The 57,671-nt window shown below is 48.6% G+C and carries 48 protein-coding genes, 2 tRNA genes and 1 pseudogene (1 of these 51 running past the window's edge); 18 read left to right on the top strand and 33 right to left on the bottom strand.

Annotated features, from left to right (window positions below; translation table 11 throughout):
• Positions 1 to 234, top strand: partial view of a PilZ domain-containing protein gene (locus PRUTH_RS09180; RefSeq protein ID WP_151173122.1) — the 3' portion only. It extends 2,235 nt beyond the left edge of the window; the window shows 234 of its 2,469 coding nt (coding positions 2,236-2,469); its start codon lies beyond the left edge, outside the window; its stop codon occupies positions 232 to 234.
• Here PRUTH_RS09180 and serB read toward each other — a convergent pair.
• The gene (gene serB / locus PRUTH_RS09185; protein WP_257220917.1) at positions 231 to 1,250 is read right to left on the bottom strand and encodes a phosphoserine phosphatase SerB; all 1,020 of its coding nucleotides are present in this window, start codon (positions 1,248 to 1,250) and stop codon (positions 231 to 233) included. The two genes, PRUTH_RS09180 and serB, sit on opposite strands and share 4 nt — an antisense overlap.
• Before the next feature lie 93 nt (positions 1,251 to 1,343).
• Between serB and PRUTH_RS09190 the strand changes: the two genes are divergently transcribed.
• Positions 1,344 to 1,967 carry an AhpA/YtjB family protein gene (locus tag PRUTH_RS09190; RefSeq protein WP_026111023.1) on the top strand — a complete coding sequence of 208 codons (624 nt, stop codon included), beginning with the start codon at positions 1,344 to 1,346 and terminating at the stop codon, positions 1,965 to 1,967.
• Here PRUTH_RS09190 and PRUTH_RS09195 read toward each other — a convergent pair.
• The 4 genes from PRUTH_RS09195 to prfC form a co-directional block, all read right to left on the bottom strand.
• Positions 1,934 to 2,701, bottom strand: a complete 768-nt coding sequence (locus PRUTH_RS09195; RefSeq protein WP_151173123.1) for a TatD family hydrolase — start codon at positions 2,699 to 2,701, stop codon at positions 1,934 to 1,936. The genes PRUTH_RS09190 and PRUTH_RS09195 overlap by 34 nt on opposite strands.
• Positions 2,702 to 3,340 carry a pyridoxamine 5'-phosphate oxidase gene (pdxH, locus tag PRUTH_RS09200; protein WP_151173124.1) on the bottom strand — a complete coding sequence of 213 codons (639 nt, stop codon included), beginning with the start codon at positions 3,338 to 3,340 and terminating at the stop codon, positions 2,702 to 2,704. It abuts the gene before it with no gap.
• 194 nt (positions 3,341 to 3,534) lie between these two features.
• Positions 3,535 to 5,277 (bottom strand): arginine--tRNA ligase, encoded by a 1,743-nt coding sequence (argS, locus tag PRUTH_RS09205; protein ID WP_151173125.1) that lies wholly within the window; start codon positions 5,275 to 5,277, stop codon positions 3,535 to 3,537.
• 69 nt (positions 5,278 to 5,346) lie between these two features.
• Positions 5,347 to 6,933 (bottom strand): peptide chain release factor 3, encoded by a 1,587-nt coding sequence (prfC, locus tag PRUTH_RS09210; protein ID WP_022944342.1) that lies wholly within the window; start codon positions 6,931 to 6,933, stop codon positions 5,347 to 5,349.
• Positions 6,934 to 7,167: 234 nt separating this feature from the next.
• Between prfC and PRUTH_RS09215 the strand changes: the two genes are divergently transcribed.
• A complete protein-coding gene (locus PRUTH_RS09215) occupies positions 7,168 to 9,834 on the top strand; it encodes a HAMP domain-containing hybrid sensor histidine kinase/response regulator (protein WP_151173126.1) in 2,667 nt (888 codons plus the stop codon).
• Here the strand turns inward: PRUTH_RS09215 and PRUTH_RS19125 are convergent, their stop codons facing one another.
• The 6 genes from PRUTH_RS19125 to PRUTH_RS09240 all read right to left on the bottom strand — a co-directional run bounded on the left by PRUTH_RS19125 (position 9,835) and on the right by PRUTH_RS09240 (position 14,675).
• A complete protein-coding gene (locus tag PRUTH_RS19125) occupies positions 9,835 to 9,975 on the bottom strand; it encodes a hypothetical protein (RefSeq protein WP_157576374.1) in 141 nt (46 codons plus the stop codon).
• Between the two features lie 240 nt (positions 9,976 to 10,215).
• Entirely contained in the window at positions 10,216 to 10,659 is a 444-nt protein-coding gene (rimI, locus tag PRUTH_RS09220) for a ribosomal protein S18-alanine N-acetyltransferase (RefSeq protein ID WP_045980480.1), read from the bottom strand.
• Positions 10,646 to 10,948, bottom strand: coding sequence for a hypothetical protein (locus PRUTH_RS09225; protein WP_026111021.1), 303 nt, complete (start codon positions 10,946 to 10,948; stop codon positions 10,646 to 10,648). Before PRUTH_RS09225 ends, rimI begins: the two co-directional genes overlap by 14 nt.
• Before the next feature lie 60 nt (positions 10,949 to 11,008).
• Positions 11,009 to 11,085, bottom strand: a tRNA-Trp gene (locus tag PRUTH_RS09230).
• Between the two features lie 354 nt (positions 11,086 to 11,439).
• Complete coding sequence (locus PRUTH_RS09235; protein WP_151173127.1) at positions 11,440 to 13,392, bottom strand: DUF262 domain-containing protein; 1,953 nt, start codon at positions 13,390 to 13,392, stop codon at positions 11,440 to 11,442.
• On the bottom strand, positions 13,389 to 14,675 hold the full coding sequence (locus PRUTH_RS09240) for a DUF262 domain-containing protein (RefSeq protein ID WP_151173128.1): 1,287 nt from the start codon (positions 14,673 to 14,675) through the stop codon (positions 13,389 to 13,391). Before PRUTH_RS09240 ends, PRUTH_RS09235 begins: the two co-directional genes overlap by 4 nt.
• Before the next feature lie 155 nt (positions 14,676 to 14,830).
• Here PRUTH_RS09240 and PRUTH_RS19130 point away from each other — a divergent pair, with 155 nt between their 5' ends.
• On the top strand, positions 14,831 to 14,980 hold the full coding sequence (locus PRUTH_RS19130) for a hypothetical protein (RefSeq protein ID WP_170268927.1): 150 nt from the start codon (positions 14,831 to 14,833) through the stop codon (positions 14,978 to 14,980).
• Between the two features lie 78 nt (positions 14,981 to 15,058).
• On the opposite strand, the gene guaA is transcribed toward PRUTH_RS19130, so the two are convergent.
• Positions 15,059 to 16,636 carry a glutamine-hydrolyzing GMP synthase gene (guaA, locus tag PRUTH_RS09245; protein ID WP_151173129.1) on the bottom strand — a complete coding sequence of 526 codons (1,578 nt, stop codon included), beginning with the start codon at positions 16,634 to 16,636 and terminating at the stop codon, positions 15,059 to 15,061.
• A gap of 112 nt (positions 16,637 to 16,748) precedes the next feature.
• Complete coding sequence (guaB, locus tag PRUTH_RS09250; protein ID WP_022944336.1) at positions 16,749 to 18,218, bottom strand: IMP dehydrogenase; 1,470 nt, start codon at positions 18,216 to 18,218, stop codon at positions 16,749 to 16,751.
• A gap of 135 nt (positions 18,219 to 18,353) precedes the next feature.
• On the opposite strand from guaB, the gene xseA reads away from it, so the two are divergent.
• Positions 18,354 to 19,712 carry an exodeoxyribonuclease VII large subunit gene (gene xseA, locus PRUTH_RS09255; RefSeq protein ID WP_045979541.1) on the top strand — a complete coding sequence of 453 codons (1,359 nt, stop codon included), beginning with the start codon at positions 18,354 to 18,356 and terminating at the stop codon, positions 19,710 to 19,712.
• On the opposite strand, the gene PRUTH_RS09260 is transcribed toward xseA, so the two are convergent.
• Together PRUTH_RS09260 and cysE are read right to left on the bottom strand one after the other, a co-directional pair.
• Entirely contained in the window at positions 19,675 to 20,349 is a 675-nt protein-coding gene (locus PRUTH_RS09260; protein WP_045979542.1) for a hypothetical protein, read from the bottom strand. The two genes, xseA and PRUTH_RS09260, sit on opposite strands and share 38 nt — an antisense overlap.
• Positions 20,350 to 20,369: 20 nt before the next feature.
• Positions 20,370 to 21,185: a serine O-acetyltransferase gene (gene cysE, locus PRUTH_RS09265; protein ID WP_151173130.1), complete on the bottom strand. Its 816-nt coding sequence runs from the start codon at positions 21,183 to 21,185 to the stop codon at positions 20,370 to 20,372.
• Positions 21,186 to 21,375: 190 nt separating this feature from the next.
• Between cysE and PRUTH_RS09270 the strand changes: the two genes are divergently transcribed.
• Positions 21,376 to 21,696, top strand: coding sequence for an Mpo1-like protein (locus PRUTH_RS09270; RefSeq protein ID WP_045979544.1), 321 nt, complete (start codon positions 21,376 to 21,378; stop codon positions 21,694 to 21,696).
• Between the two features lie 35 nt (positions 21,697 to 21,731).
• Here the strand turns inward: PRUTH_RS09270 and PRUTH_RS09275 are convergent, their stop codons facing one another.
• Entirely contained in the window at positions 21,732 to 21,980 is a 249-nt protein-coding gene (locus tag PRUTH_RS09275) for a hypothetical protein (RefSeq protein ID WP_045979545.1), read from the bottom strand.
• Positions 21,981 to 21,995: 15 nt separating this feature from the next.
• Positions 21,996 to 22,529 (bottom strand): hypothetical protein, encoded by a 534-nt coding sequence (locus PRUTH_RS09280; protein ID WP_045979546.1) that lies wholly within the window; start codon positions 22,527 to 22,529, stop codon positions 21,996 to 21,998.
• A 729-nt stretch (positions 22,530 to 23,258) separates the two neighbouring features.
• Here PRUTH_RS09280 and PRUTH_RS09290 point away from each other — a divergent pair.
• From PRUTH_RS09290 to PRUTH_RS09315, 6 genes and pseudogenes are all read left to right on the top strand, one after another.
• Positions 23,259 to 23,630, top strand: coding sequence for a hypothetical protein (locus PRUTH_RS09290; RefSeq protein WP_130148473.1), 372 nt, complete (start codon positions 23,259 to 23,261; stop codon positions 23,628 to 23,630).
• 47 nt (positions 23,631 to 23,677) lie between these two features.
• A complete protein-coding gene (locus PRUTH_RS09295; protein WP_130148475.1) occupies positions 23,678 to 24,973 on the top strand; it encodes a TolC family protein in 1,296 nt (431 codons plus the stop codon).
• Positions 24,966 to 26,147: an efflux RND transporter periplasmic adaptor subunit gene (locus PRUTH_RS09300; protein ID WP_130148477.1), complete on the top strand. Its 1,182-nt coding sequence runs from the start codon at positions 24,966 to 24,968 to the stop codon at positions 26,145 to 26,147. The genes PRUTH_RS09295 and PRUTH_RS09300 overlap by 8 nt, the downstream gene beginning before the upstream one ends.
• A gap of 13 nt (positions 26,148 to 26,160) precedes the next feature.
• Positions 26,161 to 29,271: an efflux RND transporter permease subunit gene (locus PRUTH_RS09305; protein WP_151173131.1), complete on the top strand. Its 3,111-nt coding sequence runs from the start codon at positions 26,161 to 26,163 to the stop codon at positions 29,269 to 29,271.
• Positions 29,272 to 29,315: 44 nt separating this feature from the next.
• Complete coding sequence (locus PRUTH_RS09310; protein WP_130148481.1) at positions 29,316 to 30,185, top strand: cation diffusion facilitator family transporter; 870 nt, start codon at positions 29,316 to 29,318, stop codon at positions 30,183 to 30,185.
• A gap of 190 nt (positions 30,186 to 30,375) precedes the next feature.
• Positions 30,376 to 30,900 (top strand): annotated as a pseudogene (locus PRUTH_RS09315) (helix-turn-helix domain-containing protein); the annotation flags it as partial.
• Between the two features lie 348 nt (positions 30,901 to 31,248).
• Here the strand turns inward: PRUTH_RS09315 and PRUTH_RS09320 are convergent.
• Together PRUTH_RS09320 and PRUTH_RS09325 are read right to left on the bottom strand one after the other, a co-directional pair.
• Positions 31,249 to 31,333, bottom strand: a tRNA-Leu gene (locus tag PRUTH_RS09320).
• Between the two features lie 189 nt (positions 31,334 to 31,522).
• On the bottom strand, positions 31,523 to 33,175 hold the full coding sequence (locus PRUTH_RS09325) for an acyl-CoA dehydrogenase family protein (protein WP_151173132.1): 1,653 nt from the start codon (positions 33,173 to 33,175) through the stop codon (positions 31,523 to 31,525).
• 144 nt (positions 33,176 to 33,319) lie between these two features.
• Between PRUTH_RS09325 and PRUTH_RS09330 the strand changes: the two genes are divergently transcribed.
• Positions 33,320 to 33,820, top strand: coding sequence for an RDD family protein (locus tag PRUTH_RS09330; RefSeq protein WP_045979552.1), 501 nt, complete (start codon positions 33,320 to 33,322; stop codon positions 33,818 to 33,820).
• 16 nt (positions 33,821 to 33,836) lie between these two features.
• On the opposite strand, the gene lptG is transcribed toward PRUTH_RS09330, so the two are convergent.
• Complete coding sequence (lptG, locus tag PRUTH_RS09335) at positions 33,837 to 34,901, bottom strand: LPS export ABC transporter permease LptG (protein WP_022946285.1); 1,065 nt, start codon at positions 34,899 to 34,901, stop codon at positions 33,837 to 33,839.
• Complete coding sequence (gene lptF / locus PRUTH_RS09340) at positions 34,898 to 36,010, bottom strand: LPS export ABC transporter permease LptF (protein WP_022946286.1); 1,113 nt, start codon at positions 36,008 to 36,010, stop codon at positions 34,898 to 34,900. The genes lptG and lptF overlap by 4 nt, the downstream gene beginning before the upstream one ends.
• A gap of 243 nt (positions 36,011 to 36,253) precedes the next feature.
• On the opposite strand from lptF, the gene pepA reads away from it, so the two are divergent.
• The 3 genes from pepA (at position 36,254) to PRUTH_RS09355 (ending at position 41,171) form a co-directional block, all read left to right on the top strand.
• Positions 36,254 to 37,768 carry a leucyl aminopeptidase gene (gene pepA / locus PRUTH_RS09345; protein WP_045979554.1) on the top strand — a complete coding sequence of 505 codons (1,515 nt, stop codon included), beginning with the start codon at positions 36,254 to 36,256 and terminating at the stop codon, positions 37,766 to 37,768.
• Positions 37,769 to 37,873: 105 nt separating this feature from the next.
• The gene (locus tag PRUTH_RS09350; RefSeq protein ID WP_026111300.1) at positions 37,874 to 38,308 is read left to right on the top strand and encodes a DNA polymerase III subunit chi; all 435 of its coding nucleotides are present in this window, start codon (positions 37,874 to 37,876) and stop codon (positions 38,306 to 38,308) included.
• 16 nt (positions 38,309 to 38,324) lie between these two features.
• Positions 38,325 to 41,171 carry a valine--tRNA ligase gene (locus PRUTH_RS09355; protein WP_151173133.1) on the top strand — a complete coding sequence of 949 codons (2,847 nt, stop codon included), beginning with the start codon at positions 38,325 to 38,327 and terminating at the stop codon, positions 41,169 to 41,171.
• A gap of 64 nt (positions 41,172 to 41,235) precedes the next feature.
• Here PRUTH_RS09355 and PRUTH_RS09360 read toward each other — a convergent pair whose 3' ends face one another.
• A complete protein-coding gene (locus tag PRUTH_RS09360; RefSeq protein WP_130148491.1) occupies positions 41,236 to 42,495 on the bottom strand; it encodes an outer membrane protein transport protein in 1,260 nt (419 codons plus the stop codon).
• Positions 42,496 to 42,726: 231 nt separating this feature from the next.
• Here PRUTH_RS09360 and PRUTH_RS09365 point away from each other — a divergent pair, with 231 nt between their 5' ends.
• Positions 42,727 to 43,056, top strand: a complete 330-nt coding sequence (locus PRUTH_RS09365) for a hypothetical protein (protein ID WP_138547988.1) — start codon at positions 42,727 to 42,729, stop codon at positions 43,054 to 43,056.
• On the opposite strand, the gene PRUTH_RS09370 is transcribed toward PRUTH_RS09365, so the two are convergent.
• The 3 genes from PRUTH_RS09370 to PRUTH_RS09380 all read right to left on the bottom strand — a co-directional run bounded on the left by PRUTH_RS09370 (position 43,016) and on the right by PRUTH_RS09380 (position 45,384).
• On the bottom strand, positions 43,016 to 44,257 hold the full coding sequence (locus PRUTH_RS09370) for a cyclic di-GMP phosphodiesterase (RefSeq protein WP_151173134.1): 1,242 nt from the start codon (positions 44,255 to 44,257) through the stop codon (positions 43,016 to 43,018). The genes PRUTH_RS09365 and PRUTH_RS09370 overlap by 41 nt on opposite strands.
• A gap of 87 nt (positions 44,258 to 44,344) precedes the next feature.
• A complete protein-coding gene (rraB, locus tag PRUTH_RS09375) occupies positions 44,345 to 44,680 on the bottom strand; it encodes a ribonuclease E inhibitor RraB (RefSeq protein WP_022946294.1) in 336 nt (111 codons plus the stop codon).
• Positions 44,680 to 45,384, bottom strand: a complete 705-nt coding sequence (locus tag PRUTH_RS09380; protein WP_026111301.1) for a 1-acylglycerol-3-phosphate O-acyltransferase — start codon at positions 45,382 to 45,384, stop codon at positions 44,680 to 44,682. The genes rraB and PRUTH_RS09380 overlap by 1 nt, the downstream gene beginning before the upstream one ends.
• A gap of 260 nt (positions 45,385 to 45,644) precedes the next feature.
• Here PRUTH_RS09380 and katG point away from each other — a divergent pair, with 260 nt between their 5' ends.
• Entirely contained in the window at positions 45,645 to 47,807 is a 2,163-nt protein-coding gene (gene katG / locus PRUTH_RS09385) for a catalase/peroxidase HPI (RefSeq protein WP_151173135.1), read from the top strand.
• 45 nt (positions 47,808 to 47,852) lie between these two features.
• Here the strand turns inward: katG and parC are convergent, their stop codons facing one another.
• The 8 genes from parC to PRUTH_RS09425 form a co-directional block, all read right to left on the bottom strand.
• Positions 47,853 to 50,153, bottom strand: coding sequence for a DNA topoisomerase IV subunit A (parC, locus tag PRUTH_RS09390; protein ID WP_151173136.1), 2,301 nt, complete (start codon positions 50,151 to 50,153; stop codon positions 47,853 to 47,855).
• Between the two features lie 16 nt (positions 50,154 to 50,169).
• On the bottom strand, positions 50,170 to 51,264 hold the full coding sequence (locus PRUTH_RS09395; protein ID WP_022946298.1) for a PQQ-dependent sugar dehydrogenase: 1,095 nt from the start codon (positions 51,262 to 51,264) through the stop codon (positions 50,170 to 50,172).
• Positions 51,257 to 53,128, bottom strand: coding sequence for a tetratricopeptide repeat-containing diguanylate cyclase (locus tag PRUTH_RS09400; protein WP_151173137.1), 1,872 nt, complete (start codon positions 53,126 to 53,128; stop codon positions 51,257 to 51,259). The genes PRUTH_RS09395 and PRUTH_RS09400 overlap by 8 nt, the downstream gene beginning before the upstream one ends.
• Positions 53,129 to 53,236: 108 nt before the next feature.
• On the bottom strand, positions 53,237 to 55,132 hold the full coding sequence (parE, locus tag PRUTH_RS09405; RefSeq protein ID WP_053910599.1) for a DNA topoisomerase IV subunit B: 1,896 nt from the start codon (positions 55,130 to 55,132) through the stop codon (positions 53,237 to 53,239).
• A 4-nt stretch (positions 55,133 to 55,136) separates the two neighbouring features.
• Positions 55,137 to 55,721, bottom strand: coding sequence for a YqiA/YcfP family alpha/beta fold hydrolase (locus PRUTH_RS09410; protein WP_151173138.1), 585 nt, complete (start codon positions 55,719 to 55,721; stop codon positions 55,137 to 55,139).
• Positions 55,706 to 56,485 (bottom strand): metallophosphoesterase, encoded by a 780-nt coding sequence (locus tag PRUTH_RS09415; protein WP_151173139.1) that lies wholly within the window; start codon positions 56,483 to 56,485, stop codon positions 55,706 to 55,708. Before PRUTH_RS09415 ends, PRUTH_RS09410 begins: the two co-directional genes overlap by 16 nt.
• The gene (locus PRUTH_RS09420; protein WP_045979564.1) at positions 56,472 to 56,927 is read right to left on the bottom strand and encodes a DUF1249 domain-containing protein; all 456 of its coding nucleotides are present in this window, start codon (positions 56,925 to 56,927) and stop codon (positions 56,472 to 56,474) included. Before PRUTH_RS09420 ends, PRUTH_RS09415 begins: the two co-directional genes overlap by 14 nt.
• Positions 56,924 to 57,550 (bottom strand): NUDIX domain-containing protein, encoded by a 627-nt coding sequence (locus PRUTH_RS09425; protein ID WP_151173140.1) that lies wholly within the window; start codon positions 57,548 to 57,550, stop codon positions 56,924 to 56,926. Before PRUTH_RS09425 ends, PRUTH_RS09420 begins: the two co-directional genes overlap by 4 nt.
• Positions 57,551 to 57,671 lie beyond the last annotated feature (121 nt).

The raw sequence follows: 57,671 nt of genomic DNA on the forward strand, positions 1-57,671 counted from the left end.
CATTTATCGAAAACCGGCCGCCCAGACACGAAATACCTGATCAGTGAGCTGAAGTACATCAGTCACTATGCGCTGCATAAAGCCAAAGAGTTAGAGCAAGCGCTATGGCGTGTAGAGGGCGTGATTGATGCCCTCGCTATTGATGAGTTAGTGCCAAAGCTCTGTGATATAGAAGTTCAGGATTACCAGAAAATGCTTGAACGCCGCAGCCTGTGGCTACAGCGTTTAGGTTAGTTGAACTCGGGAATACTGAGTAGATACAGTATCTGCGCTAAACTGCCAGCATTGATGGCGGTGGGAGCCTGCGCCACCACTTTAGGCTTACCGTGGACAGCAATACCTAGCCTAGCTGCGTGCATCATCAGCAGATCATTGGCACCATCACCGATGGCCACCGTTTGCTCTGCGCCCACGTCCAACTCATCGCGGTAAGCTAATAAAAAGCGTGCTTTTTCTTGCGCATCAACAATATCCCCATTGACCACTCCGGTTAACACGTGGCCATCGTCTGCTAATTGGTTGGCATGAATACGGTCTAATTTGAGTTGTTTTTGTACTTGCTCAGCAAATGGAATAAATCCTCCCGAGGCGATGGCCAAATGCCAATTATGGCGTTTTAGCGTTGCGCATAGGTGGTCGATCCCTGGCATCAAGGGAAGCTGCTCTTTGAGCTCTGCAAGCAAAGACAACTCAACGCCCGCTAGTTTCGCGACGCGCTGACGCAGGCTGTCACTAAATTCCAACTGCCCACCCATCGCTTGTGCGGTGACCGCAGCGACCTCGTCGTACACCCCTGCTAAGCGCGCAATTTCATCAATACATTCGATGGTGATCGCCGTCGAGTCCATATCCATCACTAATAAGCCAGGTGCATGTAAACGTGGCGGGTTGCTCAGCAGCGCGCACTGCACTGCGTTTTCAGCTGCATATTGCTTGAGCTGAGAGTTAAGCTCAGCCTGGGGGTTAGCAATCGCGAACGCGAACCCTGGAGGTAAATCGTCATCGGCGTGATACCTGACCACCGCCTGTACCTGACATTGCCAGTCAAGCAGCTGCTGTGCCAGTTGCGCAACGTGCATGCCCAGTTGAAAACCAAATACACTGACATAAGCCAGTGGCTGTTCGCTCTGCTGACTTGCCACTAAAGGCGAATCGTCAAAAGAATACCAAGTATTTAAACTTAGGGTTTGCTGTAAAGACAAATCGTCTTGCTGTGCTAAAGTAGACAAGAGCATGCTTTGGTGCGACATTAAAACTCCAAAAAGGTGAACACGTTAACTGATGACAACGGATGCTTAATTTAATCACCCTTAGCGATGAAAGTCAGTAAGTACACCCATGATATGAAAAATAAACAAGTGAAAAACCCAGTTCGAACATCGCAGTGGCAACGGTTACTGCGCTTGGTGTTTGCCGCTTTTTGCTTTGTATTACTGACTTGGATGGCCTTTAATACCAGCTTTCAAGGCCACCAAATGCTCTACCAGCAAAGCTATCAATACGCCAAAAGCCTCACCGAGCAGTTAGCCTTGACCGCAGCGGAGCCTTTGGAGCAGAGCAACAAGCCTCGTTTGGGACATTTGGCCAATCAATTGAGTACAGACTCGAGTATCCAAAGTGCAGCCATTTATGATGCTCACGGCACTGCGATGGCGCTCAGTGAGGCGTTTAGTCCCTATCAACGTGAATTTGGGGTGACACAAGCGACCCCGGGGGTGAGTAAATTGAGTCAACCTATTGTCATCCCCATCACCTCATTGCAAAGCAATAAGCCCATCGGCTTTGCTCGCGTTAATTACCTGCCCCAAGTCGCCATTGATGACAGTCACCGATATTTTCATGAGGTCGGTCGCCAAGTACTTCTTATGCTATTGATCACCTGCGTATTCACTTGGCAGCTTGGACGAGGATTAAAACGTTGGCAGTTAAAGCGTTACTTTCGTAAAAAAGCTAAGCAGTTAAAATAGAGCTGCTCACTCAAGGCGCTGAGGTCTTGGCATTGCAATAGCCGTGCTAGGGCTATAAACACTTGAGGAATACGCTCTGGCGTATTGATTTGCCCTTGGTATCCGCAAAGCGGCATACTCGGTGCATCACTTTCCAATAGCAGATGCTCTATTGCGACACTACGCAGTGCTTGCTGGGTCTTGACCGATCGAGCATAGGTAATGGTTCCGCCCACACCCAATTTAAAGCCTAACTTGATATAGTATTTAGCCACTTGTTCGGACCCAGAAAACGCATGGATCACGCCGCCATAACGCGGCCGACAACGCTTAAAGCTCGCAGCGATTAAGTCATGGCTCTGACGGTGATGAACAATGAGTGGCAACGCCAGTTCATTCGCTAAGGCAATCTGCGCTTCAAAGAGCGCCACTTGCTTGTCCATTTCTCCAATACTGCGATCAAGGCCGCACTCTCCGATGGCGCACCAACGGTGCTTATGCGCTGTTGCCAGTTCGCCTAGGCCGACTATATGTTCACTCGCGTGTTGCGACAAAAAGTAGGGATGTAAACCAGCACCGATATGAGTAGGTCCATGGTGCTGGCTGAAGTCGAGCAACTGCTGAGATTGCGCCAAGCTAATGCCAGGCACAATAAACTGCTCCACGCCCAACGCTTGGGCATTCGCTATTATCGCCTCTCGCTGGCCATCGAACTCGCTAAAATCGAGGTGGCAATGAGAATCGATAAAACGCATTTAAGGGTTTAGGCGCTCGACACGCCAGCTCCCATCTGGCTGACGACGATACATAAAGCGATCATGAAGGCGATGCGCTCCTCCTTGCCAAAACTCGACCTTAGTCGGCTCGACACAGTATCCTCCCCAAAAATCAGGCAGCGGGATTTCACCTTTAGCAAACTTACTTTTCATTTGCGCAAACTTTTCCATAAGCGCCTGACGTGATGACACCGGCCGGCTTTGGCTAGAAGCCCATGCCGCTAATTGGCTTTCTTTTGGCCGCGATAAGAAATATTTTGCCACTCGCGATGTTGGCAACGGTTTGGCCTCGCCGTAAACAATGACTTGACGCTCAAACATGTGCCACGGGAAGTGCAGACTAATTTTATTATTCTGGGCAAGTTCCTGCGCTTTGCGTGAGCCGGTATTAGTGAAGAACACAAACCCTTGCTCATCGATATGCTTAAGCAACACAATACGCTGCGAAGGCTGACCCTGCTCGTCAACGGTGGCTACAACCATGGCCGTCGGATCGGGGATTTGCGCATCAATGGCTTGTTGTAACCACTTTTCAAACTGTGCTACCGGCGTCGCATCGAGCATGGTTTCATCTAACCCACCTTGCAAATACTCACGACGAATATCTTCCAATTTCATATTCATTCCTTCTCACTAAGCGCCAAGAATACCCTACAATCAATCAAGCTATGTCGCCTTGCCCAGTCACTCAGCTTGTCCCGAAGTAAAGCCTATTGGGGGATGTGTGTAATCGACCTCCCCAACAGCCTACTTTGGATAAAGCGCGCGGTTCGGTCGATGAGAGGGCCAAATATCAGCAAACCTTGAGCTGATTACATTTGCTCCATCACCTCAATGCCAAGCAGGTCTAGCCCTTTGTGTAAGGTTTTTGCTACCAATGAACACAGCACTAAGCGGCTATTTTTATCTGCGTCGCTGACGCCCTCTTTAAGTACCGGACAAGCTTCATAGAAGCTCATATACAAGCTCGCCAGCTCATACAAGTACCCACATAGTACGTGTGGTGTGGCATCGCTGATCATTTGGTCCAGCACTTCTTCAAATTGCATCAGCTTGATAGCCAGCGCTTTTTCCTGTGGCGCAGCAATCACAACCGGTGCCTGATGAGTGGTGCTATCAATGCCGGCTTTACGGAAAATACTTTTCACTCGCGTATAGGCATATTGCAGATAAGGCGCCGTGGCTCCCTCAAAGCTCAACATGGTATCCCAGTTAAAGATGTAGTCACTGGTACGGTTTTTCGATAGGTCGGCGTATTTTACCGCGCCAATTCCCACTTTCCGGGCGATTTCTTCTTGCTCTTGCGCACTATGAGGAGAGTCGCTATCGGCTAGCTTTGCTTTGGCGCGGGTCACCGCTTCATCAAGTAGATCGGCAAGCTTAACGGTACCGCCAGTACGGGTCTTAAACGGTTTACCGTCCTCGCCCATCATGGTGCCAAATGGACAGAATTCATAGCTGGTTTGTTCGCGTAAAAAGCCGGCCTTGCGTGCTGTCAGCTCAACTTGGCTAAAGTGCAGGCTTTGACGAGCATCAACGAAAATCAAGATACGATCGGCTTGCAAATCATTAGAGCGATAATCACAGGCGGCAAGGTCTGTGGTTGAATATAAAAAGCCACCGCCGGATTTCTGCACGATGAACACCGATGGCTCACCGTCTTTGTTGGCTAACTCATCTAAAAAGACCACTTGCGCACCCTGGTCTTCCTGCGCCAGCCCTTTTTCTTTAAGCACCTCAATCATGCGCTGCAACTCACTGTTGTAGGCACTTTCCGCTTTAATGTCATCACGAGTCAGGGTGACATTCAGCTTTTTGTATACTTCTTCGGAGTGCTTGACCGAGGTATCAATGAAAAGTTGCCACAGCTTATTACAGTGCGCATCGCCTTGTTGTAGGCGCACAACATACTCGCGCGCCTTATCAGCAAAACCGGCCTCATCGTCGAAACGCTTTTTGGCGTCACGATAGAATGTCTCTAAATCAGCAAGCGCTACGGCCTCTAGATCAACGCCCTCATTTAGCATGTCTTCCAAATGCGCGATAAGCATACCAAATTGCGTACCCCAATCGCCCATGTGGTTTTGCCGTATTACTTTATCACCACGAAACTCCAAGGCACGTACCACGGCATCACCGATAATGGTGGAACGTAAATGGCCCACGTGCATTTCCTTGGCAAGATTGGGCGATGAGTAATCCACCACCACTGTATCTGCTTGCGGGTGCTGCGCTACACCGAGTGTATCGTCTTGGCTTGCAGCTTCGACGCTGGCGCCTAAAAACGCCGGTTTGAGGTGAATGTTAATAAAGCCTGGGCCTGCTATTTCGACCTCGGCGGCGATATCGCTCACATCCAGGTTATCGATAATTTTTTGCGCTAGTTCACGCGGATTAGTTTTTAGCTTTTTCGCGGCGCCCATGGCACCGTTAATTTGGTAATCACCAAATTGCGGGCGCGTACTTTGCGTCACCGCTGGATTCGTGCCTTGCTCAAGTCCCGCAGCGATCATCGCAGCGTTGGCTTTTTCAATCAGAATTTGCTTAATGTTCATAGTTGCAGTTACCTTGCAATAAGGGCCAGCGAGGGCTGACCACGATTAATACAGTTGCTCAGTGGCGCTTTAGTGCTCGCGCGTTTCGCTAAAGGTTACCTCTGGGTAACGCTCCATGGATAAGTTCAAGTTTACGCGACTTGGGGCGATGTATGTCAGGTTATCTCCGCCATCTAAGGCTAGGTTTTGCTCACACTTGCGCTTGAACTCTTCAAATTTCTTCACATCATCACAGCTTACCCAACGCGCCGTATTAACGTTGACACTTTCATAGATGGCATCCACTTTGTATTCGGCTTTTAAGCGTGCAACCACAACATCAAACTGCAGCACCCCAACAGCGCCAACAATTAAGTCATTATTGGCAAGCGGTCTAAACACCTGCACCGCGCCCTCTTCCGATAGCTGTACGAGGCCTTTAAGCAACTGCTTTTGCTTAAGTGGATCTTTAAGGCGAATACGGCGGAATAACTCTGGGGCAAAGTTAGGAATACCGCTGAACTTAAGCTTTTCTCCGTCGGTGAAAGTATCACCAATTTGGATAGTGCCGTGGTTGTGCAAGCCAATAATATCACCGGCATAGGCGTGCTCAGCACGCTCGCGGTCACCAGCCATAAAGGTCACCGCATCAGAAATACTGATTTGCTTGCCTATACGCACGTGGTTCATCTTCATGCCTTGGCTGTACTTGCCCGAGACAATGCGCATAAAGGCAATACGGTCACGGTGTTTGGGGTCCATGTTGGCCTGAATTTTAAACACAAAGCCTGTGAACTTTTCGTGCTCAGCACCCACTTTGTTGCCATCATCGGTGGCGCGCGGTAAGGGGGCCGGAGCCCACTCGGTCAAGCCATCAAGCATATGATCAACGCCAAAGTTGCCCAACGCAGTACCGAAGTAAACTGGGGTTAACTCACCGCTCAAAAATAACTCTAAATCGAATTCGTTGGACGCTCCTTGCACCAGCTCAATTTCTTCGCGCAGTTGTTGCGCTAAGCTCTCACCCACCGCTTCGTCTAATTCACTGTTATCCAGCCCTTTGACGATGCGCAACTCTTGAATGGTATGGCCTTGACCGCTTTGATACAAAATCGTCTCGTCACGGTGCAAATGATAGACCCCTTTGAATTCCTTACCACAGCCAATGGGCCAGGTTACGGGGGCACACATCATATTGAGCTCAGTTTCCACCTCATCCAATAACTCCATTGGATCGCGAATATCACGGTCCAGTTTGTTCATAAAGGTGACGATGGGGGTGTCACGTAAACGGGTGACTTCCATTAACTTACGAGTTCGGTCCTCAACACCCTTAGCGGCATCAATCACCATCAAACACGAGTCCACGGCGGTCAAAGTACGGTAGGTATCCTCAGAGAAGTCTTCGTGCCCTGGGGTATCTAGCAGGTTAACTAAACGCTCGTTATAAGGGAACTGCATTACCGAGGTGGTCACCGAGATGCCACGCTCTTTTTCCATTTCCATCCAGTCTGACTTAGCGTGTTGGTTTGACCCTCGGCCTTTAACTGTGCCCGCTTTTTGAATGGCTTGTCCGAATAATAGAACTTTTTCGGTAATGGTGGTTTTACCCGCATCGGGGTGTGAAATAATCGCAAAAGTACGACGTTTACTAATTTGTTGTGTTAACTCTGACATGCGGTCACTTATGAATAGTCGACCCGGCACTAAACGCGAACCAAGCCGGGAATTAATTTAGAGATTATTACGCGTGATTATACCGACTTTAGCATGCACACAAAAGCGCCTAATACCGACAAAAGTGACTTCTACGCATTGCCATGTGTATTATTGCTAAGCAATTTTGTATAATTTTTCGTTCGTTTGAGTTAGTAAGCTGTTTTTTACGTTGCAAGGAGCCGCACCCATACCATGAAAACCAGTAAGTTAAGTATACGATTACTATGGTATATCACTCCGGTGGTGATTTTGCCCTTGCTGTTTTTAGGTGGCTTTACCTTGACCAACGTAACTTCAAGCTCACAACAGCAAACACAGCTCATTGTAAGCCGCTTTGTCGAACAGCAGCAAAATAAGGTGTTTCACTCCCTCAATGTCTATCACTCAACCACCGAGCTGTTAACAAGCTCACCCGTACTGCAAGACTTTGTGCCGGAAATACATCAGAGCAGCGACCGCTACACCGAACGTTTAGCGGCGCTAATGGATGTGTTTGGCAGCTACACCCAAGCTTACCCAGATATACTCAGTATTAACTTAGTGTCGCCACAGCAAAAAAGTTATGCTTACTTTTCAACGAAATTAGAGTCCGCACCGCAGGCATACCCATTTTTTGAGAAACTCAGCGCCAGTTCCCTGCGCCGCCAGCAATTTATGGTGCAAAATGAACGCGGCGAAACCACACTGTACTTCGTGCAAAAGGTATTTACCCCAGATTACCACTTAGAGCGCCCTATTTTATTGGGCTACGTAATAATGCGCGTGCAGCCAACAGTACTTAATACAGCGATTTTAGAGTCTCCCTACAACAATACCCTCAACTTGATGCTCACTGAGCAAGGGAAAATTCTATTTAGCTCTAACCACGCCCTACGAGGCCAGAGTATCGCCAGCGAAGAGCTGCGTAAAATTAGCTTATGGGCCGATAATGGTCGCCTCAACGAGCTCGCCTTGCACAGTATTGATCACACACAACGCTTGGTGTATGCGGTGCAAATGGCCGGAGGCCACTACTTCATTACCAGTATTCCGAAAGAATTACTGTACGAGTCTGGCAAAGTCATTAGCTTGATCACCGCCTTAATTGTGATGATCTCTGTTATCACTCTGCCAATACTCATTTTTATTGTTGTACGTAACTTGCTGTTAAACCCTATCGAACAGTTGGGGGCGGCCAGTCACCGCGTTGGCGAGAATGACCTTGCCGTACGCCTACCCGATGATCGCAAGGACGAGGTAGGCCAACTCTTTAGTGATTTCAATCACATGGTTAATAAAATTTACCACACCCAGGGAGAGCTCGAAGAATACAAAAACACCTTGGAACAAAAAGTAGAAGCGCGCACCTTGGAGCTGGAAAAAACCAATAAGGCGTTAGAGCTCGCCATTGAACAAGCCGAGCAAGCCAACCAACTTAAAAGTCGCTTCCTAGCCAATATGAGTCATGAGATCCGCACTCCGCTGACAGCAATTATGGGGTTCACCGAGCAGCTGCTTGATAACAACAAGATAAAAGAAGAAAAAGTGCACACCCAGCTCGCTACGGTACTGCGCAATTCACGCCACCTGCTGGAACTGATTAATAACATTCTCGACTTATCGAAAATCAAAGCTGAGAAATTAGATATGAATCATGAACCGGTGTCGCTATATGAATTACTCCATGATCTTGAGTCCATCGTCGAGCCTCAAGCGCAGCAAAAACAACTGCAATTCGATATCGACTATCACTTCCCGCTGCCCAAATATTTAAGCAGCGATCAAACGCGATTAAAGCAAATCCTCTTAAACATTCTCACTAATGCGGTGAAGTTCACCACCCAAGGTGGCGTGCATATGAGCATTCGCTATCAAAGTGGCATGCTGGAGTTTGTTGTTACCGACACGGGGATTGGTATTTCAGATAAAGAACTGGACCGTATATTTAAGCCCTTTGAACAAGCTGATGCCACCACCACACGACGTTTTGGAGGCAGCGGCCTTGGCCTCTGTATTGCTAAAAACTTGGCGCAGCTACTCGGCGGTGATATTTGGGCACAAAGCCAACAAGGGGTCGGCAGTCAATTCACTATTCATGTTGCTTGCTATCAACAATATACCGAACAGGATTATTACTACGACCACGCACAAATGCAGCCAGTTTACAGCGAACGCCCCGCCCTGAGCGAGCAGCGCTTTGATGGCGATATTCTTGTGGCGGAAGACAACAAAGATAACCAGGCGTTAATATCACTGCTACTTGAGCGCTGGGGGATTGAGCCTGACTTTGCTAACAACGGCGCAGAGGCGGTGGAAAAGGCCTTGGTCAAAGACTACCAGTTAATTCTTATGGATATGCAAATGCCCGTTATGGGCGGAGAAGAGGCCACCAAAATGCTCCGCCATGCCGCTTATGATGGCCCTATTATCGCCTTAACTGCCAACGTGATGAAACATGATATTGAGCGCTATCTCGGTGCTGGCTGTGATAAGACTTTAGGAAAGCCTATTGATAAGCAGGAGCTTGAGCATACGTTAGCCACCTACTTGAGCATTCAACAAGAAGCGGCCTCACAGTGGGACGATATTTTGCAAAGCGAGCGTTTTTTGCAAATTAATGCCAATTATAAGGAAAAGCTGCCTGAGTACCTTGATGAGGTGCTTGGCCACCACCATGACGGGGATTGGGAACAGTTGCAGTCACTGGCTCACAGCATCAAAGGCAGCGCCAGCTGTTTTGGTTTCTTTGCCATTGCCGAAGCAGCGGGCGAGCTCGAGCAGGTCTTACGTCAAGGCCACCATGACAGCCATGACTACAGCGTACTTAAGCTCGAACACGCCATTCGCTATGTGCTTGAGCAAGATGTCGAGCCAAGCTAATCACTGCGCGTGTTTATGCGCGCCAATAATTCCATGAATGGCTGCCATTGCCGGGTCATGAGCATTGAAGTACTGCTTTGATGACAGTGTCACCGGCACATGAGGAGCAATCCAAATACGGTGGTCCTCGGCCTTTGACACATCATCACTTAACCTAACAAGCGAAGACAATGCGTTGCTAAAAAATAGGCGCCCTGCGCAGCAGCTACAATAGCGACACGTCGTTCTCATCGTGTTCGGTAAGTGTCATTTTTAGCTAATACTATCAAGGTGTTGAGATCGAAACTTTATCTAAGTTGTAACAAATTATCTGGTTGCACTAGCTTAAATTCAAAGCAGGTAGCTTAAAATAACAAGAGATATATGCTTGAAGGGGTGCGCTTAAGGCTGCGCTACATCTAGCTCGCGCATCATTAACAGTGCATCTTCGCCGTCTGGGTAATACTTTTTGCGTCGACCATTAATCACAAAGCCACTGCGCTGATAAAGGCCGCTGGCAGCATCATTACTCGACCGCACTTCTAAAAAGATGGCCTCGCATTGGCGCGCTGTTGCTTGGTTTATAAGATGGTTCATTAGCGCTTTACTGAGCCCCTGCCCTTGCTTATTTGGAACAATACAAATGTCCATCAGCGTGCAATCTGGGCCCGCTTGCTCGGCTATATAAAAGCCTACCAGCTCAGCCTCATCATAGAGCCCGGCGTTGAAATAACGCCCACCTAGGCATGAGCGTATCAGCTTTTCGCTCCACGGGTGGCTGTGACAGGCATTTTCAATAACGCATACCGCCTGGATATGATCCAACGACAGCTCACTCACTTGCATGGCTATACTCGTCAATCACATTCGATAACTGCTGCCACAACGCCTGCTTTTGAGTGACCGCCAGCGTTGCTGCGGGCAAGTAGACACTCAGCCCCTGTACTTGTGGGCTTGGTACATCACTAATATAAACGGCAGCGCCTTGTGGCAAGCAGCGTAAAATATCTTGTGCCACTGTGTTGTTTAATGGCTCTGCATTGGCCGAATTGACATGTGCAACGGGCGCTGTTGCGTCGCTGCTGCGTAAACGCACAGGTTGAATCGCAAGTATATCGGCAATATCTGGATGCATAGTAATGATTAAGTCGTTTTGGCGAGAGCCAGTGTAGCGCAAAGCTAGAAAAGAAAGAAGTGGCAGGGGCGGAGAGATTCGAACTCCCAACCGTCGGTTTTGGAGACCGCTGTTCTACCAATTGGAACTACGCCCCTGCAATGTCGACGCATTATAATGAGGTTTTTAAAAAGGTAAAGAAAAAATCACGCTTACCCGGTTTAACTGCTTTTAAAATAAACAAACGGCATGCAATTGCTTGCATGCCGCTTTAATATGGTTGTTCTTTCGCCGTGAGGCTAAACCACTATTCCCACTCGATGATTAATGCTGTCTTAAAACACTATAAAATCAATAAAATAGCATTATCTCTGCATGTCGATACCATACAAAATACCATGGTAAGAAAACTTGGAGACTGTACTGATCGTGTCGCCCGACGCAAAACGCTTTTAGACCGACAACTTGCACACCACAAAGGATATTCGTCCAAAAGCGGTTATTCAAAGAAGTCAACGCCCTGGGTTGGATCTTCCGCTTGCCTCCACCAGACTTACATCATCACGAAGCAATGTCACCATCGCTTCATGATGTGCTGTTATCTGCTGATCGTCCCAGTTTGTATTTCGGGTGATTTCCGCCATTCTCTTGAGCTTGGGACTTTGAAGTTCAATTGTATCCTTGAAGTTTTCGGCCTTCACTCTGGGGAGGCTATTGCTGAATTTTGAGTTCGCGCTGACGCTTACGAGCGCGAGGTTGCCAAGCAGGTTAAGGCTAGAACCTGAAACAACCGCGCCCGACTGTTCTTTGTCAGGATGCTGTGGATAGAAGTGCTCAATGGAAGTTCTGAACTGAAATTTGAAATCTCGTTTTGAGGAGTCACTCAACAGAAGATAGTCGAGATACGAAAAGACGATACGGCTGATACCTAACCCTTGTGGTTGCTGATCTTTCTCAAAGGAGAATGTCTCTTTAACCTTGCTGCGGGCATATCCCTTCAACAAATCGGCAAGATCCGCATGTTTCACGTCTCGAGGGGCTTTAACGGAGAGCCAGCGAAGAACTTTGGTAATCCAGTGCATCGTTCGCGGAGAAGTGTAGGTAATCCGAAGCATGGACTGAAGCAGCAATACATCTCGGGTATGTGGGTCAGCACTCCCGCCCTCCTCTAAGCTTCCATTGCTGGCCGAGAAAACATGGATGTACGTCGGGGTTGGCTTCTTGTCCCCGCCTCCTTTTTTCAGTCGCTGGAGAGACCAATCGCCATCGTCACCGATGTTTGCCGTGAATTGACGCTTCAAGATGAAGCCATCGAAGAGGTTGCGGCACTTGAGAAGCATAAATGCAAAACTACGCACCCAATCGGCTTTAGCATCGGGTACATTATTTACGGCGTCGTCAAATGACTTGATGAGGCGCTTGTCGTCAAGCAGGCCTTCGTCTTCGACCTCATCGCCTTTCATAATTCTTAGAACGTGTAGCAGAAAGGCCGGAAACTCAATAGTCGAACGAAACCGCTCGTTGCCCTCGTCTTCAGTGGAATTTGACTCGAGCTCTTTAGCGTATTTTGACAACGCCTCATCCAAGGACAACGATACCCCTTCGGAGGATTGCCTTGATGAATTGATGCCGGATTGCGGACGACTTTCCATTAGCGAAGCGAAGTTGGTCACCTCCAGCCAGGACCATTCATCACCAAATACTTTGTTTCGCAAACTTGTGTCACCACGGGTTAGAGACATCTGGACATAAGAATCCATGTCAGCACAGGAATCCCAAACCCACGCAAAGCATTCGCGTTCATATTGATTGGGCAGTTTGCTCATCAGGCGAGCCTTAACAATATCAACCTGCTTGAGTTGCTGCCCACGAGTGTTCATGATCTCGAAGTAGCGATTGAGGTCGGTATTGGGTGGCAGCGAGGCACGGACGACAGTCACCTTCGTTAGCAAGAAATCGCAGAATTTTTCGCGTGAGCGATTAAGGTTTTCATTTTGTTTGAAGAACTGATTGATGATGCTGTAGCCTTCATGAATGCCAGCATCTGCATTACTCGTGGAGCCCTGCGGTCGAACGTGCTCCTTAGCCGCCTCCTGTGCTACTCTCAGCAGGGCCTCAGTTGCCCGTGCGCGCGACTCATATTGCAAGTGGCCTGCATGGCCAACCGACGGCTTCTCACCCTCACCGTCTTGCTCTAGGAAGGTCAGAAGCAGATAGAGGGTTGTAAGTCGTTGTTGTCCATCTATGACCTCGAACTCATCCTCTCTTCCCCGCTTGATTACAACAAGGTTCCCAAGAAAATAGTTGTCCTGGCCCCCTACCACCGAGTCTTGAATATCGCTAATAAGTTGCTCAATCTGTTCGGCCCGCCAAGCATAGTTCCGTTGATAAATAGGAATCAGATAATTGTCAGTGAATAACTTGCCTACTGTTAACAGTTCAGGTTTCAACTCCTTCTTGCTCATTGCAGCCCCTTGATAAAAGCAACGAGTTCTTTTTCGTGGTTATCGCTGTATGGCTTACTTGCTATTGGAAGTTTGCGGACAACACTTCCAGTCATCGCATTACGTAGCAAAACAAAAGGCGATTTATTTGCATCGTTTTTACCTCGCGCTCGGTTGTCAGCAGATACAAATTGCACACGAAGTAACTCGACCCGCAAGGCATATGCCCATGCGAATAACCTATTTCGCACTTCATCTACATCTTCATCGCCAAACTTGTTTGTATAGCAAAGTAGCGCGGCAATGAACAATTCGTATACGTAGCGGTAGCGGTAGCGACTTTGAGATGGGCCAAAGTTTTTGAAACCTCTGTCAATAACCTCTTGTTCCAGTATCTTCAATTCGTCAAGCATGAATGTCACCATCTCGAAAAATGAGCGTCCTGCGATTATCGGGGCATCAAGCTGAAAGCGGCTGCGGCCGGCATTTCGTGCATCATGTGTAGAGGATACCGACCATGCACTTAGAAGTGGCATAGCGGCTTGTGCTGCAAGGTGATATCGCAGATTTGGCGAAAATGACCTGTGGGATCGTGATGAAATGCCCTTGAACATGCCGATGTCCCGAATAGTAAATTCGAGCGAGCTTTCGCCTCGTGACCACTTGGATATCCGGTATAAAAAAGTAGAAAAAAGCCTGTCCAGATCCTCATCGTTTACGGCTTCCCAAGCCTCAACGACAGCCACTTTCATAGCAGCGGACTCATCGTGCATTTCGCGCAGGTGGTGTGCTTTGAGCAAGTCGTGAGGGGCAAGCGGTTTGCCGCGATAGTTCTGGGAATCAAAGACCCGAAATGCCTCATCAATATCGTCCGTCACAATACGCACCAACTGACATTTGTGACAGATAAAATCCAAAAACTCTTTTTTATCTTCCAACTGCGACAGGCGCCTTTGAAGCTCTATCCAAACTAGAGAGACAGGAGTTTCGCTGTTACCAGACATCGAAATTTGATGATTTATCGGATCTAAGGCCGCAAGAATCATTCGCAAAGTCAGCAGGCGCTGCTGCCCGTCGACTACATTGAGATACTCACCATCATCGTGAAGAATGATTGCACCCAAAACATAGGGAATATCTTTTCGTTCGGTATCTCGAAGAGCTTCGCTGATATCATCCACCAGTTGTAGAGCAGTCGATACATCCCAACTGTATGGGCGTTGATAGTTCGGTATCCGAAGGCCTTGCTTGAGTAGTTCATCCACGGTGACTGCACTAACACCGTTCTCTCCGTTAATCGCCATTCCTATGTCCCTTCATTGACGCTTTTCTATTTTCTCAGCGTATTTTCCGCAAACTTTATTCACCTATATGGATACTTCGATTCCGAGTGGCGGCTGTCTTGTTCACAATTTCTATCACGAGGTGCTCCTCTGGCGCATATTTAACGATCTGGGGCATGGGTCGAGAGAGCGGTTCTGATCAAAGCGAGCATCGATGGCATCAGCACAGCGCTGCAATGCACCCGGTTGTCGATACCATGGCATTTGCTGATACGGTCACATGGTATTTGCTATATCTTCGATTCAGCGTCGGCCTTAAACCATAAAAAATGCCATTGATAATGCAGTCAATATCATCAATGGCACTCACTAAATCAAATAAAACAATAGGCTAAATAATAGCCTCATTCCCACTCGATAGTCGCTGGCGGCTTACCTGAGATGTCATACACCACGCGAGAAATACCATCGATTTCGTTAATAATACGGTTAGACACCTTGCCAAGGAATTCATAGGGTAAGTGTGACCAACGCGCGGTCATAAAGTCGATGGTTTCAACACAACGTAGGCTTACGACCCAGTCATATTTACGGGCATCACCCATCACCCCGACCGAGCGCACTGGCAAGAACACCGTGAAGGCTTGGCTTACTTTGTGATAAAGCTCCGCCTTGTGCAGCTCTTCGATGAAAATAGCATCAGCGCGACGGAGCAAGTCGCAATACTCTTTCTTAATTTCACCCAGTACCCGTACACCTAGGCCTGGGCCTGGGAATGGGTGGCGATACAACATGTCATAAGGAAGACCCAGCTCAAGGCCTATCTTGCGTACTTCGTCTTTGAACAATTCACGCAGCGGCTCAACAAGGCCCAGCTTCATGTCTTCTGGCAAACCACCAACATTGTGGTGTGATTTGATGACATGGGCTTTACCGGTCGCCGAGGCGGCTGATTCAATTACATCTGGGTAGATAGTTCCTTGCGCCAACCACTGCGCATTCACACGTTTGCCCGCTTCTTCATTGAATACATCAACAAAGGTGTAACCAATGGCTTTACGTTTAGCTTCTGGCTCATCAATCCCTTCTAAGGCTCTCAAAAAGCGCTCTTCGGCATCTATTTTGATGATATTGAGGCCAAAGTGGTCGCCGAACATATCCATCACCTGTTCGCCTTCGTTCAAGCGTAACAGGCCGTTGTCAACAAACACACAAGTTAGTTTATCGCCAATGGCTTTATGAATAAGCATCGCCACGACAGACGAGTCTACCCCACCGGATAGGCCTAAGATCACTTCTTCGTCACCGACTTTTTCACGAATACGCTCAACAGCATCTTCGATGATTTGCGCGGGTGTCCAAAGCTTTTCACAACCACAGATATCAACCACAAAGCGCTCTAACAGACGCAGACCTTGAAGTGTATGAGTCACTTCTGGGTGGAACTGCACGCCATAAAAACGTTTTTCTTCCCATGACATCGCTGCATGGGGACAAGTGTCTGTTCTCGCTGTGGTAGCAAACTGAGGGGGAGTTTCTTCTACTTTATCGCCGTGGCTCATCCATACATCAAGCAGACCGTTACCGTTGTCGCCAAGGTGATCTTCAATGGCTTCAAACAAGGCACAATTACCTACTTTTTCCACTTGCGCATAGCCAAACTCTTTCTTATCAGAGCCGTGTACTTTACCGCCAAGCTGCGCCGCCATGGTTTGCATGCCATAACACACACCCAGAACCGGAACACCCGCTTCAAATACGTAGTCAGGCGCACGCGGGCTGCCCTCTTCGACTGTAGATTCAGGGCCACCAGATAAAATGATGCCTTGCGGGTTAAATTCACGAATTTGCTCTTCCGTTACATCCCACGCCCATAATTCACAGTAAACGCCTATTTCACGCACGCGGCGGGCGATCAGCTGGGTGTACTGCGAACCAAAGTCGAGGATCAATATACGGGAATCATGGATGTCTTTGCTCATTGCTGTCTCATCTAAATTAAATGATGGCGGACCCAGTGCAACCAGGCCCTTTACGCTAACCGAAATTAAGCAGGGCTAGCAGTTGCTAGCCCTGATTGCACCGTTTTCGCGCCTAGCCTAGGCGGTAGTTGGGCGCTTCTTTAGTAATTTGCACATCGTGTACGTGCGACTCGCCCATACCGGCCGAGGTAACGCGTACAAACTGTGGCTTAGTGTTCATCTCTTCAATGGAGGCCGAGCCAGTTAGGCCCATGGAGCTGCGCAGACCCCCCATTTGTTGGTGGATAATATTGCCAATCGGGCCTTTGTAAGCCACGCGGCCTTCGATGCCTTCTGGTACCAATTTCTCGGCTTCTTTCGAAGTTTGGAAATAGCGATCTGACGACCCTTCTTTTTGATCCATCGCACCTAATGAGCCCATGCCACGGTAAGATTTATAGTAGCGTCCTTGATACAGCTCAACCTCGCCTGGCGACTCTTCAGTACCGGCAAGCATTGACCCCACCATGACGCACGATGCACCGGCAACCAGCGCTTTAGCAATATCGCCTGAGAAGCGAATCCCCCCATCGGCAATAACAGGAATATCACGTCCTTTAAGGCCCTCAACAGCATCTGAAATAGCGGTAATTTGGGGTACGCCACAACCAGTCACGATACGCGTAGTACAGATAGAGCCTGGGCCGATGCCCACTTTCACGGCATCCACGCCAGCATCAGCAAGGGCAATAGCGCCTTCAGCTGTCGCTACGTTACCAGCAACGATTTGTAAATCTGGGTAAGCTGCACGCGTTTCTTTGACACGGTCAATAACCCCTTGCGAGTGGCCATGTGAGGTATCGATGAGTAGCACATCAACACCGGCTTCAACCAGTGCAGCGATGCGCTCGTCAGTACCAGCACCCACACCCACCGCAGCACCGACGCGTAAGCGACCTTGCTCATCTTTACAGGCGTTTGGTTTGTCCATGGCTTTTTGGTAATCCTTCACTGTGATCATGCCTTTCAGTTTAAAAGCGTCATCAACAACTAGGATTTTCTCAATGCGGTGCTCGTGCATCAGCCCGAGGATCTGGTCACGATCAGCATTTTCGCTTACCGTAACAAGGTCTTCTTTTTTGGTCATCACGCTAGAAACAGGCTTACTCAGCTGAGTTTCAAAACGCATATCACGGCTGGTAACAATACCCTGAAGGTTATTGTCTTTGTCGGTCACCGGGAAACCAGAGAAGCCTTTCTCAATCGCCAGTGCTTGTGCATCAGCGATAGTCAGGTCCGCTGGTACGGTCACAGGTTGCGACACAACCCCTGCCTCGTACGTTTTTACTTTACGTACATTGGCCGCCTGTTCGGCGATGGTCATGTTTTTGTGAATAAAGCCCAGTCCACCTTCTTGCGCTAGAGCAATGGCTAAACGCGCTTCAGTCACTGTATCCATAGATGCAGAAACAAGCGGGAGGTTCAGCTTAATGCCGCGAGTAAGGCGAGTGGTAAGGTCCGCTGTGTGCGGTAGAACAGTAGAATGACCAGGTACTAAAAGTACGTCGTCAAAGGTAAGAGCTTCTTTAGCGATCCTAAGCATTGGCAACTTCTCACGAATTGGTGATTGGATGGAGTTGCGGCGGCATTTTATCAGCGATAATAGGGCGAGTAAATAAAATTCGCCGTTTATTTATGATAAAGTGGCGACAACTTTTTCGCTCTCTTGGGTCGTTCTATGTATTCACAACCCCACGCTAATACGCCAGCTGCCGTATACACCGTATCGCGCCTAAACCGCGAAATCCGAACCGTGTTAGAACGTGGCTTTGCCAGTATAGTACTCAATGGTGAAATTTCTAACTTTGTTGCCCCCGCTTCTGGACATTGGTACTTCTCCTTAAAAGACGATAAATCCCAAGTACGCGCAGCGATGTGGCGCGGCAACAACCGCTATGCACAAATTCGCCCAAAGAATGGCGACCAAGTGCAAGTACATGCACGAGTCTCATTGTATGAACCGCGCGGTGACTACCAAGTCATCGTCGAGCGCATGGAAGCCGCTGGCGAGGGGCTGCTTAAACAACAGTTCGAAGCCTTAAAAATGCGCTTGGCTAGTGAAGGGCTATTTAACTCTAGTTACAAAAAGCCATTGCCTAGCAGCATCAATAAAGTAGGTGTTGTCACGTCCAGCACTGGGGCCGCTATAAAGGATATTTTAACCGTATTAAAGCGCCGCGCACCGCAGCTTGAAGTGGTTATTTACCCTTGCCAAGTGCAAGGTGATAGTGCCCATCAAGGGATCATCGATAAAATTGCTCTAGCCAATGCCCGCAAAGAGGTTGATGTATTAATTGTCGGACGCGGTGGCGGCAGCTTAGAAGACTTGTGGTGCTTTAATCACGAGCAATTGGCTCGCGCTATTTTTGCCAGTGAATTACCTGTGATCAGTGCCGTGGGTCATGAAATAGACACCACTATCAGCGATTTTGTTGCTGATATACGTGCGGCGACCCCCTCGGCGGCGGCCGAGTTAGTGAGTCCCGATAGCGAACAAATTAAGCAGTTTTTAGCGCATAAAAAGCAGCAGCTACACAGCGCATGGCGACACCGCTTAGCGGCCTATCAACAGCAATTGCAGCAACTACAAAGCCGTTTATCACACCAGCATCCAGCTAATCAGTTGATGCAACAGCAGCAGCGTTTAGATGAGTTGCAAATGCGTCTACACCGCGCCATGGAGCAGCGTTTTAACCACCAGCAACAGCACCTTGGCGAGCTTAGTATGCGTTTGCAACGCGCCAACCCAGCACAACGGGTAGCCAGCGCCAAATATCAATTGCAGCAACTATCGAGCCGTCTAGTGGCAAGCCAAAAAGAACAACTCTATCGCGCCCAAAGCGAACTGAGCCACCTCGCTACTCGCCTTGATAGCATCAGCCCTTTGGCCGTACTTGGGCGCGGCTACAGCATTACGCGCGCCGACTCGGGAATTATTAAGTCAGTACAGCAAGTACAACCGGGCCAAACACTGCATACGCGCGTGGCCGATGGTGAGGTTACGACGACGGTGGTAGGCGTTCAACCCAAAGATTAAGACCCGCTTCAGAGCTGCGCGAATTGGTGCGGTGAAACTGCTGCCACCACGGCTGTTCCATAAGAGTATTTTGAATATTGTGCCAATCGTCACGCGGGTCGAGTTCTACGTCTTCTTGGGCTGAGAACTGCAGGCGACAAACCGTTTGCTTACATTGGGCGGTATCGAGTTTAATCTTGTACGCCAACCCTTGGCTGTAAACAAAGTCACTCACTTTGGTCTCAACTTCATAGGCCCAAGCTTCGTCCCGCTCTTGATTGGTAAATCGCTCTTTAAGTTCGGCCTCCATGTCACTGGGCGCGTCTAGAATATGCTTGTAGGTAGCAATGGTTTGCTTAGCGGCCGCCAATTCGCGGCGTAAAGTATCAATGTCGCTGGTACTGTTAGCGGCACCTTGGGGTTGTTCGGGGGCGACCTCTAGCGTATCGGTAGCGGGTGGCAGCTGCTGTTTTTTTACTGCTATTTGAGGTGATTCAGGCAGCGCCGCGAGCTGAGGGGGATGAGTTACAAGTTGAGCATCACTTGATGGTGCGGGCTGCGTTGCTGGCACGGGTGATGGCTCGAAGAACACTATATAACCGCCTCCGAAGCCCAACGAGAATGCCCCCAGTGCAGTTATAACAAGTTGTTTATTCATCCCTTTTCACTCTAGTGCCACTACAACATGGCACTAGTATGCGATTGATTCTCTTGTTCGTCATCTAAAAAGTTTTGATTCATGCTTTCCGCTGGACAAGGACAGTCCGGTTTGCCCACCAATTTAGCGGGAACGCCAACGGCGGTCATATGCGGCGGCACTGAGCTCAATACTACCGAGCCGGCACCAATACGCGCACCCTCACCCACTTCAATATTGCCCAGAACTTTCGCCCCGGCACCAATCAGCACCCCGGCACGAATTTTAGGGTGGCGATCGCCAGACTCGTTACCTGTACCGCCTAAAGTGACCGACTGCAAAATAGACACATTGTCTTCAATCACCGCTGTCTCACCAATAACAATGCCTGTCGCATGGTCAAACATGATGCCGTGACCAACACGGCACGCGGGGTGAATGTCAACACCAAACACCTCTGAGCAGCGGCTTTGTATAAAACGAGCCAGCTCAATGCGCCCTTGACGCCACAAGCAATGAGCCAACCTGTGCGCTTGAATGGCGTGAAAGCCTTTAAGGTTTAAGATCACCGTTAAATAAGTATCCACCGCCGGGTCACGATCGCGAACGGCTTTAATATCGTTTGCTACATGAGTCAGCATGGTATCGCAGCCCACAAACGCTTGGTCAAATAGCTCGCGAATGGTAAACGCTGACACCACCGCATCGGCGAGTTTGTTGGCCACGATAAAGCTTAGCGCCGAGCCAAGGCATTCATGATTAAGCACACACGAGTATACGTGCGAGGCCAATAATGGCTCTTTAGTTACAACTTGATTTGCTTCTTCTCTGAGCTGCTGCCAGATTTCATGACGCATGGGCATATCCACCAACTTACGAACAACGGACTTGTAATAGACTAAGTGTAACGGATCTGCCCACTATCACGCCATCCCGGGGGCAATTTAGGGTCGTTATCAGATATAACTAAAACAACTAAGGAAAGAACTGTTGTCCTTAATGCAAAAATAAAGCTAGGCTAAAGTCATAGCCGCATTGGAGAAGAATATGCCCCAAGCAATTGATAAAAAGAACTTTAATAGCTTTAAAACGTTTTACCCTTATTACTTACAAGAGCACGAAAACCCTGTGTGCCGACGTTTACATTTTATCGGCAGTTTAGTGGTGCTGGCGATATTAGGCTTTGCTGTGTTCAGCGGCAGCTACATTTGGTTGTGGGCGATGCCTGTGGCCGGTTACGGCTTTGCATGGGTGGGTCATTTCTTTTTCGAGAAAAATCGCCCTGCTACCTTTCGCCATCCAGTTTACAGCTTGATTGGCGACTGGGTCATGTTTAAGGATATGCTCATTGGCAAAGTACCTTGGTAGCCCCAAGCTTTGCCACTGAGCGCTCTAATAGGAGGCTATACCCCCACACCAAGGGTTTTTAACAACGCCAACACACTTTTAGCATTATCTGCTAATACCAACTGCTTATCATGCTCTGAAGTGGCCTGATGCACAGCCGCAATCATCTCATGCAGCTCTTTTAGTTCATCATCACTAAAGGCACTACGAAGTTGTGGCTTCGACATGGGTAAGGAATTGCTTAAATCAGCGGCAATCTGGGCGATATCGTCGGCGAACTCGCCTCTTAAATCGTTTAGGCTCATTATTCTATCCTGTTATTAAAGGCCTGCGCTTTGTAATGATTTATCAATAAAGGTGCTAATTGTTGGCGGGATCGGCAGCAAATCACCCACCTCCTTTATGGCGCTTTGCTGCAAACTCAATACCGAATTAGCGCTAATAAGTAACTCGGTGATACTTTCATTCGCTTCAAGGGTTGCTTGCACATTGCCATGAATAGTGCGACGCATCCTATCGGCTTCATCGTTAATGCTGCCTCGCACTTGCGTGCGGATAAGGGCCGCCAAACCAGCCACATCTTCACGTTGCTGTGAGTTGAGATTATCATTATCAGCCAGCTGTCGTTTGCCACGGTAATTTTGCTCTGCTTTGGCATACACCTTATGCCAGCGCTCATCAAGCATCGCATAAGCAGAGTGCTCCCACGCATCCACCATGGCCAAACCATTATCCCCAATCGCGGCGATGCCTTTCGAGACTTGCTGATTTGCGGTAATCGCCTGTTGTGGAACGCTAGTACAGCCACCGAGAATGACCGTCGCCAATACCACCGCACTAAACACCCGAGTCATTGTTATTGCTTCCTTTTTTATTATTTGTCCCGCTAATAGAGTAACTTAGTTCGGATGAATTGCCACCTTTAATCACCCTATTTGAGTTAAGTGCACCACTGTGTAGCAGTGCTTATTGCGGCGCTGAGAGTATGTTTTCTATAATTTTTAACTGCCCGAAATCGACACGATAAAACAATAATAGTGAGTCAGCCTATAAGACAATCTGGATAGACTAAAAGCAATTTGGTTTCAGATGGTTGGGAATCTTTTTGGTGTGTACCAAACCATGTACCACTGGTACACGGATTTATATGAAGATGTTCGGGATTTTTGCAAACCGCTTGAAAGATCAAGCGGTTACTAAAATTGGCGAGTCAACCGCTAAGTAAACTGAGCCGTCCAATGGGGTAACAATAAAAAAGTCACCCTCTGCGCTCTCAATATAGAGGGCTTCTCACTTCATGAGGCCTTTGTTTTACTGCATGCGTGTATATCTGCGTTATGTGCACTGATGCGTGCCCCAGTAATCCTTAAATAGTTCGAATACCGTTTCCAGCGAGTAAAAGCTAAGTCACAAATGTATGACTAAAAGTTTGGCAACCACAGTGTTTACTGAACGCACTTGTTTGTGCATACTAGCTTGTTGTAATGTCCACAAGTCCACAAAATTCAATATGACTTGCGCCTTCTCTTGATCTCCGGCGCTAAAGCTAATAGGTTAATGCAGGCAATAGAACGAGGAACGCGATGAAATCGCATCAAAACAACAGAGCTAACAGCAAGGTGGTGATTACCGCCCTGATGCTGTTTGCACAGTTGTTTTTGTTTGCCTCAGATGCGTTTGCTTTTGATAACTTCTTCGAAAACGCTTCAGAGTCACACCATGAACTGTGTGTTCAGGACTCCAGTGTATGTCAGCCAGATAATAATTCTGCAGACGAAGCTGGCGCAGACAACTGTGACCACTGCTGTTCCTGTCACGGGCATTTTACGCATATCGTATTATTCAAAAATACTGATAGCCATTTAGGAAAATTTGGCGAGATGGCACTAGCTGCGTATCGTCCTTTCCCTCCGTCTCATTTACAATCCGGTATCGACCGTCCTCCTAGAGCCTAAATCCTAGTCATTTTTTACCTATTTAGTTACTGACCAGGATTTACAATATGAACTCTTTTTTTTCGCATGCGCGCAAGCGTGTGTTCACTGTGGTCGTGAATAGTGTGTTGCTATTCATATCAACCACTGCAATGAGCAAAACAATAACGCTCGAACAAGCGGCACGCCTGACGTTGCAGCAACATCCGGAGTTACAGCGATATCAGTCGCTGCTCACTGCTACAGAGGCAGATAGAACGCTGGCTAATCTCACTCCGGCTTATCACGTTGGCGTTGAAGCAGAAAACCTGCTCGGTTCAGGAGATGCATCAGGCATTAGTGATGCTGAACTGACAGTTTCACTTTCCTCTGTCTTTGAGATGGGAGGGAAGCGAAATGCAAGGGTATCTTTGGCAGATGCCAATTTATCCCTGTTACAGTCAGAACGCTATGTTACTTCGCTCAAACTGTTAAGCGAACTGACCCGGCACTATGTAAAAACACTCGCAGCAAAAGAACGGCTGACATTGGCACAAACGTCTGTTTCTCTCGCTGATGAAGCCTTATCTATTGTGAAACAGCGCGTTGAGAAAGGCGCAACCAATAAAGCGGAATTTCTGCGCGCCAGAGCCGCTCTCAATCAGGCCAAAGTCGACAAAGCATCCGCTGAAACGGCTCTGGTTATTGCCAAACAGTCACTTGTACTATTTTGGCAGGGAGATGCTGAGACAATCGATAAAGTATCGGGTTCACTCAGTACCCTTCCCGCAAAACGGCAGTATTCAGCTGTTTATCAACAGTTTCTTGAATCAGCAAATGTGGAACGACTCACCCAAGCTATCAATGTGAAAGAGGCTGAACAAAAGCTGGTAGAAAGTAATGCCAGTGCTGATATCTCATGGCGTATTGGTGTGCGGCGCTCTCAGGCGGTTCAGGATACGTCTGTTGTTGCTGCTGTATCCATACCGCTTTTCGCTGAACAAAGAAACCAAGGTGCTTCTCGGGCTGCCTTGGCGAAGAAAGAAGCCGCGGTAATTGCCAGAGACACTCAGATACTGGAGATAAAAGCACTACTGTTTAAAGCGCAGCAATACCTCAATTTCTCCATTGATGCTGTAAAGCATATCAACGATACCGTGTTGCCCGACCTTGAAGCAGCTACCACACTTGTGCTCGAAGGTTACCAGCGAGGGGCATACAGCTACCAGGACTGGATTGCATCCAGAGATGCGTTGATACGCGCACGTGCAAAGGTCATCGAATTGAGCGAAAGCGCGTTAGTGAACCAGTCACTCATTGAGCAGTGGACCGGACTATCCGGTCAGGCTTCATCTACTAAAAAATTCCGGACAACCCATGAATAAACTATTTTTTATCATCTTACTACTACTGTGTCTTACAGATGCCAATGCCGCAGCAAGTGGCGAACACTCCCATGCGGCTGAATCGAAAACATTTACCAATAGCAGCGTATCGTTGACATTACGCATTCAGGATACGAAAGAGGGAGCATATCTACTTGCCGAAAGAGTTGATAGCTCACAGCCGCTGCCGCCTGACGCACTTAACGTCACACTCAATCGGATGGGAGGACGTCAGGACAAGATCCATTTTGAAAGCTATGAAAATGGGCTCAGATCCACAAGTTTTATCGCTGAGCCGCACTCATTTGTCGCCAATATTACACTGTTACTGGGTGAAAATAGCTTTTCGTGGGATTGGAAAAAGCACGAAGCCCGAACTGAAATAGATGATGCGTATTCCAGCCAGACTGGCGTAACCACAAACGTCGCTACAGGCGGTGAAATAAAAAAGCACACCGAGGTTTATGGTCAGCTGACTATACCGCCACAACAGCGTGCCGAGGTTCATGCCCGGTTTACGGGAATTGTAGAACAGCTCTTTACTGATATTGGGCAGACCGTGAAAGCCGGCGAGACAATGGCGCAGGTGCAGTCGAATGACAGCCTCCAGTCTTTCGATGTGAAAGCCCCAATCAATGGCATTGTGGTATCGCGCAACCTGAATATTGGAGAGCTTACCCGCACAACACCACTTTTTACGATTGTTGATACCTCAGTGCTTTGGGCGGAATTAAAGGTGTTTCCATCTCAGCGCAGTCAGATTGCTGAAGGTAAATCTGTTCACATTATCGCAAATGGTCGTCAACTCGAGAGCACAATTACCAGCATTATTCCTTCTCACGAAGGGCAACCCTACCAGCTAGCACTGGTAAAAGTGGTGAACAAGGATGGTCTGCTCTCTCCCGGCGATTTAGTTACAGGCATTGTCGACTCACAACAAAAAACGGTGCCGGTAAAAATCGAAAATCGCGCCATTCAAACCCTGAACAATAGGCCCGTTGTGTTCCTGAAAGAAGGCAATGCCTATCAGGCAACACCTGTAATCTTAGGATTGCAGGACGACAACTTTTCCGAAGTCGTCGCAGGGCTATCCGCCGGACAAACGTATGTTGTCGACAACAGCTACTTAATCAAAGCGGATATACAAAAATCCGGCGCATCGCACGCGCACTAATAGGGAGAGACAAATGATAGATAATATTGTTCGCCTCTCAGTCGAGCGGCGTTACCTGCTGTTAACCCTGGTGCTTGTCATCATAGGCATTGGCATATGGAGTTATCAGCGGCTACCGATAGATGCGGTGCCGGACATTACTAATGTTCAGGTTCAGATAAACACGGAAGCACCAGATTATTCGCCACTTGAAGCCGAACAGCGGATCACCTTTCCGGTTGAAACTGCGTTGTATGGTCTACCCAATTTGTCCTATACGCGGTCAATTTCACGTTACGGACTTTCTCAGATCACCGTGGTATTTGAAGAAGGAACTGACATTTACTTTGCGCGGAACCTTATCGATGAGCGGTTGGCAACGCTGAAAAGCGTTCTGCCACCCGGACTGGAACCTGAGATGGGACCGATTGCAACAGGACTGGGTGAAATCTTCGTTTACACGCTGGAAGCGAAAGACGGCGCCCAAATGCCGGACGGCTCGCCCGTTACGCCTATGGCACTTCGTGAAGTTCAGGACTGGATAATCAAACCACAACTGGCTCAGGTTAAGGGCGTGGTGGAAGTGAACACCATTGGGGGGTACGACAAGCAATATCACGTCATGCCTTATCCAGCGAAGATGCTGGAAATGGGTGTGACTATGGCAGATATCCGCAAAGCGTTGGTAAGCAACAATGACAATGCTGGAGCCGGGTATATAGAGAACAATGGCGAACAATTGTTAGTTCGCTCACCGGGCCAGTTAAAAGCAATTGAGGATATCAGGAACGTTGTTGTCGGACGTAAAGGTTCCGTGCCTGTTTTAGTCAAAGATGTCGCCGAAGTGGGACTGGGCAAAGAGCTGCGCACAGGGGCAGCAACCCGAAACGGCAAAGAAACCGTGATGGGCACCGTGATGATGTTGGTGGGAGAAAACTCGCGTGAAGTTGCAGCATTCACCAATGATAAATTTCAGCAAATACAAACGTCATTGCCACAATGGGTTCAGGCTGAGGTGGTATATAACCGCACCACGCTGGTAGACAAAGCCATCCAGACGGTACAAAAAAACCTGCTGGAAGGCGCACTGCTGGTTATCGTTATTCTGTTTTTACTGTTAGGAAACATCCGTGCCGCCCTCATTACGGCGGCTGTTATCCCAATCGCGATGATGATGACTATTACCGGCATGGTTCAGCGGGGTGTCTCTGCCAACCTGATGAGTCTCGGGGCGCTGGACTTTGGTCTGATTGTGGACGGCGCTGTCATCATTGTGGAGAACTGTATCCGCAGGCTCTCAGAAGCGCAAAAACAGCAAGGTGGCACACTGGCGCTTAAGGCACGCTTGCAGGAAGTCAAAGACGCCACTATTGAAGTTATCCGCCCCAGCTTGTTTGGCGTGGGTATCATCACCGCAGTGTACTTTCCTATATTTACCCTTTCTGGCGTAGAAGGGAAAATGTTTCACCCCATGGCAACAACTGTGGTAATCGCATTGCTTTGTGCGATGGTGTTATCACTCACTGTTGTGCCTGCTGCGATCGCGGTATTTATGCGCGGAAAAATCAGCGAAAAGGAGAGCATCATTATCCGCGGCGCGAAAGCCATTTATCGACCAGCACTTGAGTGGGTGCTTAAGTTCAAGTCGCTTATTTTGACAGGCGCGTTGGCTCTGGTTGTTGGTTGCTCATGGCTTGCCTCTACATTAGGCTCTGAGTTTATACCACAGCTTGATGAGGGTGATATCGCGCTGCATGCATTACGTATTACAGGCACGGGATTAGAGCAGTCTGTTGAAATGCAGGAGCTCCTCGAAAAAACCATCACCGACTTTGAAGAAGTTGACAAAGTATACGCCAAAGTGGGGACGCCAGAGGTAGCCACAGACCCTATGCCACCGAATGTCGCCGACACCTTTGTCATGCTCAAGCCACGCTCTGAGTGGCCCACCCCGGATAAGCCTAAATCACAGCTCATTGAAGAGCTTGAGAAAGCAGTCACTGCAATACCGGGCAATAACTACGAGTTTACGCAGCCTATCCAGATGCGCTTTAACGAGTTAATTTCCGGTGTCAGAGCCGATGTTGCGATTAAAGTATTTGGTGATGACCTGGATACATTACTGGCATCAGCAAATTCAGTTGCATCACTGACGAAAGGCTTACCTGGCGCAGCGGATACCCGCGTTGAACAGGTAGACGGTCTGCCTATGCTATCGGTCATTCCCAAACGTGAAGTGATGGCGCGCTATGGCCTAAATATAGACGACATCCAATCTCTGGTTTCGACCAGTATTGGTGGTCAGCAAACAGGCTTGATCTATGAAGGTGATCGGCGCTTTAAACTGGTAATTCGCCTTCCGGAGCAACTACGACGCAACGTTCAAAAACTAAAGGTACTGCCAGTCCCGACACCCGATGGATATGTGCCTCTACAGGAGGTGGCCACATTAGAAGTCAAACCCGCGCCAGCACAAATCAGTCGGGAAAATGGCAAACGCCGCGTGGTCGTTACAACCAACGTTCGCGGGCGCGATCTCGGTAGTTTTGTCGCAGAGTTGCAGGCTACGTTGAATGAAGACTTGAAACTACAAGATGGCTACTGGCTGGAATATGGCGGAACGTTCGAACAGTTGGAATCGGCAAGTAAGAGGCTGTCCTGGGTGGTACCGGTAACGCTGGCACTCATCGTCGGCATTCTTATTCTTGCATTTAGTTCTGTGAAGGATGCTTTAATCATCTTCACCGGTGTGCCGCTGGCACTGACTGGGGGCGTACTTGCACTGTGGATTCGGGGTATGCCGCTGTCTATTTCTGCCGGTGTAGGATTTATCGCATTGTCAGGCGTTGCCGTATTAAATGGTTTAGTCATGCTCGCCTTTATCAGGCAGTTGTGGTTTGAAAAAGGCGATCTGTACACCGCTATCATTGAGGGGGCAATAGTCAGGCTTCGTCCCGTTTTGATGACTGCCCTGGTAGCAAGTCTTGGCTTTGTGCCCATGGCACTGAACACAGGCACCGGTGCTGAAGTTCAACGCCCGCTCGCGACGGTAGTTATCGGCGGCATTATCTCATCGACTTTACTTACACTGTTCGTGCTCCCAAGCTTATACCAATTGGTGCACAGGAAAGCGGATAAACAGTAAAACAACAATGCCCTGGATAAAACCGGGGCACGACAGGAGTATGTATGGGGCACTCACATTCCCATAGCTCAGAAAAAATTGGCTGGGCTTTTTTCCTTAACTTTGGCTTCACTATCATCGAGTTCATTGGAGGATGGTTAACAAACAGTACCGCTATTATGGCGGATGCCGTGCATGACTTAGGTGACACATTGTCAATTGGCAGTGCGTGGCTTCTGAATAAACTAGGCACTAAAAGCGCGACCAAAGAGTTTACCTATGGCTATCGGCGGCTGAGTTTACTTGGGGCGCTGATAAACGGCATTGTTTTAATCGTTGGTTCTGTCTGGATCCTTTATGAAGCAGTGCCACGGCTGAGTAATCCAGAAATGCCAGAAACAGAAGGCATGATTGCACTGGCTATTCTTGGCGTACTGGTCAATGGCTTCGCCGCTTATAAATTACATAGTGGTAAATCGTTGAATGAAAAAGTTCTGAACTGGCATTTACTCGAAGACGTTTTAGGTTGGGTAGCGGTACTCATTGTCGCTATTGTTATGCAGTTCAAAGATTGGCCCGTTCTGGATCCAGTTCTTTCCATCGGATTTACGCTATTCATTCTGTTCAACGTTATCCGAAACCTCATCAGCACCATGAAGCTATTTTTTCAGGCGTCACCAGACAACACTCTTTTACAAAAGGTAACTGATAAACTACTTGAACTTGATGCTGTGAGCGACCTGCATCACCTGCATATCTGGTCACTAGATGGTGAGCACCATGTCGCGACAGTTCATGTCGTTAGTCGGTTTGAGTCGAAAGCTGAATACCTCGAACTTAAAGAAAATGTATCCAACGCGCTGCAAGAGTTTGAGTTATCACATACTACTATTGAAATTGAGCTAACTAGCGAAGAATGTCGGGATGCTGATTAATACAAATTTAGTATTTAAAAAATGGGCGGTGTAGCCGATATGAAACGACTTTTTACTTCAGTAATGGTCCCCCCCATTTTAATTGAATTAGTTCCGAACAGATCTGACAAAGCTTCTTGAAAAGTTGAGAGTTACCCGTTTCGATAAAGGTGCTGAATCTTTAATCAAAACAAACAAAGAGGTAACTCTCATGCTTCATACTAACAACCCAATCATTAAACACAAAGCTGGATTACTCAATCTGGCTGAAGAACTTGGCAATGTGTCAAAGGCCTGCAAAGTAATGGGTGTTTCGCGAGACACGTTTTATCGATATCAAGAATTGGTCGAAGGTGGCGGCATTGATGCGCTGATTGATAAATCACGCAGAGCGCCAAACTTAAAGAACCGTGTCGATGAAGAAACTGAAAATGCTGTCACAGAGTACGCGGTTGAATACCCCGCTCACGGTCAGGTTAGAACCAGTAACGAGTTGCGCAAACAAGGCGTGTTCGTTTCTGCCAGTGGTGTTCGTTCAATTTGGCTGCGTCACGATTTGGAAAACTTCAAAAGACGCCTGAAAGCATTGGAAGCAAAAGTCGCCCAAGAAGGCATTATCCTTACGGATGCTCAGGTTGCGGCACTCGAAAAGAAAAAGAACGATGATGAGGCTTGTGATGAAATTGAAACGATGCACCCAGGTCATCTTGGTTCGCAAGACACATTCTATGTTGGTCGAAAATCACGGCTTCAGCTAATCCGCTAGCAATCAACGCATTATCATTTTCAGTTTTTGAAAATGGATAGTGAAATGCTACTGGTTAGCTCATCAGTGTTCATTTTAAGTGTACCCAAAACATTCGTTTAGTTTTTACCTAATACTGTCTGTTTAAACTCTTTATGGGTTTATGATGGACATGATAAATGTGGTTTAAAAACTTATAGCGAACATGCCTTCCAAAGCACGTGGAGTTAAAGAAGCTCTAATAATGGAAATGCGCTAGATTTATACAGGAGTTATCAATGTAATTTTCAAATTTCAGGCATAAAAAAACCCTAGCCAATCGGCTAGGGTTATCAAAAGTGGTACCAGTGGGCGGACTTGAACCGCCACGCCCGAAGGCAACGGATTTTGAATCCGTCATGTCTACCAATTCCATCACACTGGCATCTTTTTTCTTTGACCTTCTCAACGAGAAGATAAAGAAAAACCACTTCAGAGCAAAGGCTTTGTTTATCTGCCTTCATCTCTATGCCGTGCATTATACAAAGAATGAAAAGCGCGGCAAGCGTTTTATGTTATTAATGTGTCAACTGCTGAATAAACAACCAAGCATGAGCATGGATGTTTAACAATATCAGCACTTAGGCATAAAGCGTTTAATAATTGCCTGCATATCAATATTTTCATTGAGTGTGCCATATTGATGGTGGCTTTGTGGCGCTAAACGCGAGCGCACAAAGGCATCGGCAATTAAGGGGTCGCCGTAAATAAGCAAGGTTGCACCCTGCCACAGTAGGGCCAAGCTCTCCATGATTTGCCGCGCGTGTATTTCAATCGCCGCTTTATCACCAAGCTGGGCCTGTAACTGTTCTAACCGTTCATCGAACTGCACATACTGGCCCTTTGCCTGCTCTAATTCCCGCAGTAAGGCCTTTAGCGTATCCGGCTCTTTATTCAGCACCCGCAATAAGTCTAAACACTGCACATTACCCGAGCCCTCCCAAATGGCGTTCACCGGGGCCTCTTTATATAAACGGCTGAGCACATTGTCGTTTACATACCCCACCCCACCAACACACTCCATGGCCTCATAGGTATGTTGTACGGCGCGTTTACAAATCCAATACTTACCGATAGCGGTGGCGCTGCGTACTAACGCTCGATGGTGGTGATCATCTTGGTTATCTAATGCATTGGCGATACGCATAGAGATAGCCAAAGCAGCCTCGGCCTCAATGGCTAAATCGGCTAATACGTTGCGCATAAGCGGCTGCTGGTGCAGACCTTTGCCAAAGGCTTGGCGTTCATGGGTATGCCAAATCGCTTCTTTCGCTGCTTGCGCCATTAGTGCCGAAGAGCCCAGCATGCAGTCGTAGCGCGTTAAAGCCACCATTTGAATGATGGTGGCGATGCCGCGCCCGGGCTCACCCAATAACCACCCATGGGCGCCGCGAAATTCCACCTCGGAGCTGGCGTTAGATTGATTTCCTAATTTATTTTTAAGGCGCTGGATATGCATTGGGTTCTTGCTGCCATCCTCGCGCCAACGGGGAACTAAAAAGCATGAAAGCTGTTGCTCTACCTGGGCTAACACCAAAAAGCCATCGCACATCGGCGCCGAGCAAAACCACTTATGACCCACAATCTCATATAGTTTCCCCGGCCCGCTCGCAGCTACAGGGGTGGCATAGGTGGTATTTGCTCGCACATCACTGCCACCTTGTTTTTCGGTCATTGCCATCCCTATGGTCACGCCTTGCTTTTCATACCAAGGCTTATTGCTTTCATCATAGTGACGAGACAGAATCTTGGGCAGCCACCGATCGGCCACCTCTTTTTGTACCGCGATTGCCGGAACGCTGGCGAAAGTCATGGTTAACGGGCAGCCCGAGCCTGGGTCGGCGTGGCTGTGTAAAAAAGCCAGTGCCCCCCGCACCACATGCGACCCGCTTTTGCTTTCCAACCAAGGTAGTGCGCAGTGACCACTTTGCACTGCATGACGCATCAGTTGATGATAAGCCGGGTGGTAATCGACTTGATCAATGCGCTCACCAAAACGGTTATGACTAACAAATTCGGGAAGGTGCTTATTAGCGAGGAAGCCGGCCTCTAATAGTGACCCACCTATGCCTTCACCAAAGTTGCAAAGCATGGGCGCGCCCCAACTGCCACCGAATCGCGTTAGCCAGTATTGCAACACCTCGTCGGCGCTAAAGGCATTGTAATTCGCTAATGGCTTGGGTTGATTAAATACCGAGTGTGTATCTGCTAGGCTGTTGTTATTCATTTATTTTTCTCACAGTGCGGCAGTGGAGTTATGTCACTGACTATAGCAGGTCTGACCACCTTGTCGAGCGAGCACTAAGAGCGTCGCCTTTGTGCAGGGGGTTTGCTACACTGTCGCCGATTTTATCGCTTAGGAAATGTTTTCATGTCTGCTGATTATGCACGCACTGGGTTTGCCCGACGTATCGCCTCATTAATTTATGATGGCCTTGTGGTTATCGCATTTGCCATGCTAACCACGGTGGTGTACTTACTTGTTGTACAAGGCGCTATCTCGCTAGGTTGGTTAAGCTTAGGTGAGGCGGAAGATGTGGCAGCGTTGATTCAACAAAATACCCTTCTCTATGTGCTCCGTGATGTGCTTTTAGTCTTAGTAAGCCTAAGCTTTTTTGGCTACTTCTGGAGTAAGAGTGGGCAAACAATCGGTATGCGCGCATGGCGTATGCAAGTGCGTCGGCTCGATGGCAGCCTTCCAGGCTTTTGGCAAAGTGCATGGCGCAGCCTGTGCGCGTTACTTGGCTTAGGCAATATCCTAGTTTTGGTTGATATAAAGAACAAACGCGCCCTGCAGGACTACTTATCGGGCTGTGAAGTGGTTACCTTAAGCAAAGAAGACAACAAGAAAATTTACCAAGCTCTAGATTAAGCACAGCAAGCGGCGTTTAATTGCGCCGCTTCAGTAGATAGCTTGAGAAGATAATAAACAACATGCTCGGTAGCACCGCCCCCACAAACGCGGGGATCTGATACACCGTCACGATAGGGCCGAAGATACGGTCGGTCAGGTGGAAAGCAATACCTGTGACCACCCCCATCACAATACGCGCGCCCATGGTTACGGTGCGCAGCGGCCCAAAAATAAATGACAGCGCAACAAGCAGCATCACTGCCAAAGACACGGGCTGCATAATCTTGCGCCACAATGCCAACTCGTAAGCGGTGGTGTCTTGGTCGTTGTGCTGCAAATACTGCAAGTAAGACCACAGCCCTTTGAATGACAAGGTTTCAGGCTTCACCGATACCACTCCTAATTTTTCAGCGGTGAGCTGTGAGTCGTAAAATTGTTCTTCGGCGAAGCTTTCTCTAATTTGTGCCGCATCAACATGTAACTCTTTGACTTTACGCAGCATCCAGCCACCTTCGCGATAAAGCGCTCGATCAGCAAAGGTGATCTTTTCCAGCTCTAAGTCTTTATCAAAGTGATACATACGCACGCCATTGAGTTGCCCTTGTTGGTCAACATCCTCAATGTTGACGAAAACATCACCATCTTTGGCCCACACGCCTTGCTTGGCGCTGTATACATCACCGCCGTATATCGCATGCGAACGCAGTTGTTTAGCGGTTTGCTCGGCCTTGGGGACGCCCCATTCGGCCATGGCCATCATCAACAAGGCTAATACCACCGCCGTTTTCATCACCGAGGCAATGACCTGTAAGCGTGACATGCCCGCCGCTTGCATCACGACCAACTCGCTGTTTGAGGCCAAAGCCCCAAGCCCTGTGAGTCCGCCTATCAACGCCGCCATAGGGAAAAAGACCACCACATCGCCAGGTACGGTATACAAGGTATATAACAGCGCATCCATAATGTCGTAGCTGCCACGACCCACTGATTTAAGCTGCTCAATAAATTTAATGAGGGTACTGATCCCCACCAAAACCAATAGGGCGAACCCCGTGGTTTGCATAATGCTGCGCCCTAAATACCAATCGAGTGTTTTCATACTGCGGCCTCTCGTTTAGTTAGGATAGAGCGCAGCCACACTCCGAGCGGTCGCCCTTTGATAATAAGAAATGCACCAATAAACAGCGCACTAAGATGCACCCACCATAGGCCAATCGAGGGCGGAATTTTGCCATCTTCCAAGGCAAACTTAGCGGCATTCAATAAAATAAAATACCCTAGGTACAGGCTGATCGCCGGCACTAGCTTGGCAAATTTACCTTGGCGCGGGTTCACCACGCTCAAAGGTACGGCGATAAGCGTTAATAACGGAATAGACAACGGAATGGCTAAGCGCCATTGAAACTGCGAGATAGCCTCATTGCTATCTTGCTCTAACAACTTGGCGGTGGGCACGGCTTCCAGCTTGCGACGCTGGTGTTCAATGGCTTGCTCGCGGATTTGCACCTGATAGCTATCAAACTCGGTATGTTGCATGTTCAATGCGCGGGCCTGGGTTTCGTAGCGCTGCCCCTGACGCAGGATCAATTGTTGTTCACCGTTGTCTCGCTCGATTACCTGCCCTTGCTCAGCATACACGACCTGAGACTGTTGCTGGCCTTCACCCCGAGGCAACTGCGCCACAAACACCTTATTTAAAACGCGCCCGCCATCGTCCATATCATGAATAAAGACCACCGCCTTTTCATTCCCTGTTTCCTGAAAGCGCCCGGCACGCAAGGCAGAAAGACCGGCATCGGCTTGTGCCCGCTCCTTTAACTGGTATTCCTTTTCACTGGCCCAAGGTGCCAAATACAAGGTCATGGCACCGGCTAAAATCGCCAAAGCGGTGCTTGAGATTAAGGTAATACGCACCACATACCATTCACTGACGCCACAGGCTTTAAGGACCGTCATTTCGCTGTCAGCATACACGCGGCTGTAAGCGAGGATAATACCTAAAAAGATACTTAGCGGCAGAATCAACGAGGCTAATTGCGGCAGCTTTAGTGCCACCATAGAAAGCACTAATTTTGCAGGAATACTGCCCTCAGATGCATCGCCTAGAATCACGACGAATTTTTGGCTGATAAAAATGGTCATTAAGGTCAAGAAAACAGCAACCTGAGACTTGAAAACTTCAGCGGTTAAGTATCGAAAAATCAGCAATGTCCGCCCCTAAAAACGTCGTGTTTCACTGGCATAGTAGGAAAATTTGAGTAAACTAGTTGTTTTAGTCACTTTATTATATGTCAAGCGCATTAAATATCATACCTAAGGCATGTAATTGTCTACACTTTAGTTAGTGGATTGATAAATGCGTAAATAGTTCACGACAATAGTAAGTAGGTGAACAGCGCCTTGGCTGGCAAACGCCCCAAGGGCTGACTTTTCCTCTAATTAGGAGTCACAATGGAATTTAGCGTAAAAAGTGGTAGCCCAGAGAAGCAACGCAGCGCTTGTATTGTAGTAGGTGTTTACGAGCCACGCCGCTTATCCCCTATCGGCGAGCAACTGGATCAAATCAGTGAAGGCTACATCTCTAACCTTTTACGTCGCGGCGACTTAGAAGGTAAGCCGGGGCAAACGCTATTATTACACCATGTACCGAATGTGCTAAGTGAGCGCGTACTACTTGTAGGTTGTGGTAAAGAGCGCGAGCTAGACGACAAACAGTATAAGCAAATCATTTCCAAAACCATTAATACCCTGAACGAGACTGGGGCCATGGAAGCGGTGTGCTTTTTAACAGAGCAGCATGTGAAAAGCCGCGATACGTATTGGAAAGTACGCCAAGCTGTTGAGACTACACAAGATTGCTTATACACCTTTAACCAGCTAAAAAGTAAAAAAAGCGATCCACGCCGACCACTGCGGAAAATTGTTTTCAACGTACCAACGCGCCGCGAATTGCCGATTGGCGAAAGTGCCATTGAGCATGGTTTAGCTATCGCTTCAGGAGCCAAGCTCTGTAAAGACGTCGCCAATATGCCGCCAAATATCTGTAACCCGCGTTACCTAGGTGAGCAAGCAAAAGGCTTAGAAGAAGAGTTCGAGAACGTTACCGTGAACTTGGTCGGCGAGCAAGAAATGGAAGAGCTCGGTATGCACTCTTACCTCGCCGTAGGCCGTGGCAGTGCCAACGAGTCAGTGATGTCGGTGATTCACTACAATGGCGGCGCAGAAGGCGCTGCACCGATAGTGTTGGTAGGCAAAGGCCTGACTTTCGACTCTGGCGGTATTTCAATTAAGCCAGGCGAAGCCATGGACGAGATGAAATACGACATGGGCGGCGCAGCTGGGGTTATCGGCACCATGCGCTCCATTGCCAAAATGCAACTCCCCATTAATGTCATTGGTGTGCTTGCAGGTTGTGAAAACATGCCCAGCTCCAATGCCTATCGCCCGGGTGATATTCTAACTACGATGTCGGGGCAAACCGTCGAAGTCCTTAATACTGACGCCGAGGGACGCTTGGTACTGTGTGATGCCCTCACCTATGTGGAGGCATTCGACCCCGATACCGTGATTGACGTAGCCACCCTTACTGGCGCGTGTATCATTGCCCTGGGTGCTCATGCAACCGGCATGCTCTCTAACCATAATCCTTTGGCACATGACCTTCTTAAAGCCTCTGAGCAAAGTGGCGATCGTGCTTGGCAGCTGCCGCTATGGGATGACTATCATGAGCAGTTAGAAAGCCCGTTTGCTGATTTCACTAACTTAGGCGGTCGCGCTGCAGGCACTATTACCGCTGCCTGCTTCTTATCTAAGTTCACCAAAAAGTATAACTGGGCGCACTTAGATATTGCCGGTACGGCATGGCGCAGCGGCGGCAAAACCAAAGGCGCCACGGGGCGTCCGGTGCCAATGCTAACGCAATATTTGATTAACCGCGCTGGGGTATTGGATAACCCGCAAGATTAATCACTGCGATATCACTTCAAGCCCCTTTTTTAAGGGGCTTATTCATTGATGCAGGGGCGTGATTGTGTCAAAATTGGCGGATTAACGAGCCGCGTAGAGGGCGCAATGCACGCGTTATTTTACCTGCTAGAACATGCCGATGAGCCGGGCAGCGACGTACCGGCTCATTTTGATCTTGGCGCTCGCTTGGCGTGCGAGCAATACCGCCAAGGACAACGGGTATTTATCTTTGTTGATAATCGCGACGATGCTCATCTTGTTGATCAGCACTTATGGGCATTTGACGCCGATAGCTTTGTGCCCCACAACCTCCAAGGTGAAGGGCCTCGCGCCGGTGCCGCTGTGGAGATAGGGCAAACCCCGCCCGTGTCACGACGCAGTGTACTGATCAACTTAGCATCAAGCGTGCCCGATTTCATACGTCGCTTTGATACGGTGTTTGACTTTGTGCCAGCCGATGACACACGCAAACACCAAGCACGAGCAAGATATAAGCAGTTACGCGACTTAGGCGCGCAGCTGGCAACACAAAAAGTTTAAGTTAAGGTTCTGGGCAATGGATAAAACCTATAATCCGCAAGATATTGAACAATCCCTCTATCAGAAGTGGGAAGAGAACGGCTACTTTAAGCCAAGTGGTGAAGGCGACTCATACTCAATTATGATCCCACCACCAAATGTCACCGGCAGCCTACATATGGGCCACGCCTTCCAGGACACCATCATGGATACCTTAATCCGTTTCAAGCGGATGCAAGGGAATAACACATTGTGGCAGGTTGGTACCGACCATGCTGGGATCGCGACACAAATGGTGGTCGAGCGCAAACTCGCCGCCGAGGAAGATAAAACACGCCATGACTTAGGTCGTGATGCCTTTATCGATAAAATCTGGCAATGGAAGAATGAATCTGGCGGCACCATCACCAAGCAGCTGCGTCGTTTAGGCGCCTCGGTGGATTGGGACCGTGAACGCTTCACTATGGATGATGGCCTATCTGAAGCGGTTAAAGAAGTCTTTGTGCGCCTGTATAAAGACGACTTAATTTATCGTGGTAAGCGCCTGGTTAACTGGGATCCAAAACTACACACCGCGATTTCTGACCTTGAAGTTGAAAACAAAGACAAACAAGGGCATATGTGGAATATGCGCTATCCATTGGCCGATGGCGTCAAAACCCAGGATGGCAAAGATTACATCGTCGTCGCCACCACTCGCCCAGAAACCATGCTCGGCGATACTGGTGTGGCCGTGAACCCTGATGACGAGCGTTACCAAAACCTCATTGGCAAAGAAGTCTTGCTGCCTATCGTGAACCGCCGTATTCCTATCGTTGCCGATGAGCATGCCGATATGGAAAAAGGCACCGGCTGTGTGAAAATCACCCCAGCGCATGACTTCAACGATAATGAAGTCGGTAAACGCCACCAGTTGCCGATGATTAACGTATTCAACAAAGATGCGGCGATTCTAAGCGAAGGCGAAACTTTTACCTTTGATGGCAAACCACTGCAGTTAGACGCCCCTATCCCTGAGCGTTTCCACGGCTTAGACCGTTTTGATGCGCGTAAGCAAGTGGTTGCTGAGTTCGAGCAGGCTGGGTTATTAGAAAAGATTGACGATCACAGCTTAACCGTGCCCTACGGCGATCGCTCTGGGGTGGTGATTGAGCCCCTACTTACCGACCAATGGTATGTGCGTGTTGCGCCACTGGCCGAGCCAGCTATCAAAGCCGTTGAAGACGGTGATATTGAGTTCGTACCAAAGCAATACGAAAACATGTACTTTTCTTGGATGCGCGACATTCAAGACTGGTGTATTTCACGCCAGCTATGGTGGGGCCACCGTATTCCAGCGTGGTACGACAACGACGGCAACGTGTATGTTGGACGCGATGAAACAGAAGTACGCCGCGAGCATAACCTCGATGACGATGTTACGCTCAGCCAAGATGACGACGTACTCGATACTTGGTTCTCATCAGCGTTGTGGACCTTCTCAACCCTTGGTTGGCCGAACAACGTTGAAGACTTAAAAGTATTCCATCCGTCTAACGTGTTGGTCACTGGTTTCGACATCATTTTCTTCTGGGTTGCCCGTATGATTATGATGACTCTGCATTTCATCAAAGATGACAATGGCAAGCCTCAGGTACCATTTAAAACCGTGTATGTGACTGGCCTGATTCGCGATGAGAATGGCGATAAAATGTCGAAGTCTAAGGGCAACGTGCTTGACCCACTGGATATGATTGACGGCATCGATTTGGAAAGCCTAGTGACTAAGCGCACCGGCAACATGATGCAGCCACAACTGGCGAAGAAAATCGAAAAGAACACTCGTAAAACCTTCGCTGAGGGCATTGAGCCGCATGGCACCGATGCCCTGCGTTTCACTCTTGCAGCCATGGCGTCAACAGGTCGTGATATCAACTGGGATATGAACCGCCTAGAAGGTTACCGTAACTTCTGTAACAAACTGTGGAACGCTAGCCGTTACGTGCTTATGAACACCGAAGAGCAAGATTGCGGCTTCAACGATGCACAGCGCGAGTACTCACTGGCGGATCGCTGGATTCAAGGGCAGTTCCAACAAACCGTGAAAACCTTCACTGAACACTTGGACAACTACCGTTTTGACCTTGCTGCTAACACGATTTACGAGTTCACCTGGAACCAGTTCTGTGACTGGTACCTCGAGCTAACTAAACCGGTGTTATTTAAAGGCACCGAGACCCAGCAACGCGGTACTCGCCATACCCTGATCACTGTGCTTGAAGGGCTACTGCGTTTGATGCACCCGCTAATGCCATATATCACCGAAACTATTTGGCAGCGTGTGGCTCCGCTTGCAGGTATCAAAGCCGATACCATTATGACCCAAGCGTTCCCTGCGTTTGAGCAAGATAAAGTCGATAGCACCGCGATGGCTGATTTAGAGTGGATGAAACAATTTATTGTCGCCATTCGTAATATTCGCGGTGAAATGGACATTAGCCCAAGCAAACCATTGAACGTGTTGCTTGCTCAGGCTTCTGCCGAGGATACTCGTCGTTTACAAGAAAATCAGACTTTCCTAGCCGCTCTAGCCAAGTTAGAAGATGTGACCGTGCTTGATAACGTCGACGACGCGCCAGCGTGTGCGACCGCCTATGTGGGTCAACTCGAGATCATGATCCCCATGGCCGGGCTGATTGATGTAGACGCTGAGTTAGCACGTATTGCTAAGCAATTGGAAAAAGCTGAAAAAGGTCTGGCTCAAGTTGAGAAAAAGCTCGCTAACGAGAAGTTTGTCAACAATGCGCCTGAAGCCGTACTTGAAAAAGAAAAGTCGAAGCTTGCAGAGTACAGCGAAGCCAAGGCGAAATTGCTCGAGCAAAAAGCAAAAATCGAAAGCCTGTAAAACTATTAGGCAACAATCATAAAAAAAGCCAAGCAGTTGCTTGGCTTTTTCATCTCAGCATTGCTTAGAAGCTGTAGTTGTACTGTGCACCAACCAGGTAAGCATGGCCTTCCGACTCAAAGCCCCACTGCTGCCCTAGGTTGTCACCTTCAACAAAGTTTTGGGTTTTACCGCGTAAAATACTGGCACCTAAATCAACGCTAGACGCTTCATCGATAAACCATTCCGCACCAAAAGAGAGCCAGAAGCGGTCGGTATCTGGGATAGAGATAGACAGATGCTTCTGCGCCACTGGCGATTCATCAAAGGCTAAACCAGCACGCAATTTAATATCGTTTGTTAGCTGGTAGTCACCACCGATTGACACACGGATTGAATCCGAGAAGTCTTCGTTTTTGCTAAATACCGGTCCCTCACTCACTGGCACATAGGCTTCAAGCTTGTCAAAGCTACTCCAGCCTGTCCAAAGCACACTGTAGTGTAGGCCATAATCTTGGTTTAACTGATGTGAGCCTGAGAATTCAGCAATCGCTGGCAGGGTTAAATCAACCGTACCAGGTAAAGTTTGCCCATTAAGGCCACCCAATGCTGCCGGAAGCTGATTGGTGTAGTCACCCTCAAATGTGAGGTCTGTTTCGCTGCGATAGTGGAAGCCAAGGCGGTTGTCACTATCTAGGTCATAGGCCAGGCCTACATTCCAGCCAAAGCCATAGTCATCGCCCTCAAGGTGAACCGCTTCTAAGCTTGCCGGTGCACCTAACGGGTTTGCGCCAAGGTTACGGACAATCTTTGCATCGGCGTACACGTGGTTAACACCCAGTGCCAAGGTAAGAGCTTCGTCCACCTTATAAGAAACCGATACATTAGAGTTAATGGTGACGATTTCAGTTTCACCAGCTAGCTGGCCTGCCGCATAATCACTGGCAAACTCAGTAGCTAGACCAAAGTTAGAGAAGGCACCAAAGCCCACTGCCACCTTATCGTTTACCGGGAGTACAAAGTAACCGGCAGGGATCACCGCGCTAGGGGCGATGCTATCGTCGTTTAACACGTTAGGGTTTAGGCCATTGTTGGTGCTTTCGCCTTCAAGGCTCACGTCTGGCTCGACATAAATTGCCGCCACGCTCAACTGTGCCGTTTCAAATTGCGACATCAGTGCGGGGTTACGGGCAACCACAGATGCATCATCAGCAATGGCTGCTTCACCAGCGTAGGCGCGGCCTAAGCCTGACGCATTTTGCTCTGCCAGCTGAAAAGCGGCAGCGAAAGATTCTGTTGATAATAGCGCCAATGAAGCCGCTAAAATTGTCTTTTTAAATTGCATACTTCTTTCTCATTGTTGTCATTTTAACTGGCATACACTAGCGTATTTCATGCAAAAAAACTGTTAAATATGGTTAACATAGCGTAATTTAAGGGCAATATTTACATAATTTTACGATTTTAAAGACTGATTAGACCTCAAACACTCAAATGATATAAATTCTCATTATCATTGACTATTTATCTAATATCGCTACACTGCGGGTATTAAAAAAGTGAACAGGAATGTCCTATGGTGCTCGTTATAATGCTTATTTTGGTTGCGCTGGTGTTTTGCGCTATCAGTGTATTTGCATTTTTACGTGCGAACTACTGCGCCTGCCACCATCAAGGCGAGTGCGACAACCCCGTAAGCCAATATTGGCTCGCTTCAATGCTGGCCTCGCTGGTAAGTTTGGGACTGTGTTGTATTGCCCTGCATACGACACAAGGCACTATGGTATGGTTTATACTAACGGGAAGTTGTTTTAGTGGCGCATTAATCGCCGCTAAGCGCCAAGGAAAAAAACAGTGTGAGCGTGCTAAGGCAGCAAGTGCTCCTTTAACAAACGAGACAAATTAAGGTCAAACTCTAAGGGAGAGGTGCTACCCAAGATTTTGATGTCGTCTTTGCTGATACTCAAATCGACGTCTTTGGCGGTAATGTGGTGACGGTGCTGAGTGTTATAAAACACCCGTACCTTAGGTTTGATAGGATTAGCCTCGTTGCCCTGCACTACTAGTGCCAGACGCTCATTGGTAAGTTTGACCAAGGTTCCCACAGGATGGATCCCGACACATTTTATAAAGCGCTGTACTAGGGCTTGGTCAAACATCGCCTTTTGCGCTAATAAGAAACGCAGTGCCGTTAGCGGCTCCTCACCTTTTTTATAGGGCTTATCTGCCACCATCGCCGCATACACATCCACCAGCGCTAAAATACGTGCTTCACGCGATAATTTATCGGCTTTGATACCACGCGGGTAGCCGCTGCCGTCTAAACGCTCATGATGATTAACAACCATTTCTAACATCATGCTGGAGATGTGCTTTTGCCCTTTAAGCATGGTTAGGCTCAGCGCCACGTGTTTACGTACCGCCTTGGTTTCGAGCTCAGTGAGTTTACCTGGCTTTGATAGAATTCCTTGCGGTACTTTGGCAAGACCAATGTCATGCAACAAGGCCGCTAACGCCATTTGCCGCACTTTATTAATTTCGAAACCTAAATATTTGGCAAAAATAGCGGTCAAAATGGCGCAATTCATCATATGACGCCAAGTGTAGCTATTTCTATCGCGCAGCAGTGTCAGCGCGGCCATAGCGTCTGGATTACGAAAAACTGAGTCAACAATATCATCAGCGATACCACTGAGTAGTGCCATATTGACTTGCATGCCTGAGGTCAGCTCGTTGTACATGGCACGCAGTTTACCCAAGCTTTGATCATAGCAAGTGCTAGCGATGAGGAACTCTTGCTCTAACGTCGCCTGACTGTGATCACGGTCACTAAGCTTCGGCTTTTCTGCTTGGCTTGCGATATCTTGCGACTCGCCAGTGTGTTCTTTCTTAGACTTGGGTTTTAAATGCGTGGGAATGGGGATATCGCTTTGTGCGAAATCGATGGTCAGCTCTTCCACTCCCTCACTCAGCAGGCGCTTAATGATGGAAGCATCTCTGACCATGCCCCGGGTTTTTATCTTTATTGACGCACCTTGGGCCTGCTTATTTACCCGGTCAACAAACATGCCGGGTTTTAGCTCGCTAATAGGTAAGGAGATCAACATAGAGGACTGTACGAAAGCTGAATAAACTCAGATAAAATTACCACTAAATGGTAAATAAAGTCCATAAAAGGTGGTTAAAACCACCCTTTAGTCTTGGAAGTAAGTGCCCCAGCCATCGTATTCCACACCGTTATCAGCGGCAATGGCTACCAGCTTATCAACATCTTCCATAATAACGTCGGCATCGAGCTCAGACTCAACCACCACATCAAAGCCCCAGATAGTTCCTCCTTCTTCGAGTTCCAACTCAGCCGGTTCTTCCACATCAAAGCCAGCCTTAAAAGCAGCTAACGCGGCGTTTTCTAGGGCATTGAAATCTTCACACACAAAGTGATGTTCTACCTCATATAAAATTTCCGGATTAGAGCCATCTTCAAGTAGGGATTCGACAATTTCTTCGCTAATTTCGCGCCAGTTTTCCATTATGTTCTCTCATTCAATTGCGCCAGTGTCTGAGCCATCAAGGCATGGAAATGATCCGCATATTCGCGCGGGCTCATCGAGGCATCCAATAATTGTGGCGCCAGCATTTTGATGTAAATAGTACCATTATCCCAGCGATTTAGCTTGATGGTTTTGTGGGTATCGCTCATTACTACCGGCACCACAGGGACCTTGGCATTGAGTGCGGTGTGGAACGCGCCGGTTTTAAATGGCAACAAGCCACGACCATAACTACGGGTGCCCTCTGGAAACATCCACAGTGATAACCCGCCTTTTTTGAGCTTTTCGGTGGTTTTAGCAATGGTGGCCATCGCCCGCGAACGATTCGCACGATCGATAAGAATATTGCCCGACAACCAATAAATTTGGCCAAAAAATGGGATCCATTTTAAGCTTTTTTTACCCAAACTTACGGTATTACGCTGCAGCGCACCGGGGAGTAAAAATAAATCATAGTTATTCTGATGGTTAGCAACATAGACCGCAGGCGAACCAGTCACAATGGCTGGGTCTTTCTCAATAACAACATTCACCCCCAGCAACTTAGGCATCTTTGCATACCAGCTACCAATCACCCGCACGTTGTCACCGTGAAACGGGCGTACCAAGCACAAGATAAACCCCGCGATAAAGCTTAAGGGGACAAACACAGCCATGGCTAACAAACGCAATAAAGCCAGCACGATAAACTCCACATAACCTGAATTGTCGGCATTATACATAGGCGAATAATTTTAAGCGAACACTTGTACGCTGTTATTGCTTTCTCACTAAGTGCGCTATACGTGTTGGAAAAAAGCGATGCCACGCATCGGTTTTTATCGTTTCCAATTTCGCTGTCATTAAGGCCTTATAGACTACACTTGTTTAATCTTAGTTCATCTCCACAGCTCTATAGTAAGTGAATGAATTTATTACCGTTAGATTCCTTAAGGAGGACGATATGGGTAAGTGTCCAGTGATGCATGGCAGCCAAACCACGCAAGCAAAACCTAATACTGATTGGTGGCCCAACGCACTCAACCTCGATATTTTGCATCAGCACGATAGCAAAACAAGCCCCTACGGCGAGCATTTTAATTGCGCTGAGGAGTTCAAAAAGCTCGACTTAGAGGCGGTGAAAAACGATCTTAAAACACTGATGACTGACAGCCAGGCATGGTGGCCTGCCGACTGGGGCCATTATGGTGGGTTGATGATTCGTATGGCTTGGCACTCCGCAGGCTCATATCGCCTTGCTGATGGTCGCGGCGGGGGTGGTACCGGTAACCAACGCTTTGCTCCGCTTAATTCATGGCCTGATAATGCCAATTTGGATAAAGCACGGCGATTACTGTGGCCTATCAAGAAAAAGTACGGTAACAAACTCTCGTGGGCCGATTTAATGATCCTTGCCGGCAACATGGCCTATGAGTCTATGGGATTGAAAACCTTTGGTTTCGCCGGTGGCCGCGAAGATATTTGGCACCCAGAAAAAGATGTGTATTGGGGTGCAGAAAAAGAGTGGCTAGCACCGAGCGATGAGCGCTACGACAATGTTGAGAAGCCGCAAAGTATGGAAAACCCTCTCGCCGCCGTGCAAATGGGGCTTATCTACGTTAACCCTGAAGGGGTTAATGGCGAACCAGACCCGCTCAAGACCGCAGCGCAAGTCAGAGAGACATTTGCCCGCATGGCCATGGATGACGAAGAAACCGCAGCCTTGACCGTCGGTGGTCATACTGTCGGCAAAACTCACGGTAATGGCGACGCCGAGATACTTGGCCCCGAGCCCGAAGCCGCCGATGTTTTCGAACAAGGGCTGGGTTGGAATAACCACCACCAGCGCGGGATCGGTCGCGATACGGTCACTTCAGGATTAGAAGGAGCATGGACCACCTACCCAACAAAATGGGATAACGGGTATTGCCACCTACTGCTTAACTACGAATGGCAGCTCAAGAAAAGCCCTGCGGGCGCTTGGCAGTGGGAGCCTATTGATATGAAAGAGGAAGATAAGCCCGTTGATGTTGAAGACCCCTCCATTCGCTGCAATCCGATCATGACCGACGCCGATATGGCGATGAAGCTTGACCCCAGCTATCGCAAAATCATCGAGCGCTTTCACAACGACTTTGATTACTTTAGCGATGTCTTCGCCCGCGCTTGGTTTAAACTAACCCATCGTGATTTAGGCCCTAAATCTCGTTACCTCGGCGCCGATGTGCCAAGTGAAGATTTAATTTGGCAAGACCCTATCCCTAGTGTCGATTACGTACTTAGTAGTTCCGAGCAGGCTGAACTTAAACAGCAGATACTGGCATGCCCAGTGAGTGCCGCCGACCTTATCTGCACTGCATGGGACAGTGCTCGCACCTTTCGTAGCTCAGACTATCGTGGCGGCGCCAATGGCGCGCGCATCCGTCTGGCACCACAAAAGGATTGGCTTGGCAACGAACCTGAACGCTTAAATCGAGTACTTGATGTCTTGACGCAATTGCAAAGCACCTTAGACAAACCCATTAGCATGGCCGACCTCATTGTTCTCGGTGGCACTGCAGCCATTGAGCAAGCGGCAAAAGCCGGAGGCGTAGATATCAATGTGCCCTTTAGCGCAGGGCGCGGCGATGCGACCGATGAGATGACCGATGGTGAGTCATTCGAGCCACTGGAACCTATTCATGATGGCTATCGCAATTGGTTAAAGCAAGACTACGCCGTTCCAGCGGAAGGGTTGTTACTTGAACGCACGCAGTTGATGGGCTTAACGGCACCGGAGATGACCGTGTTATTAGGCGGAATGCGTATGTTAGGCACTAATCATGGTGGCTCCAAGCACGGTGTGTTTACCGACCGTGAAGGGGTGCTGAGCAATGACTTCTTCGTCAACCTCACCGACATGGCATACCAGTGGCAGCCTAAAGAGAATGGTCTTTATGACATTGTTGAGCGCAGCACAGGCAAAGTGAAGTGGACCGCCACCCGCGTTGATCTGGTGTTTGGCTCAAACTCTATCCTGCGCAGTTATGCTGAGTTTTACGCTCAAGACGATAACAAAGAACGCTTTGTCCACGACTTTATCAAAGCCTGGGTTAAAGCAATGGACGCCGATCGCTTCGACCTGTAAGTGACAAAGGCAGTTAAAGTAAAAAGAGGGCCAAGGCCCTCTTTTTTAATCTTCGCTAAGCGTTTCCTCGTCGGGCGCTTCACTGGCTTTGGCGCTCAGCTCTATATCACAGCCATCCACACGCTGTAGACCACGCGGTAGCTTATTGCCTCGGCGTCCGCGCTCTCCATAATAGTGTTCGAGGTCTGCGGGCTTAAGCGTTAGTTTGCGCTTGCCTGCATGCAAGGTCACGCTCGCACCCTCGGGAACCACGGTGAGCAACTTCACATACTCTTCGCGCGCCTGTACCTTGGCACTGGGTATGGAGATAATCTTATTCCCTTTCCCTTTGGCGAGCTTAGGCAAGTCTCGTAATGGGAACAGTAACATGCGACCTTCACTGGAAATAGCCATGCAGTAGTCTTTACTGACATCGTTTACAGCAATGGGCTGGAGCAATAACCCGCCTTTGGGCAAGCTTACCAGTGCCTTACCATTTTTGTTCTTACTGACCAAATCGGCAAATTCAGCAACGAAACCGTAACCGGCATCACTGGCCATCAGTAACAGTTGCTCATTCTCTGCCATCACCGCGTGTTCAAGTGTGGCACCCGCAGCGATATTAAAGCGCCCCGACATCGGTTCACCTTGGCTGCGCGCTGAGGGCAGACTGTGTGCATCGGTGGCAAAGGCGCGGCCACTGGAGTCGAGGAATACCGCCGGCTGATTGCTCTTGCCTTTGGCGCTGGCTTTAAACTTATCGCCTGCGCGATAGTTTAAGCCCTCAGCATCCACTTCATGGCCTTTGGCCACCCGCGCCCAGCCTTTTTCGGAAAGCACCACAGTGACCGACTCTGAAGGGATCAGGTCTTTTTCGCTCAGAGCTTTGGCTTCTTCACGTTCAACTACAGGCGAGCGGCGATCATCACCGTATAACTCAGCCGCTTCTTGAATTTCTTTTTTCATTAGCGTCGACATACGGCGCTCTGAACCTAAGATCAGCTGCAGTTTGTCACGCTCTTGTTCTAACTCGTCTTGCTCGCCGCGAATTTTCATTTCTTCAAGCTTAGCAAGGTGGCGAAGTTTCAAATCGAGAATTGCTTCGGCTTGTTTTTCACTGAGGCCATAGCGCTCCATCAATACCGGCTTCGGCTCGTCCTCGCTGCGAATAATAGCTATGACTTCATCAATATTGAGATAGGCAATCATCAAGCCTTCGAGAATATGCAGTCGCGCGAGCACTTTATCTAGGCGGTACTGCAACCGTCGACGCACCGTATCACGACGGAAAGTCAGCCATTCGCTAAGGATACTGCGTAAGTCTTTCACTTGCGGTCGACCATCAAGGCCGATCATATTGAGGTTAACGCGGTAATTCTTTTCCAAATCCGTGGTGGCAAATAAATGCGCCATCAGCGGCTCGACTTTTACCCGGTTAGAACGCGGTACCACTACGATGCGGGTTGGGTTTTCATGATCCGACTCGTCGCGTAAATCGGCCACCATCGGCAGTTTCTTTGCCGTCATTTGGTTGGCGATTTGCTCTAACACCTTGGCGCCTGAACACTGATGTGGCAATGCAGTGATCACCACTTCACCCTGGTCAATATGGTATTTAGCCCTCATTTTCAGTGAGCCACGGCCACTGGTGTAGAGCTTTTCAATGTCCGCCTTGGGAGTAATGATTTCCGCTTCGGTGGGGTAATCGGGTGCCTTAACCAGCTCCAGTAACTCCGCCAATTCGGTCTTGGGTTTATCCAATAACAGACAACAGGCATTAGCCAATTCGCGCACATTGTGTGGTGGAATATCGGTTGCCATGCCCACAGCAATACCCGTTACCCCATTAAGTAAAATGTGCGGTAAGCGCGCAGGCAGTACCTCAGGCTCCTTCATGGTGCCATCGAAGTTGGGGATCCAATCAGCGGTGCCCTGGCCTAACTCTTTTAGTAGTACCTCAGAGAATTTTGACAACCGCGCTTCGGTATAACGCATCGCCGCAAAAGACTTAGGATCGTCGGCCGCCCCCCAGTTACCTTGGCCATCAACCAACGGGTAACGATATGAAAAAGGCTGTGCCATCAGTACCATAGCTTCATAGCAAGCACTATCACCATGGGGGTGGTACTTACCGAGCACATCACCCACAGTACGGGCGGACTTTTTATATTTCGCCGCTGCGGAGAGCCCCAACTCACTCATTGCGTAGACAATGCGCCGCTGCACGGGCTTCAGGCCATCACCAATATGAGGTAAGGCCCGGTCCATGATCACATACATGGAATAATTGAGGTAGGCGTCTTCGGTGAAGCGCCCCATGGTAAGTTGCTCTATGCCTTGTTGTGACAAGGTCGTTGTTTGTGTCATTGATACTTACCCAAACTTACTTCTTGTTGTAGTGCACGCGGTAAATCGCGTTAGCGTAATCATCGGAGACCAGCAAGCTGCCATCGGCCATTTGCACCATGGCAACGGGTCGGCCAAAGGTCTCTTCGTTTTCCATAAAACCGGTAATAAATGGCTCGTAGCCAGTCACTTGGCCATCTTCTACCTTAGCCATCATAACTCGGTAGCCCGCTTTTTTACTGCGGTTCCACGAACCATGCTCAGCCACAAAAAGCTGTTTGTCGTAGTCACTTGGAAATTGCTCACCAGTGTAAAAGTGAATACCTAGTGGTGCCACGTGAGCACCTAAATTTAGCGCTGGCTGAGTGTAATCGGCAGCGTTTTTGCCTTTGCCGAACTCCGGATCCGGGATTGTACCACCGTGGAAGTATGGAAAGCCAAAATGTTGCCCTACTTCATCGATACGGTTAATTTCACACGGCGGAATATCATCACCCATCATGTCACGACCGTTATCGCTAAACCACAGTTTGCCACTGTCTGGATGGTAATCGAAACCAACCGAATTACGCACCCCCTCTGCGAGGGTAGTAAGCTCTTTGCTCTCTAAGTTCAGGGAGAAAATACGGCCAAACTCAGGGTCTTCTGCGCAGACGTTACAGGGCACACCGACAGGCACAATGAGCTCACCGCTGGGAGCGAAGCGAATAAACTTCCAACCGTGGTGGCGCTTATCGGGAAACTTGTCATACACCACTTCTAGTTTGGCTTTATCAAGCTTGTTGTCGATATCATCAAAGCGAATAATGCGCTCTACCTCAGCAACGTACAGTGCTCCGTCTTTATAGGCTATGCCCGAAGGCATGTTAAGACCTTCAGCAATCAGCACCTGTTTGTCGGCACGGCCGTCTTGGTCTTTATCAATTAAGGCGTAAACATTACCCGCTTTACGCGAACCGGCATAGACCACACCGTTTTCGGAAATGGCTAGTTGCCGCGCGTTATCAACATTTAGCGCGTACGGCTCGATGGTGAAGCCTGCGGGAACCGACAGTCTGTCGGTGATATCTGTTGCCATCGCACTGCTGGCGAAAGTTAACCCAAGTAATGCACTAACAAGTTTGTTATTCATAAATCACCTTATTTCGACCGCTGTTTTTTGCTTGATAGAGTAGTTTGTCCACGGCGCTGAGCAGCGCTTTGGCAGAGTCATAATCATTACTGCGTTGCAGTACCCCAAAACTCGCCGTTACTCGTAACTCATTATTATTGCTTTTTACTGTATCCGAGCACAAACTATTGCGCAAACGCTCTGCGATCTCAACAGCTTGCTCAAGGTCGGTGTCTGGCAACACCACCAAAAACTCTTCCCCCCCTGTGCGCCCGAGCATATCGCTCTGGCGTACCATGTAGCTAAAACGCTTGGTCACACAGATTAATACATCGTCGCCAACGCTATGCCCAAACTCATCGTTAATACGTTTAAAATGATCAATATCGCAGGCGATCACAGAAAAAGGCTGATTGTCTTGCCACAAGCTATCGACTTTATCCATGATATGGCGACGATTTGCCACCGCCGTAAGGCTATCGGTGACCGCAAGCGCGCGAAAACGCTGTCGCAAACGATATTGTCGCCAAGAAAAAGCAAGCACGGTGATAAGCACTAAACTACCGAGAAAAATGATTCCTTGCTGTAGCCGGTGCTGTCGCTCGGAAGCCTCGAGTTCTAGCTCTTGCAGCGACTGCTGCTGCGCCAAAATACGGTTATTAAGCTCTATTTGCTCGGTATCAAACTGCACTTTATGGCGCGCTTTGGCCACGGCTCCTACACTGTCGTAATGTTGTTCACTGGCCTTTATATACTGCTCTAACAAATCCACCGCTCTTGGGTAATCTTGCTGGCGCTTAGCCAACTGCGCTTTTAATTCAAGCAACTCCAAATTGCGATGGATACTGCCTTGCTCTGCTTGTGATTGCTGCTGTTGTTCAATGTTGCGCAATATATGCTGAGCCTCTTCAAGGCGGTTTTGTTGCAAGCGAATACGCGCTTGCAAAAATTGATGGGCACGCTCATTAGCTGCATCTTCAACCACCCAAACCCAGTGCTCACTTTTATCTAGTGCTTGGTCTGCTTGTTCGGTTTTCCCCATCTGCGCATAAGCAAGCGCCAACCCAAAGTAGGTAAAGTATTTACCTTGTGGGTCGTCGCGTTTAGCCCCAAGTGGCAACATTGCTTGAAAGTATTCCAACGCTGTTTGGGGGTCATTGAGTTCGATGTAAATAGAACCAATATTAAACAGCGACACCATTTGATCGAAGTACAAACCGTGCTCGCTAAAATAATTAAGCGCTTTAGTTTGCATAGCCAATGCTTGGTCGTAATCGAACAAGTACTCATGGGTTTTCGCCATACTTGATTCAAGATACGCGATTTGCAGCTCTGAGCCGTGCTCGAGTAACAACCGATAAGCCCGAGAGAAATAGCCTAATGCTTTGATTTCTTGGTCGTTGTAAACGTAAAAAGTGCCGATGGCGCTGTACACTTCAGCTTGTAGAAGAGGGGCCAGGTCTTGGACTTGCTGCTCGGCTTGGCTGTAGAGTTCAGTAGCAGCGTCTAGCTTGCCTTGGCGGTCAAATAGTTGCGCACGGGCAAGCAACAGGAGTACTTGCTGTGACGGCCTAAGTTCATCTGCTGTGGCGGTGAGCTTATCGGTTAAACGCTTTGCGTCACTATCGCGCCCTACAAGTAAGTAGTTGCTGACCAGCTCAAGTTCAAACGCTGCGCGTTGCAATGCACTGAGCCCGCTGTGGTTATCAAGTAGTTGTTCGGTGAAGTTAACAGCTTCTACAGGGTCTTGAACGCTGTATTCATCTAATTGCTTGAGCTGCTGATTCAGCCACGCGTCGGAATACTGCTCTGGCTCGCTTGCCAGCGCCGAGCCGACAAACACAAGCAATAGTATATGCTGGCAAAGCAGTAATACGCGTTTCATAGCTATCCTTAATTTAATATGGTCTCGTTTAAATAGACCACACCGCAAGTAAAGGGAAGGTGAACGGCTAACACTCGGGTGTAATGTTAGCCGTGATAGTGATTCTTTTTACACCTCAACTTGCGCTTTATCGCCGTGATTCTCAAGCCATTGGCGGCGATCGCCAGAGCGTTTTTTCGCCAGCAGCATATCCATCACCTCAACGGTGTGTTCCATCTCTTCAAGGGTAAGCTGCACCAAACGGCGAGTATTCGGATCCATGGTTGTTTCACGCAGTTGCAACGGGTTCATTTCCCCCAAGCCTTTAAAGCGTTGCACATTGACCTTGCCGCGTTTCTTTTCTGCTTCAATGCGATCCAAAATACCGGTTTTTTCGCCCTCATCTAGGGCATAGAAAACCTCTTTACCCACATCAATGCGATACAGAGGCGGCATGGCAACATAAACATGACCCTGGCGCACCAAGGTGGGGAAGTGTTTAACAAACAAAGCACATAACAAGGTGGCAATATGCAGTCCATCGGAGTCAGCATCGGCGAGAATACAAATTTTGCCGTACCGCAAGCCACTTAAATCGTCGCTGTCGGGGTCTATACCTAATGCAACGGAGATATCATGCACTTCTTGCGATGCTAAAATTTGTCCGGATTCCACTTCCCAAGTATTCAGAATTTTACCTCGTAGCGGCATAATCGCCTGGAAGTCTCTATCCCGGGCTTGTTTGGCTGAGCCGCCCGCTGAGTCCCCTTCCACTAAAAATAATTCAGTGCGCTCACTTTCGTTACTGCTGCAATCGGTTAACTTACCGGGCAAAGCGGGGCCTTGCGTAACCTTTTTACGCACCACTTTTTTGGCAGCGCGCATACGTTTTTGAGCGTTACTAATACATAGCTCAGCAAGGAGCTCGGCAATATCGGTGTGCTCATTTAGCCACAGGCTAAAGGAGTCTTTAACCACCCCAGAGACAAACGCTGAGCACGAACGTGACGACAGCTTTTCTTTGGTTTGTCCGGCGAATTGTGGGTCTTGCATTTTTACCGATAATACATAGGAGCACTTTTCCCAGATATCTTCTGGCGTCAGGCGTACACCACGGGGCAACAAGTTGCGGAATTCGCAGAACTCTCGCATTGCCTCGAGCAAGCCTTGGCGCAAGCCATTAACATGGGTGCCGCCTTGTGCGGTAGGAATGAGGTTAACGTAGCTCTCTGTGATCGACTCACCGCCCTCTGGCAGCCACAACAAGGCCCAATCCACTCCTTCCGTGGCACCACTAAACTCACCGGTAAATGGCTGTTTAGGCAGTGCTTCAAAGTCTTTGGTTGCGTCTTTAATGTAATCTTGCAGGCCCGCCTCGTAGTACCACTCCTGGGTTTCTTTGTTTTGCTTGTTGATAAAGCGGATACGCAAACCAGGACACAGTACCGCCTTGGCTTTGAGAATGTGGTTGAGTTTAGAAAGCGAAAAATTCGCGGAGTCGAAATACTTTGGATCGGGCCAAAAGCGAACTGACGTACCGGTATTACGCTTACCCACAGTCCCGGTGACTTCTAAGTCTTTCACCTTATCGCCATCGGCAAAGGCAATCTCATACACTTGCCCGTCGCGACGCACAGTCACTTCAACACGTGTTGACAGCGCATTGACCACTGAAATACCCACGCCGTGCAAACCACCAGAGAACTGGTAGCTTTTGTTAGAGAACTTACCACCGGCGTGAAGCTTAGTTAAAATCAGTTCAACCCCTGGGATCCCCTCTTCAGGGTGAATATCCACCGGCATACCACGACCATCATCAATGACCTCTAACGAGTTGTCCTCATGTAAAATGACATCTACCTTACTGGCATGTCCGGCCAGCGCCTCATCAACACTGTTGTCGATCACTTCTTGACTGAGGTGGTTAGGGCGCGTGGTGTCGGTGTACATCCCCGGGCGGCGTTGCACCGGCTCGAGACCATTTAATACTTCAATTGCTTCGGCGTTGTAATTCTGCTGGCTCATATTTTTATTCGTTAACGGCCTTAGTGGTTAGAGAGATATTCAGAAATTGCATTATATGGGTAAAGTAGCGCTCAAACCCAATAAAACTGTGGTTGCCACCTGCTTCTACTCGTTGTTTACAACCTTGATAGTAAGCGACAGCCTGCTCATAGGGTAGCACTTCGTCACCTTCTTGTTGTAACAAAAACAGCAGCTCGGGGGAAGTTAATTGCTGTAAATAAAGCCCCTGCAAGGCCTGCATGTGAGTGTGATTCAGCTCATAGCTATAATTTTGATAGGGGTTGTACTGCACCCCGCGATACTCATCGAGCAGCTCAAAAGGGCGTACGGCAGGGTTTATCACCACGCTTGGTAAATGATAACGCTGCGATAAATACGTAGCATAAAAGCCACCAAGCGAACTGCCGATTAAGGCGGTATCTTCATCCACCAACGCGCTCAAGTGGGCGATCGCCTGCTCTGGGTCATGGCTGAGGCGTGGCACAATATACTGCCCCTGCCAGGTACGTAAGTGCTCACCGAGCTGCACTGCTTTGTGGGAGCGCTCGGAACTATTGAAGCCATGAATATAAATTAATTTGCGAGCCATTTGACCTCTGTGATAAGCGCTTTATTGGCCACAAGACGCACGCGACGATACCCTGGGCCGAGATTTTCTTGTTGCCAACTCACTGCATTTTTTACAAATTGCACCGAGGTGGCGGGGGTGCCGAACACCTCGACACCTTGGTAATCATGGTGGTAATCATGATGTGTATGGCCATGTAGCACGGTTGCGCTGCGACTACGCGTCTCGATGCATTGCAATAACGCATCACCATTTTCGAGAATATGCTTATCTAAATAACCGTGAATAGGCAATGGGTGGTGATGGGTAATAAACACCTGCTGAGAAGCGGCTGTATCAATGGCATCACCAAGCTCAGCCAAATGATTCTCTGCCACCCACCCTGCCGGTGTATCGCCTTTGCTATTAATCAGTAAAACTTGGCCACAAGCATGTTCAATGCGTTTTTCAGGACGAATTTGCCCTCCAGTTATGGCACTGAGCTGGCTAAGCTCATCATGATTCCCCGGTACCCAAAATACCGGGCACTGTAGCGCACTGTTGGCCACCAGCTCAGCAAATAGTTGATAAGATTCAGGGCTGTGGTCTTGGGTAAGATCGCCACCGAAAACCACAAAATCAAATGCCTCAGCGGCCATGGCCGCCAGCGTTTGTTGTAAATGCTGCGCTGTACGCACACCAAAGTACTGCTCTTGCGGCTGCGCAAATAAATGCGCATCGGTAAAATGCGCGAAGTTTAGCTCAGTACTGGCAGGGCAAAAATAAGGGGATTCAAACCAAGCCACTGTTACAATCCCAATCTAAAACCGCTTCGCCATGTGACATACAAAAACTCAACCAGTCATGCAAAAACGCATTAACTTGGTATTTTTCGTCTTTATGATGCATTTTCGGGTTCGGGTAACCATAAGATGGCTTAATTCGCGTATGGTAGTTTGGATGCACTACCTCTGCGACCTTGGCATCGTGATAAATGCGAACATTCATTGGCGGTGTGAATAGGCCCTCCACCGCTCCTTGCACTTGAGTAATACAAATATCAGTGGTGTATTTGGCAGCCTGCTCAATCACAACCTCATATTGCTCGTTGGCGATAGTGAGTAGCTGCGATGCGCCCGTTGTGCCAGCGCTTGGCAAAATGCGCATCACGTTGGCATAGTTGCGCTCACACAAAGTGAGGTATTTAGGCAGGGATTGAATGTACCCTGCTTTTCTTTGTACTGTCACTCACCGCCCCATTGCTGTTGAATTCGCTGCTCATTGAGTGCTAACCATTGTAGACTAATCACTGTTGCGGCGTTATCAATTTCCCCGTTGTTTAGGCGCGCCATTGCCTCATCAACAGCCATCACATGTACTTTAATATCTTCACCTTCATCATCCAGTCCGTGCACCGTGCCACCGATTCCTGATAAATCAGTTTGCGCTAAATACAAATACAACCGCTCTGTTGTCCCGCCGGGGCTCGAAAGGTATGACAGCATGAAGTCCAATTGCTGCAATTCCAAACCCGCTTCTTCTTGCGCTTCTTTACGCACTACCGCCGGGTAATCTTCACTGCCATCAGCCATGCCAGCAATACATTCTAATAGCCAGGGGTTGTCTTTGGTTGCCAAGGCGCCTATGCGAATTTGCTCGACGAGTAACACCGAGCGCGTTGCTGGATCATAAGGCAACACGGCCACAGCATGACCGCGTTCAAATATTTCACGCTCAATGATTGCACTGGTGCCACCGGCAAATAATGCGTGTTTGAAACGGTACTTATCGATTTTGAAAAAACCTTTAAACACTTCTTCGGTGCTCTCTATGGTCACGTCGCCTTTATCGAACTGATTGATTTTATTCATTTTATACTCGCCACCCCACTTGGCCAAAAAGTTTATAAGTCAACGGTCGCGTTTACCCTTCCGCGAAAATTATATTCTGTTACACTTAAGCGCAGTCAATTTACGTTTTTGCTTTTCGCAA

The organism is Pseudoalteromonas ruthenica, from assembly GCF_008808095.1.
In the GTDB taxonomy this organism is placed as follows: domain Bacteria; phylum Pseudomonadota; class Gammaproteobacteria; order Enterobacterales; family Alteromonadaceae; genus Pseudoalteromonas; species Pseudoalteromonas ruthenica.

Coding starts and splice junctions, on each gene's coding strand:
- serB (WP_257220917.1), bottom strand. CDS start 1,250: ATGTCGCACCAAAGCATGCTCTTGTCTACTTTAGCACAGCAAGACGAT.
- PRUTH_RS09190 (WP_026111023.1), top strand. CDS start 1,344: ATGAAAAATAAACAAGTGAAAAACCCAGTTCGAACATCGCAGTGGCAA.
- PRUTH_RS09195 (WP_151173123.1), bottom strand. CDS start 2,701: ATGCGTTTTATCGATTCTCATTGCCACCTCGATTTTAGCGAGTTCGAT.
- pdxH (WP_151173124.1), bottom strand. CDS start 3,340: ATGAAATTGGAAGATATTCGTCGTGAGTATTTGCAAGGTGGGTTAGAT.
- argS (WP_151173125.1), bottom strand. CDS start 5,277: ATGAACATTAAGCAAATTCTGATTGAAAAAGCCAACGCTGCGATGATC.
- prfC (WP_022944342.1), bottom strand. CDS start 6,933: ATGTCAGAGTTAACACAACAAATTAGTAAACGTCGTACTTTTGCGATT.
- PRUTH_RS09215 (WP_151173126.1), top strand. CDS start 7,168: ATGAAAACCAGTAAGTTAAGTATACGATTACTATGGTATATCACTCCG.
- rimI (WP_045980480.1), bottom strand. CDS start 10,659: ATGCAAGTGAGTGAGCTGTCGTTGGATCATATCCAGGCGGTATGCGTT.
- PRUTH_RS09225 (WP_026111021.1), bottom strand. CDS start 10,948: ATGCATCCAGATATTGCCGATATACTTGCGATTCAACCTGTGCGTTTA.
- PRUTH_RS09235 (WP_151173127.1), bottom strand. CDS start 13,392: ATGAGCAAGAAGGAGTTGAAACCTGAACTGTTAACAGTAGGCAAGTTA.
- PRUTH_RS09240 (WP_151173128.1), bottom strand. CDS start 14,675: ATGGCGATTAACGGAGAGAACGGTGTTAGTGCAGTCACCGTGGATGAA.
- PRUTH_RS19130 (WP_170268927.1), top strand. CDS start 14,831: ATGGGTCGAGAGAGCGGTTCTGATCAAAGCGAGCATCGATGGCATCAG.
- guaA (WP_151173129.1), bottom strand. CDS start 16,636: ATGAGCAAAGACATCCATGATTCCCGTATATTGATCCTCGACTTTGGT.
- guaB (WP_022944336.1), bottom strand. CDS start 18,218: ATGCTTAGGATCGCTAAAGAAGCTCTTACCTTTGACGACGTACTTTTA.
- xseA (WP_045979541.1), top strand. CDS start 18,354: ATGTATTCACAACCCCACGCTAATACGCCAGCTGCCGTATACACCGTA.
- PRUTH_RS09260 (WP_045979542.1), bottom strand. CDS start 20,349: ATGAATAAACAACTTGTTATAACTGCACTGGGGGCATTCTCGTTGGGC.
- cysE (WP_151173130.1), bottom strand. CDS start 21,185: ATGCGTCATGAAATCTGGCAGCAGCTCAGAGAAGAAGCAAATCAAGTT.
- PRUTH_RS09270 (WP_045979544.1), top strand. CDS start 21,376: ATGCCCCAAGCAATTGATAAAAAGAACTTTAATAGCTTTAAAACGTTT.
- PRUTH_RS09275 (WP_045979545.1), bottom strand. CDS start 21,980: ATGAGCCTAAACGATTTAAGAGGCGAGTTCGCCGACGATATCGCCCAG.
- PRUTH_RS09280 (WP_045979546.1), bottom strand. CDS start 22,529: ATGACTCGGGTGTTTAGTGCGGTGGTATTGGCGACGGTCATTCTCGGT.
- PRUTH_RS09290 (WP_130148473.1), top strand. CDS start 23,259: ATGAAATCGCATCAAAACAACAGAGCTAACAGCAAGGTGGTGATTACC.
- PRUTH_RS09295 (WP_130148475.1), top strand. CDS start 23,678: ATGAACTCTTTTTTTTCGCATGCGCGCAAGCGTGTGTTCACTGTGGTC.
- PRUTH_RS09300 (WP_130148477.1), top strand. CDS start 24,966: ATGAATAAACTATTTTTTATCATCTTACTACTACTGTGTCTTACAGAT.
- PRUTH_RS09305 (WP_151173131.1), top strand. CDS start 26,161: ATGATAGATAATATTGTTCGCCTCTCAGTCGAGCGGCGTTACCTGCTG.
- PRUTH_RS09310 (WP_130148481.1), top strand. CDS start 29,316: ATGGGGCACTCACATTCCCATAGCTCAGAAAAAATTGGCTGGGCTTTT.
- PRUTH_RS09325 (WP_151173132.1), bottom strand. CDS start 33,175: ATGAATAACAACAGCCTAGCAGATACACACTCGGTATTTAATCAACCC.
- PRUTH_RS09330 (WP_045979552.1), top strand. CDS start 33,320: ATGTCTGCTGATTATGCACGCACTGGGTTTGCCCGACGTATCGCCTCA.
- lptG (WP_022946285.1), bottom strand. CDS start 34,901: ATGAAAACACTCGATTGGTATTTAGGGCGCAGCATTATGCAAACCACG.
- pepA (WP_045979554.1), top strand. CDS start 36,254: ATGGAATTTAGCGTAAAAAGTGGTAGCCCAGAGAAGCAACGCAGCGCT.
- PRUTH_RS09350 (WP_026111300.1), top strand. CDS start 37,874: ATGCACGCGTTATTTTACCTGCTAGAACATGCCGATGAGCCGGGCAGC.
- PRUTH_RS09355 (WP_151173133.1), top strand. CDS start 38,325: ATGGATAAAACCTATAATCCGCAAGATATTGAACAATCCCTCTATCAG.
- PRUTH_RS09360 (WP_130148491.1), bottom strand. CDS start 42,495: ATGCAATTTAAAAAGACAATTTTAGCGGCTTCATTGGCGCTATTATCA.
- PRUTH_RS09365 (WP_138547988.1), top strand. CDS start 42,727: ATGGTGCTCGTTATAATGCTTATTTTGGTTGCGCTGGTGTTTTGCGCT.
- PRUTH_RS09370 (WP_151173134.1), bottom strand. CDS start 44,257: ATGTTGATCTCCTTACCTATTAGCGAGCTAAAACCCGGCATGTTTGTT.
- rraB (WP_022946294.1), bottom strand. CDS start 44,680: ATGGAAAACTGGCGCGAAATTAGCGAAGAAATTGTCGAATCCCTACTT.
- katG (WP_151173135.1), top strand. CDS start 45,645: ATGGGTAAGTGTCCAGTGATGCATGGCAGCCAAACCACGCAAGCAAAA.
- parC (WP_151173136.1), bottom strand. CDS start 50,153: ATGACACAAACAACGACCTTGTCACAACAAGGCATAGAGCAACTTACC.
- PRUTH_RS09395 (WP_022946298.1), bottom strand. CDS start 51,264: ATGAATAACAAACTTGTTAGTGCATTACTTGGGTTAACTTTCGCCAGC.
- PRUTH_RS09400 (WP_151173137.1), bottom strand. CDS start 53,128: ATGAAACGCGTATTACTGCTTTGCCAGCATATACTATTGCTTGTGTTT.
- parE (WP_053910599.1), bottom strand. CDS start 55,132: ATGAGCCAGCAGAATTACAACGCCGAAGCAATTGAAGTATTAAATGGT.
- PRUTH_RS09410 (WP_151173138.1), bottom strand. CDS start 55,721: ATGGCTCGCAAATTAATTTATATTCATGGCTTCAATAGTTCCGAGCGC.
- PRUTH_RS09425 (WP_151173140.1), bottom strand. CDS start 57,550: ATGAATAAAATCAATCAGTTCGATAAAGGCGACGTGACCATAGAGAGC.